This is a genomic window from Bartonella gabonensis, assembly GCF_903679515.1.
GTDB lineage: Bacteria > Pseudomonadota > Alphaproteobacteria > Rhizobiales > Rhizobiaceae > Bartonella > Bartonella gabonensis.
The window spans coordinates 1-57,671 of record NZ_CAHOYM010000001.1; the positions used below are offsets into that span (position 1 = coordinate 1).

The window sequence follows — 57,671 nt, forward strand, 5'->3', positions numbered from 1 at the left end:
TTGAGATCAGCACAAAACTGTTTTGAGAAAGAAAGCGTATGATCATAAGCTTTATCAAAAAAGGCTTGTTTCCCCAGCAAGCCAATTCTTCTAAGCGCTTGTATGATCTCTCTAAAAGAGCAACCAGCATAACAAGTGAGTAAAAGGGGCCCATCATGTCCATTAGAAAGAGATAAGCTAGGCAATTGATCATCATGAGCAGGGCAACGGGCAAGTCCATAATCCCCATGCCAAACTCCACGTAATGCATTTGTAATGCCCMGAGCATTGATATAAGAAGACATTTTGTGATCCTATAATATTGCATCATAGGACGGATTCTGCTATCCATTAACTTCGTGTGAAAATGGAAAGCCTTGTCCATCCTTATGTGACAAGGTTTTTTTTATGCCGCATTACTTTGACGTTGCTGTTTTGCTTGTTCGATAACATTGATAAGATCCGATTGTAACCAACGGGATAAAAAACCAAATTTTAAAGGTTTTGGTAAAGAGCCATTGGTCACATGACGGCGGAAAGTTGAGACACTCATATGAAGTAGTTTTGCRCTTTCACGGTCTGTTAAAAGAATATCATTTTCTGTCATACTAAAATCCTTTCAAATATTAAAAAATGACAACAAATCATGCCTATTTATTAAGCACATTTTGGTTCATTTTTGAAGGTATTTTATTCATAGAAAACAGTATTTTATTATACATTTTCTCATGTGATAATTTATGAGTTTAATTGAGACGATATGAGAGAAGAGAGAGCTAAAGTTATCCACAGATAATGGGGTTATGCACCCCATATCTTAAGATTGACCCGTAACATATGCCGCCCATTTATCCATATAAACACGGCGCTGTTCTAAATAATCAGTACGACGATAAGCACGCTCTACTTTACCCCCAACCGTATGACTTAGAATAGTTTCAGCAACTTCATAGGGGGCATCGGTTGTTTCAGCAAGCCAATTGCGTAAACTAGAACGAAATCCATGCGGGCAGGCATCAAGTTTATTTTTTCTCATATACGTAGCCATGCATTTCTCAGCGAGGGGACCACGACCTCTAGTAGAAAAAAAGAAATCATTACGAGAAAGCAGGCGCGCTTGTTTTAATATTTCTAATGCTTCAGATGATAGAGGCACGCGAAATTCTTTTGTTGTATCACGCTTTCCTTTCATATTCTCAGCAGGAATTGTCCAGACATCATCTTCAATTTGATCTTCACGAATATGACGCAATGGATTAGTACGGACACCTGTAAGAATAAGAAAACGCAAAGCAAGTTGTGTTATGGTTGATGCTTCGCAAAGCGTTTTATAAAAAGCAGGAACATCTTTCCAATCCATTGCAGGTAAATTTTTGACTTTATGACGTTGTTTGCCTAAGAGCGCACGTGCTTTTTCTGTTGCTTGTAAATCAACATTTAAACCTAACGCAGCCGCATGTTTAAGACAAAGATTGAGACGAATAAGAGCTCTATTAGCTGTTCCAGCTTTTGTATGCCAGATAGGGGCGAGAGTGTTGCGTATCTCTGTTTGGGTAATCTCAGAAACGGGCAAACAGCCTAATTTAGGGAGAATATGAAGGCGTAATGGTAAAAACCAATCCCCAGTTTTACCATCATCTTTTAATTCAGCTTTACGACTTTCAAAAGCATCCAATGCGATATCTTTTAAATAATGAAGATTGCTTATTGCCTCACGCTTTTGTTTCTCACGTTCTTTAATGGGGTCACGACCTTCACGAAGAACAGAACGCCATTGGTTTGCATATTCACGCGCTTTTTTTAAAGAGACATCTCTTAAAGCCCCCAATCCCATTTCGCGGCGCCGCCCGTGAATGGTATAACGATAAATCCATTGAGCACCCCCATCTTTACGCTTATGGAGTAACAAGCCGGCACCATCATTATATTTGCCAGCCCCCAATGTTGCGACAGACCTTGCATTAAGACGGTTCATAAGAGCCATTTTTAATCCTTTCTTATACAAATTTGATCCACACACTCATCCCGCTTGTGATGTGCAAATGAGTGATTTTAATTGATGCAACATAAACAGATTTGAAATGAGAGAATCCTACGTTATTCGGAATTCTAATTCAATATGAATAACGCTAGATTATCATTATAAATCAATATCTTGTCAAAATATTACGAACCCCATTTAGACAACCCCATTAGAAAGGTTGCCTAAGGTAAAAACATTCCCTTCCCCATCTTTAAGGTGGGGAGGTGGTTAAGAAGCTTCTTTAGGTAAGAATTCGAAGTGAACAGACTTAAAACTCGTTAAGTCATAATCTGTAAGATCGGCAGTATCAACAAAGTTCTCTGCTTCTTCATCCGTCTTAAAAACGGGCATTTGTTTTAATTGAGAGGTTTTTATAAAAATCAATCTTCTTTTGGCACATATAAACCTTTAAACCTTTAAAAGTTTCAAAGTTTAGAAGAAATGTATCTGTTTAAGCTTACACCATTTTCTGCTGCTTGAATTGCAAGTTGTCTGTGAAGTTCTGGTGGTATTCTTAATTGAAACTTACCACTATATTTGCCATGTGACAAAGGTATTGGGACTTGTTCTCCATTATGTTGCATATCCCCAACAACTTCTGAAACGAGGTCCATAATACCTTTTAAAGCTTTCTCTGCTTGAACATCTAGCCATGAAAGAGATGAAAATTCTGCACATAAACCAACATATTCTTCATCTTCTGGTGACCAAAAAACACGATAGGTATAATGATTATTGTTCATGCTTTATCCTTTCTATTGCTTGTAAAACCTGCTTAACTTGATAGGCTTTTGCCTTATTTCCAGAACTTTTCTGAATATTGACACGAGGATCTCCTACCCATGGGGCTTTAAAAACAAAATGACTTGAACCATTGTTCCTTGGTTCTCCAAAGAAATAGACACACACAGCCAACAAATCTGAAAACTTGATGTTTTTTGGTGATGCTTTCATCAAGCTGATTATTTTTTCAACTTTATTACTCATAATCAATAATAGTATTAGTATTATTATTAATACTAGTCAATCATTTTATATGCCTACTCCAAAGGAGCCTTTATGCATCCACGCGAAACGATAAGAGAAACATTTGTTGGGCTGATCAAAGCAGCACAGACAGCTGCTGGTGACAATGTTTTCAATATGCGTGACTTCAACTTATTTATTGAAGCAATGCCGGCCATTAATATCTCAACGCAAAACGAAATCATTGAGGATGAACATGATTTTGGCTTAAGGCGGCGCATCTTAACAGTGGATGTTGAATGTTATAGCATACAAGAAAACGAAGCTGGCTTCGTTGATCAATTGGCATGGCAAGTTGAGAAGATTTTCCATGCCAATCCCAATCTTAACAACACCGTTGAGACGTGCCGCTTGCAAAATATTGCTTTTGCCTTTGGCGATAATGGCGCCCTAGCACTCCATGGTGCAATTTTAACCTTTGAAGTCACTTATGTGACCAATATCCCCTCCTCCGATGAAGGAAATACAACCGCAGGAATTGTTGAACCTCTTGTCGGGTTTAAACCAACAACCGTTGTAGAAAATGTAGAGAAATACGTAAAAATTGAGGAAACCCATGTTAGAGCGGCGCGATAAAGAGATTACCGATTTAAAAAGGCGTGTGGCCAATATGGTAATGGTTGGAAAAATTAGCCATGTCGACCATAAAAATGCACGCTATCGGGTAAAGAGTGGTAATCTGATCAGTGATTGGATTCCAGATACACAAGCCCGCGCCGGTAAAACTTGTTCTTATGAAGGGCGTGATGTTGGAAAGCAAGTTGTTGTTGTCTCTTCCTCAGGTGGTTTATCATAAGGGATAATTGTTGGTTCACTTCACACGGATGCAAACCAAGCAGCCGATAAAGGCAATATACATAAGACACTTTATCCGGATGGCACCACCATTGAATATGATGATGAACAAAATAGCTATACCCTTAACCTCACATCAGGAGGAAAGTTTAATCTCACGATTTCTGATGGTGTGTCGATAAAAGGAGATGGCAAAAAATTAGAACTGCAAGCACCAGAAGGCATCAAAATTACCTCACAAGGTGATCTGAATTTAAACGCAGACAAAGCTATTGCCTTGAAAGCAAGCAGAGGAATTTCACTCCATTGTGATAATGGCATTGCTCTTCATTCAAGGAGCAGTGTTTCCATCAATTCAGTGAATTAAAGCATAATGGCACCAATGTAGGAGCAACCCATGTTCATGGAGGTGTTTCCCCTGGTGGAGCCATGACAGGAGGTCCAAATTGAACAGTGGAATGGACCGTATGACAGGAAAGCCTTTATCCGGTATTGATCATTTGCGCCAATCAATTATTGATATCTTATCAACACGCATTGGCACGCGGGTGATGCGGCATGGTTACGGCTCACGTGTTGCGGAATTGATTGATGCACCAGCCAATAACGCCTTTGCCGTTGCTCTTTATGCCGCCGTTGCTGAGGCTTTAGACAAGTGGGAATCCCGTTTTAAACTGAAAAAATTGATTTTAAAAAGAGTGAGGATGGAAAAATATCCTTATCCTTTGCAGGCATCTATTTGCCATCAGGAAAGCCTATTACCATAGAAGGATTATTGATACAATGAAGAATCTTGCCAATCCCGAATCATATCAGAACTTTCCTTTGAAGAAATCCGTGCTACAAATATTGAATATTTAAAAGAACTTTTGCCTAGCTATATCTTTTTAGAAAGTGATCCTTCTTTAAAAATTATTGAGGCTTTTAGCTATCGAGAACTGCTTTTAAGACAACGCATTAATGAGGCTGCACGGAACAATATTCTTGATTTTGCAAAAGATGAGTCTCTTGATGCTTTGGGTAATTGGCACGGTGTTCAACGAATGGACGGTGAGAGTGATGACCGGTACCGTGAACGCATAAGACTTCATACACGCAGTGGCAAAGGCAGTGGACAGAACCTTATTACAAATTTATTGCTTTATCCGCAGATAACCGCGTAAAAGATGCCATTATTTACCGGATTTACCGGAAGGGCAAAAATCCAACCATTCATGTTGCCATTTTTGGCAATAATGAAGAAGAAACAGCAAGCCAAGACTTATTAGACAAAGTTTCACAAGCACTTCACGATAAGAATGTCATCATGACCAATGATACCATTCTTGTGCACGCTGCTGTTGCAAAAATTATAGACTTAAAAGCAGATGTTTGGCTGTTACCAGAAACAGCACTCACGGTTTTAACCCAAATGGAGGCAAATCTGCGCACGGCTTGGAAAAAAGAACAAGCCCTTGGGCGCGAATTAAGCCTTTCGTGGTGGATTTCAAAGCTCATGATTCCTGGTGTGCAAAAAATCATTGCCGTTGAGCCTATAACGGATAATACTGTTTTGGACGAAGAAGTATTATCCATTGGCAAGGTTATCTTAAACTTTAAAGGGCGGGCACGCTAATGCTTTCCTCCCTCCTCCCCACACATGCAACGGAATTTGAAAAGCGCCTTGCTGATGTGTGTGTTTTTCATCAAGATGTTGATGGATCTATTTCGGGGATTTCACACTCTAAACTCATCACACGCCCTCCCCGCTTCTTACCATGGCTTATTGAAGAATATGGGCTTGGAGAACTTACCCCTTATGTACCAAATCTCTATGATCTTCTTGACCAGGGTCTCCAATGGCAGCGGATACATGGCTCACTTGCTGCAATTGATCAAGGGCTTCAATGGCTTGGACTCTCAGTATACTTTACACCCGCGTGGTCAGAGCGTGTATGGTGGAATTCTTTCCAACTTGAACTTGACCGGTTGCCTGAACAAAGTGATCTTGAGTCTATTGAAGCGATTGTCGACCTTTTCAAAAGCTTGCGCTCTGATTTCGCCGTGGTGTCATTGGTTATGATGTTGGGGCAACCGAGAATAATATGTCAAGGCTTGATGACAGCATGCTGGATTTTGAGAGTGGCATCCCTCTTACAGCTCTTGGCACACTGTTTTCCTTTGGATGCACAACAGAAATCAATCACACGCTCACAAAAGAAGAAGGCACATTGATTGGTAACTGGATTGATGATGTGGATGAAGAGTTAAGCTGGAACCAAATTGATTATCCATGGGAGTTGGCAAATTTTCCGTGGTGTTCGGTCAAAAAGCACGAACGCGATATGCTTATGGCAGAATGGTTCCAAAACCGTTCCCTTTATTTAGCTTTAAGAGATACAAACAATGCTCTAATTGGCTATCGCCGATGCTGTGCTGTACAACCTGTCGAACAAGCTGTCGAGGGCATTTACAGCCATTGCGGCAACAGATTTAACCCTTCGAAAACTGGCACCATGCTGTTTCTTGCAGCCCGCACAGATTTTAAGGATGTTGAGAACAAGCAAGCAGCCTCCATTTCCCTTCTCATTCATAGTACTGTGGCAGAGCAGACACCCGTTGGAAAACTTTGGTTAGGGAATGATGAACTGAATGGGGGTGGGGAGATTCTCAAAACACCAGTCTATATTCCTTTACGTGCTGATGTTCGCGAACAATTCAAGATTTTATTGAGGTTTTAACATGAAACATGAAAGTGGCTTACCCTTTGCAATCGATAGATCTGTTGGCAAAGATGAACAACAAAGCGTTGTGTTTTATGGACAGCGCCCGTTTCTGCAAAGTGCTGAACTCAATGAAGTTCAAACCATCATCAAAGGACGCCATAACCGTTTGGGGCACCTTGTGGCACAAGAAGAAGACCGCGTTGAACAAGCAGACGCCTTTGTCAATAAAGACACGAGGACAGTGACTCTTACAGAGGGAAAGATTTATATCGCAGGCGATATTTTCCCCGTCGTCAAATGCCGTCTTAGAGAATATCGCCATGATTGAGCGCGTGGAAATCGGTGTAAAACTGCAAAAAAGCTGGGTCACTCATGAAGATGATCCAGAGCTCTTGGGGCAAGTTCCAGGGTCTTTAGCAGAAGGCGAACCAGGTGCTGCACGCGAGGTCGCAAAACTTGTTTGGGCTCTCAAAGATGATGAACAACAAGGTACGTTTTTCCCCGTTTACATTTTGCAGAATGGTGTTTTGATCGATCAAAAATCACCCTCACTTCTTGAGCCAGCCATGCAAACCATTGCGACGTACGACCGCGCCCATGCGCATTATATTGTGAATGGTTGCCGTGTTACAGCTTTGGGACAAGAGGGACAAAAGCAAGTGTTCACAATCCAAGAAGGAGAAGCCAATATCAATGGCTTTAAACGCAAGCGTTTAGCCACTTTGCGCCATGAAGAGCTGGAAGATTTTTCGACAAGCGAAGTTCCTAGTGAAACCCATATTTTTGCGCCCCCAAAGAGAAAAACAAGCTTTACCTTTAAAGCCTATTATACACCCATTGCTGATGTTCATTCCATTTTGTTGACAAAAAAAACCGTTAACATCACCCGCGGGGCTATTACATCTGGGCGTGATGGCGTTCCCGATAAAAGTATCACCGCCTTTCTTAAAATTGTGCAAGGAGGCAAAGAATTTAAAGAAGGCAAGGATTTTAAAAAAACCGGTGATACCATTGATTGGGCGCCCGTGGGGGATGAACCACTTCCTGGGAGCAGCTATACGGTGACCTATCGTTATCGGGCAAGTGTGAAGGCTGATAAAGTCACAGCACAAGAAATCACTGTCTCAGGGGGGCTGATGGAGGTGATATTATTGTGAATTACTCTTACAAACTCCCCCGCATTGACCGTAGTGGACTGAATACAGGGGGCAATGTTGTCTATATCAAAGGCATTTCGGCAGACCAACCCATGACGCCAAGCATTCCTGATGATGTGCTCTCTCTTGCCACCATTACCAATAACTGGAATGATTTGCCTATTGTCAAAAATGATGGCACACGTGTTGCCCCCTATGATGAGATGTGGCGCTATTTTCAACGCGTACTCTCCCTTGACCGCTTGATGCAATTAGAGCGCATTAAAAGCAATGTTGATTCAAAAGAGGCCGTTACCAAAAAAGGCATGTTTGTAGACCCTTTTCTCGATGACAGTTATCGAGACGAAGATTTTGAACAAATAGCAGCTATCGACAATGGTATTTTACAGCTTGCCATTGATCCAACTTTTTATACCGCCCCCTTGAACTCATCTGTCACCCTTGACTGGACCAATGAAGTGATCATTGCGCAAGAATTGACAACCGCTTGTGAAAAGATCAATCCCTATCAAAATTTTGCACCTCTCCCAGGTACAGTCACCCTTACCCCCGCGACAGATTTTTGGCATGAACAGCGCACCGATTGGCTATCAAGTGTTACCAATCAACTCAATAGGGGAAGGAACCGTGGGAGAAGCCTCGTTAATACAGAGGTTAGCGATAATTTGGTGAATGAAACGAGAGAGCAAATCGACTTTTTAAGGCAAATTAAGCTAAACTTTAAGATTGAAGGTTTTGGCAGCGGAGAAATCTTAGAAAGCCTTACCTTTAGCAAAGATATAACCGAAGTTTTTTAAGCTTTAATACGATAAAAAATGTGATTATCAAATACACATGTCTCGTTTATTAATGCAAATTTTTTCTTTAAAAAGACTAAAGCCTTCTAACAGCTTTATTTTTTGTAAAATTAATTATCTATCTGCTCAACTAAAAGAGCTTTTATTGTTTAGCTTTCGTATTTTTTCTCAAAGAGGTGTGGGCTTTCAATAATAAGCTTTTCTCGCGCTTTTTGTAACTGTTTAATGACTTCATCAATTTTTGATGGAGAACAAAGAGCTTCTTCGCTATTCAACAAATGAAGCCTCTCTTTCCCCTCATATAAACATTGCATCTGAGATTGAAGTATTCTAACTTCTTGAAAGAAAAGACGTCCCGTTTCCTTAAAACCATTGTTAAGTGAAAAAAGTTGATCGGAAATGGATAGTAAAATTTGTTTTAAAAAGCGCTCATTTTCTTGGCGTTTACGATATTCTAAAATAAGAGCATGGCTTAACTCATCTAATTGTTTTTTTGTAGAATCAATTTGACGCAATAAATTTGGTTTTTCCCCCATATCACCTTTTCTCACCTTCACAAGCATAGCATGAATTTCTAACAACTTCATTGCGGAATGAGATAAATAATTAACAACTGTAGGCGTATTGACATAGCTTTTCTGCGCAATCATCACAAACTCACCTAATAACTGCTTTTTACATTCATTCCGCTATTTCTTTTTTATTTTACAAAATCATTCTAAAGAAAGTGCTAAAAAATATTTTACCAATTCCTCTTTTTTCGCTATCGACGTGGAATCCGTGGAGAGAGAAAACGTAAAGGCGTATAAAGGATAAGATGCGTTGTTTTTTCCAACACACTACTACTATCTGCAAGAAGAGCTTGACTAGGTGATAATTCCGTACCTTGCATAATTGTTGAAGCCAAAGAACCTTCTCGAGAAAGAGCTATTAACGTTGGCGAAGACGCAAAGACATTGTGTGCTCCCCCATCCACATGAGAAAAATCAAGAACAGCTATTCCATTTTTACGCAACATTTCAATATCTGAGCCATCACCAACACGGTGATGCCCACCCGTAAGACGTCCTGAAAAAGCGAGAGCTTTATCCGCTCTAGATACTAAAATTGCTGTTGGCTGTGGTAGTTTTTTTATATCATTAAGTTGGCGCTCAAATACATCAATATCAATATCTGGTGCGGCCATTAATAAACTTGTAATACGACGAATAGGCTTATATTTTTCTTGTAGAGCTAAAGTTCTAAAAGCCTCCATTATAACAAAATTGCCTAAAGAATGTGCAATAACTGAAATCTGATCAGCATTAGTTTCACTAATAAGTGTCAAGAGCTCTATCAATCCGTCACGAGCAAAATTAGCGCTGTCACGATCATAAATGTAAAGAGGAACTGATCCAGCAGAAGGCCAAGAATAATGCACAGCGACAACATTTAAAGAATAATCGTGTGTAAACTGCGCCGTACGAAATGTACCATCTGCAAAATTATTATTATATCCATGGATAAAAAGAAAAATTTCTCTTTTTCCTTTTGGCTTTTTTGCTAAAGCAGCATTTAATTGTTGTTTAAATTGTTCTTTATTATCATATTTTTGCAATGAGACTGCTGAAAAATACTTATCATGCGTAGGTTTATACGCATTTATTTCAACGAGTCCCTTTACATGTTGCTGAGGAATTCCTACGTCAACGCGATTATAATGTACTTTATTCGATCGCTCTGAACCATAAGGTTGAGCATAATTATTTTGCATCATACGACTTGTTGCAACATACACTGGAACGATGGCTTGTGGAAAAATAGGTTTCTCTTCAACTTCCTCTTGTACAGCAGTCATAGAGGGAGTTGCATGCACCCCATGCCAAAGGACAGCACGCGAATCGCTACATGCTGATAATAAAGAAATACAAATAAGAAGTGTTAAATATCTTAGAACTACTCTACTTTTCACAGCAACTCTACCCCACCCATAAAAAATATAACGTTTCAAATGTACAGATAAAGTAATAAAAAATGAAACATTATGAAGGAAACACCCAAAGAAATAACACACAAAAAAACATTTTTCTATAATGGGAAAGATTTTCCTATAATTCGCATAGACCATCTCTCTCTATACAACTTTTTCTCGTTACAGGAAATCAATCGCTAATGGTGCGGTCGAGAAGACTCGAACTTCCACGGGTTGCCCCACAGCGACCTCAACGCTGCGCGTCTACCAATTCCGCCACGACCGCACGTGGTTAAGCAAAACACTTCGGCTTTCAGCCTTTAACAAATCATAGAGAAAGGTACAAGCCAATTTTCTCTTTCCCATAATTTATTTTATCCGAACGATTTACAACTTAATAAAGATTACAAGAAATATGGGCTTTACTATGATCTTTGAACCATCATCATAAAATGGGCTTGTGCAGTTTGATCTTTTTCATAATAACCATGAAATTTCTTTGTAATTGTTGTAGATCCCTGCTTTTGGATTCCTCTCATAGCCATACACATGTGCTCAGCCTCGATTAATACTGCTACACCACGAGGTTTCAGCTGCATTTCTAAAGCATGAGCCACTTGCGCCGTCATTGCTTCTTGTGTTTGTAAACGACGAGAAAAAATATCTACAATACGCGCAATTTTTGAAAGGCCAACAATTTTTGCATCTGGAAGATAGGCTATGTGTGCTTTTCCAATAATCGGGATCATATGATGTTCACAATGCGAATAAAAAGGAATATTTTTTACGATTACCGATTCATTGTATCCTGAAACCTCTTCAAAAACTGTTCCTAAGGTTTCTTCAACTGATTGACGATAACCATTAAAAAGCTCGCGATATGTCTTAGCTATACGTTTCGGAGTCTCTAAAAGCCCTTCTCTCCTTGGATTTTCCCCTACCCATAAGAGTAATGTACGAATCGCTTCTTCCACCTCTTCAATACTCGGACGCTTTTCTTCAGATAAAAAAGAATCCTTTGCGCCTTCTTTAACAACATTACGCATTCAAAAACTCCAACCTTACTCTATACAAAACATTTGCTATAGACCTGTTTCATTTTGTATAATCTCTATATAAGCGAATTAAAAGTTTAAACAATCACATCTCTCAAAATTTCAGGTAATAGTGCATGATTGATAATATCTATAATGATAAAATACTTGAATATGCTGCACATATAGGCAAAATTGGACGTCTCAATAATCCTGATGCAACATCAAAAAAATATGCACATCCTTGTGGCTCAACAATCACTGTAGATTTAAAGGTAAAAGATTATATCGTTACGGATTTTGCTCATGAAATACACGCATGTGTGCTAGGGCAAGCCTCAGCCTCACTTTTAGCATCTCACATCATCGGACAAACAACACAAGATCTTAAAATATTACGTAAAGTTATCTATCAAATGCTAACGCAGAATGGTCCTTCTCCTCAAGCTCCCTTTGAGGATTTCTCTTGCTTACAGCCCATTAAAGACTATAAAATCCGCCATGCTGCAACACTACTACCCTTTGATGCAACGATAGACTGCATTCAACAAATTGAAGAAATAAATGCTCAAATCACAGTTTCGAAAAAAAAATGACTCGAAATTACACAGGTTCTTGGAAAAAAACACCTGGACGATTATTGGGCATTTTCTTAATACGCTTCTATCAAATAACACTTTCGAATCTTATAGGCAATCAGTGTCGCCATGCCCCAACTTGTTCAGAATATATATATGAAGCGATCGCACGCCATGGGCTTTGGGCTGGTGCATGGATGGGGCTCTTTCGTATCATACGTTGTGGCCCCTTTGGAACAGATGGCTTCGATCCAGTACCTCCCTCGCTTGGAAATTATTACTGCTTTTATAAACCTTGGCGTTACTGGAAAATTTCTGAAAAACACAACAAATAATTCTTTTCTTTTTTCATATGTATTGGTAGAAAATTAGTCTATAAGCTTTTTACTCAGTTTTCACGAAACCATCCGCAATCGTTGGCGGAATTGGATTAAAGAGGTGTTTTTATGTCTTGCTCTATTTCTCTTTCCTTTCCCGATGGTTCAAAACGTAATTACCCCGCCGAAATGACAGGCTTGGAATTAGCAGAATCCATTTCTAAATCACTCGCAAAAAAAGCAGTCGCCTATAGTCTTGATGGCATCACGCGAGATCTATCGGATCCATTAGGACAATCTGGTGAAATAGAGATTATTACCCGAGAGGATTCACGCGCTCTTGAGCTCATAAGGCATGATTGTGCCCATGTCCTTGCTGAAGCAGTGCAAGAACTCTTTCCTGAAACGCAAGTGACAATAGGTCCTGTGATTGAGAATGGGTTCTATTATGATTTTGCGCGCCAACAACCTTTTACACTAGATGATCTCACCGTCATTGAAAAGAAAATGCGTGAAATTATCCAACGCAATAAACCTTTTAGAAAAGAAATTTGGTCTCGTGAAAAAGCAAGAAGAGTTTTTTCTGAAAAAAAGGAATTTTATAAAGTTGAACTTATTGACAGCATCCCTGACAATCAAGATTTAAAAATCTATTATCAAGGGGAGTGGTTTGATCTTTGTCGCGGACCGCACATGCAATCTACAGAGCAAATTGGAAATGCCTTCAAATTAATGAAAGTTGCAGGAGCTTATTGGCGTGGCGATGCCAATAATCCAATGCTCACGAGAATTTATGGAACAGCATTTGCCAATGAAAATGACTTAAAAGCCTACCTCCATATGCTAGAAGAAGCTGAAAAACGTGATCATCGCCGCTTGGGACGTGAAATGGACTTATTTCATTTTCAAGAAGAAGGGCCAGGAATGATTTTTTGGCACCCAAAAGGCTGGAAAATGTTCCAAAATTTAATCAACTATATGCGTAGACGCCTTGATGATCATCAATATGCTGAAGTAAATGCACCACAAGTTCTCGATAGATCACTTTGGGAAATATCGGGGCATTGGGGCTGGTATAAAGAGAACATGTTCAAAGCAATTCCAGCAGCAGAAGATTCAGACCATGGGAATGTTTATGCTCTTAAACCAATGAATTGTCCTGGTCATGTGCAAATTTTTAAACATGGTTTAAAATCTTATCGTGATTTGCCTATTAGACTTGCTGAATTTGGTCTTATTCATCGTTATGAGCCTTCTGGTTCTTTGCATGGTCTTATGCGTGTGCGTAGTTTTACACAAGACGATGCACATATTTTTTGTACTGATGAACAATTAGCAGATGAATGTCTCAGTATTAATGATCTTATTTTATCAACTTATGCTGATTTTGGTTTTAGAGAAATCAGCCTTAAGCTTTCAACACGTCCAGAAAAACGTGTTGGATCTGATGCATTATGGGATCATGCAGAAAGTATCATGGAATCTGTCCTTAAAAAAATTGAAACAAAATTTGCGGGACAAATCAAAACAAGTATCCTTCCAGGTGAAGGAGCCTTTTATGGTCCAAAATTTGAATATACATTAAAGGATGCTATCGGTCGTGAATGGCAATGTGGAACAACACAAATAGACTTTAATCTTCCCGAACGCTTTGGTGCATTCTATATTGATAAAGATTCAGAAAAGCGCCAGCCTGTTATGATCCATCGCGCCATTTTTGGATCAATGGAGCGTTTTCTTGGTATATTAATCGAAAATTTTGCTGGACATATGCCACTTTGGCTTGCTCCTGAACAAATTGTTGTTGCAACAATTACATCTGAAGCTTTTGAATATGCTCAAAAAATAACGGCAAAACTTAAAGCCGTTGGGCTTTCCGCAACAACAGATCTCCGTAATGAAAAAATTAACTATAAAATACGAGAACATTCCTTACAAAAAGTTCCCGTTATTTTGATCTGCGGCAAACGTGAAGCTAAAACAAACAGCGTAAATATGCGTCGCTTAGGAAGTATGAATCAAACCTCTTTATCTGTAGAAGATGCAATTAAACAGTTATCAAATGAAGCCACACCTCCAGATCTACAGCGTATAATCAATGCATAACATCATAGAAGATAGTAAGCCATTAATTTTTTTACTATAAATCATCAATTTTTGTACAAGATTAAATGATTTAATAGTTAGTACCTTTTGGTTTCATACATGATTACCGATCATCAGTAAAAATCACGTGATGATATTTTAAGAGGTCGGTTGATGAAAGAGTTTAATTTAAGCACTATAAGCTATTTAAATGTAAAAATTGTAAACAATTGAATATTAATGACTAACTGATAGCATTCATCTGTTATTTTTATATTAGGAGGATGACGTGACTATGATTAGATTTTTACGATAATTACACCAACATCCCGAAATCTACACTGATGAGAGATCGCTTTAACTTCCCTTGAGAGTTATAAAGCTAAATCAAAGAAGAATGACAAAATCGGCGTTCATTCTTTCCTCTTTAAGTAAATTAAAAACTCTTCCTAAAAAAATAATCAACTACGCACATAAGGTATATATGAGTTACTCGTTTAACATATAAAGCTCGAGCCACACTTATAAAATCATCTAAAAATATCGACAAAAACACATTGCTGCGCTAAATGCTAAATATTGACTTATAAAAAACTTTTTAAAACACATGTTTTGCTAAAAAAGAAGCACAATATAAAATGCAAAATATTATTGTTATCGTGCTCTATCAAGAACACGCTTACATTCAATGAGTTCAAATAGGGTTTCTTGCAACAATGCTTTATCGGTTTTATCTTTGTAAAGATTTACAGAACCAACAGAGACTTCTCCCTCATTCCTCATGAAACTCAAAAGCCCAAAAGAAGACTTCTTAGGCTTATTGCTCGTATTTTCAAAAGTTTGTCCTGCATGTTTTTTCTCTATGACAACATTCATAGCATCAAGGTCGCCATTACCAAATGCAGCCACAAAAGCAACACCATTTTCTTTCAAAAGGCGCTGCACACCTTTTATTGTATAACCCTGATCGTACAATAACTGCTTAATACCATTGAGCAAATCAACGTCGGCTGGACGATAGTAGCGCCTTCCTCCCCCACGTTTCATTGGTTTAATTTGCCTAAAACGTGTTTCCCAGAATCTTAAAACATGCTGCGGAAGCTCCAATAATTCGGCTACTTCGCTAATTGTGCGAAAAGCATCAGAGCTTTTATCCATTTTGCAACACCTTATCTAAAACATGACAAATGGTTTGATAATGATTCATTACGTCTCAATTTCTCAACAAGATTAGTCAAAAATAGGACCTTAATACTTACTAAACAGCTTTTTAAAAAAACAAAGGTCTTTATTTCACATTTTTTAACAAATACCAAATATTATCACAGCGTTTATTTATGAGATATCATTTTCTGTCTAGCACGATGCGAATCTAAAATTCTCTGTTTAAGAATATTTGCAGCCTTAAACGTCACAACACGTCTCGGCGGAATAGGTGCTTCAACACCTGTTTTTGGATTGCGTCCAATACGTTCATGCTTACTGCGAACCTGAAAAGTTGCAAAAGAAGATAATTTAACCGCTTCACCTCTTACAAGTGAATTGCAAATCTCATCCAAAACCAATTCGACCAAAGCTGCTGATTCAGTATGTGACAAGCCCACTTTTTTACAAACTACGCTCGCTAAATCTGCACGCGTTACTGTCTTACTTGTCATTATAACCACCTATTAAAATATTAAAAATTACAAAATGACTTATACGTTTTATTCAAATATGGTCAAGTAACCATAATTTACCAACGAATAAGAATTGCTCCCCATGTAAATCCACCTCCCATGGCTTCTAACATGATAAGATCTCCTTTTTTTATTCTTCCATCGCAAAGAGCTGTTGTTAAAGCCAATGGAACTGATGCTGCAGACGTATTACCATGTTGATTAATGGTAATCACAACTTTATCTGGTGAAATTCCCAGTTTTTTAGCAGATGCTTCAATAATGCGCTTATTAGCCTGATGAGGTACAAACCAATCTAGTTGTGAAGAATCCATACCTGCAGCTGCAAAACAATCATCAACTACATCCGTTATCATACCAACAGCATATTTAAAAACTTCTCGTCCTTCCATACGCAAATGACCTGTCGTTTGTGTTGTTGAAGGTCCGCCATCAACGTACAACTTATCGATATAAGCACCATCAGAACGCAGTTTTGCAGACAATATACCAAGTTCAAGAGCACCTCCCCCCTCAATTTCTTGTGCTTCCAAAACAGCAGCTCCCGCACCATCACCAAATAAAACACATGTCGTACGATCTTCCCAATCTAAAATTCGAGAAAATGTATCGGATCCAATAACTAAAATTCTTTTAGCTGCTCCACAGCGTAAATAAGAATCTCCTGTTGTTAAAGCAAAAATAAAACCAGAGCAAACAGCTTGAATATCAAAAGCAAATCCATGTCTCATTCCCAAAGCATTCTGAATTTCAACAGCAGAAGCAGGAAATGTACGATTTGGCGTTGAGGTTGCTAAAATAATACAATCAATATCCTTTATTGTAAGGCCCGCATTTATAAGAGCCGCTTGCGCAGCTTCAACGCCTAAAGAAACTGTTGTTTCATTTTCATTGGCGATATAACGTTGATGTATTCCTGTACGTTGAACAATCCATGAATCTGATGTTTCAACAAATTTTGCAATCTCATCATTTGATAAACTTCTTTTCGGCAAAGCACTTCCTACACCACGTATAATTGATCGAATCATTCAGCTCTCACCTTTTCTTCAGATTTTTCACTTCCATCATAAGAGCTCATCATAAGGATTCTCCACTCATCACCACTTCATCTTCCTGATCAAAAAGTYTTTGTTTATTTTCATGAAACCGCCGTAAATCAGCCGTTATTTTTTGTAAAAGTCCATTATTAACCATTTCATGACCAACACGGATAGCAGAAGCAAAACCATTAGCATTAGCACTGCCATGACTTTTTATGACCACCCCATTCAAACCTAAAAGCACTCCTCCATTCACCCTATCGGGATCCATTTTATTTTTTAGTGTACGAAAAGCACCCCGCGATAAAAAATAACCAAGAGATGTTAAAAAAGAACTGCGCAGGGCAGAATTTAAAATCTCTGCTATCTGTCGCGCGGTCCCTTCTGCAGTTTTTAAAGCAATATTACCAGAAAATCCTTCAGTTACAACAACATCAACAGTTCCTTTTCCAATGTCATTGCCCTCAACAAATCCTTTATATTCCAATCCTTCTAATTGCACCTCACGTAGTATCATTCCTGCTTTTTTTATTTCATAAAGTCCTTTAACCTCTTCCACCCCCACATTTAAAAGCCCAACACTTGGTTTTTCAGTGTGATATAAAGCGCGAAACATGCCTGCTCCCATAACCGCCAAATCAACCAACTGACTAGCAGATGCACCAATCGTTGCTCCAATATCTAAAACGATACTCTCACTGCGAAGTGTTGGCCAGATACCCGCAATACCAGGACGTTCAGCCTCTGCCAACATTTTTAAACAAAAATAAGACATGGCCATAAGTGCCCCCGTATTACCAGCAGAAACACAAGCATCAGCTTTACCATTTTTTACCGCTTCAATGGCATACCACATTGAAGATTTACCACGTCCATTGCGAAGGGCTTGGCTTGGCTTTTCATCCATGCGTGTATAGCTTTCAGTAGGATAAAAGCGCGATACAGAATCCAAACAGGGATATTTTTTTAAAACCGGACGAACGACCTCTTCTATTCCATAAAATAGAAAATGAATATTTGACAAATATTTTTGGACAATTGCTGCTCCTGCAATAGCTGCTTCTGGACCGTAATCACCGCCCATGAGATCCACAGAAATTCTAATCACGCTTGCATATCCCACATTTTTTCATTTACATTTTTAAACGCATATTATGATTTTGAGTGACTAAACACTTATTAAAACACATTTTGCGAAAACAGGTCCGCAGAAAATACCGTTTTTATCATAGTATACAATAGATAATTTTTTTATGTTTTTACAATCACTTCCAACTTTTCAAAACAGAAAATGGCGAGAACTTTTGCTCTACTTCTTCTAAATTTTTAACCACATTCATCTTTATCCCCTCTTTACGTGGATAATGATTAATAGACAACTCAAAAAACTCTTCCATAACTGCACCAATATCAATTTTATCATCATAAAATACTTCCGGCGTATCAAGCCCCTCCATATCTAAAAACAATTCTCGTGTATCTTCTGATATTTTGGGCTTCATTAAATTTGAATCTTCAGGAACAAAAACAATCTCAATATTTTCACGAAGAATATTTTCTAATGGTTCTAATGTAACAACACATAACTGTACTATACGCGCTTGCAACAAACCTTTTATACGCACGCCACGTTTTTTCCAGGAAAGAATATGGAATTTTCCCTCACAAGATTTTACTGCAACTAAATCATGATTTTGAGCTAAATGTGTACATTCTTTTTTGTTTGCACAAAGATGAACTCTTATACCTTTAGCAGGAAGAGAACGTACGGATATTGGATAAGCCAAAGCAAATGCCATTTGAGAAACATTTTGAACATTCATTGACAACTCCCAAACATAAAAACCTATAAAAATACTGTGCTTTTATTTAGCTCAAGTATATTTCATTCATTTTTTTCTTTTCTAAAGAAATTCTATATGGCATAATTTACTTTATAACAGGGAAACTCAATGTAAGCTACGGTAGATTAAGCTAAAATTAGAAAAACTTGAGGTTGCCTTCTTGTCGTACATCTTAGTATAAAAAGGAGATATCATTGTTTCAAATGCCTCACATAATGGCCTTAATCAAACGTAAATTGTTGATTGGTTTATCAATAGCAAGCATCGTAACACTTGCGGGGTGTAGTCTTCTTGATTCCTCAGGGACAAGCCAAATTTATAGAGAGGGCTATATTCTTGATAAAGATGCTCTAAGTTCTATTTCTGTTGGCTCAAGTCAAGAGCAAGTTCTTTTAACTTTAGGAACCCCTTCATTAAAAACGAAATATGATAATGAAATTTTTTATTACATTTCACAAACGCGCTATCGTGGAATGCAATTTATGAAAACAAAAATTGTTGATCGCAAAGTTTTAGCGATTTACTTCAATGGAAATAATCAGGTTTCAAGAGTTGCTAACTATGGCCTACAAGATGGCCAAGTGTTTGATTTCATTACGCAAACAACACCAACTATAACAAAAGAACACCCTTTCTTAATCCAAATTATAAAAGGTCCTGCAAATCTACCAGCCCCTAACTAAAGTATATTATCTACTTATTGTTTCAATCTTATTAGATCTGATGTTATCAGATCTAATAAGATAAAAAATATAACGATTAGGGGTGGATTTTTTTTGCCATACTATCGAGAACTGCGTTAACAAGTTTTGGCTCATCACCTTCAAAAAACGCTTTAGCTATATCAACATATTCATTCATGACAACCGCAACAGGAACATCTTTACGGTTGATCAGCTCCCATAAAGCTGCTCGTAAAATTGCTCGCAATATAGAATCAAGACGTGAAAGAGACCATTCTGCAGAAAGCTGTTGATGAAGCAGAGGATCAAGTTGCTTTTGATCTTTTACGACACCCGTTATAATTGCCAAAAACCATTGAAAATCAGCTTCAAGATACTGGTCTCCATCAATATCTTTTCCCAAACGATGAGCCTCATACTCAGCAGCTGTTTCCCTAACTCCCGACCCCACGATATCCATTTGATAGAGAGCCTGAACTGCAGCCAGTCTTGCTGCTCCACGTTTATTGGCTGAACGCGGAAAATGTCTGCTTTTTATATCAGCCATATTTAACGATTATCTCCGAATCTCTTTTTTAGGGCGATCATACATAAAGCAGCTTCAGCCGCAAAACCACCTTTATTTTTGTCATCTTGTTTTGCGCGCACCCATGCTTGCTCTTTATTTTCAACAGTTAAAATACCATTACCAATAGCTAAGTGCTTATGAACGGTTAAATTCATCAATGCTCGACAAGAATCATTAGCAACAATTTCAAAGTGATATGTTTCACCCCGAATAACACACCCCAGTGCAACATAACCATCATAAGATATCTTATTTTGTTCAGCAAAAGCTATTGCAGCTGGTATTTCTAAGGCGCCTGGAACTGTTACAACATCATAACTTACTTCAGCTTTTTGCAAAGCACTCACGGCACCTTTCAAAAGCGCATCAGAAATTTCTTCATAAAAACGTGCTTCAACAATCAATACATGAGGTTTTTTACGTATCTCTTTCATCATAATGGAATTCCACAAAAAACGAATCAAAAAAATCAAACTTATAGAGCATAAAATTCTAAAGGCGATCAATAGAGTTTTGGCTTATTCAGCTTTCATTTTAAAGCTAGAAAATTTTGCAGCATAGCGAGCAAAATGATCAATTTCTAAGTTGACCTGATCGCCAATTTTAGCTTGTCCCCAGGTCGTCATTTCCAGTGTATGACAAATAATAAGAACATCAAAAATACAATCTTCAATAGAATTAATAGTCAAAGATGTTCCATTAAGCGCAAGTGATCCCTTATTTACAATAAAGGGTGTAAACCGTGTTGGAACTTTTAGAAAAAAACGAACTGCATCCCCTTCATTTTTTTGGTCAATAACCTCAGCCAAGCCATCGATATGCCCAAAAACCAAATGCCCACCCATTTCATCACCCAATTTGAGTGAACGTTCTAAATTAACAAAAGTTCCTTTTGTCCACTGTGCAAGATTTGTCAAACGCAACGCTTCTTCCCAAGCTTCAACAACAAACCAATTGGAATCTTCTTGTTTAAATCCTCGTTCCACAATTGTCAGACAAATTCCCGAACACGCAATGGATGCACCAATTGCTAAAGTTTCTATAGCATAGCGTGTAGAAATTTTTAAACGTATTCCTTGCTTTAAAGATTGAACATCTTCAACACAACCGATATCCGTTATAATTCCTGTGAACATAATGTCTTACGTCTCCATTTATAAAAACGATCATTTCCAAACATTTTTGTCTCAACCTCATGAAACTGCGAGAGATAATTTTCAAAATGAGGAGCTTTAATCCGTTTTTTTCCTAAAACAATAGGACTATAAAAACATATTAAATGATCAACACAACCAGCATTCAAAAAATTTTCCCCTGTCTTTACGCCCCCTTCCAGTAAAACACTATTAATCCCATGTTTATAAAGCATCTGTAAAAGAGCAAAGGGTTCTACAAAACCATTATTCATCTCTACCGAATAAACAGACACACCATATTGCTCCAATGCATTTTTTTTGCTTTTCTTTGAAAGATCCACATCACAAATAACCCATGTAGGAGTTTTTATGGCTGTTTGGACAACTTTCGCATCAAGGGGGATAGATAAGTCTGCATCCAAAATAATACGAATTGGTGAGCGCAATTCCATCCCTGGCAAGCGGCAATTGAGTTGTGGATCATCTGCTAGTATAGTACCAATACCAACGAGAATAGCATTGTTTTGAGCCCGTAGAATATGCGTATGGGTATGGGAAAGCGTTCCACTAATTTTTATTCCCCCCTTTTCTCTTTTTCCCACACTATTATCGGCAGAAACTGCCATTTTAAAAGTGACAGCACAGCGTTGCATCTTTCTTATACACCAATGCGTCCATAAGGCTTCAAAAGCCTCTTCAGCTAAAACGCCCTCAACAACTTCAATACCAGCCGCACGCAAAAGAGCAAGACCACGTCCATCCACACGCTTATCACAATCAGTAAGAGCAACAACAACTCGGGAAATACCGGAATCAATAAGTGCATTGACACACGGAGAAGTTTTTCCATAGTGTGCGCAGGGTTCTAAAGTAACATAAGCAGTCGCTCCTTGAGCCAGAGAAGCAGCCATGCGTAAAGCTTGCACTTCCGCATGAGGTCTCCCATGAAGAGCTGTTACGCCATAGCCAACAATAAATGGTCCCGCACCACTATCATTTTGCACAATTAACGTACCAACTGAAGGATTCCCACCAGTAAGTCCTACATGACGCTCTGCTAAACGGATAGCTGCAGCCATAAACCGTTCATCTTGCACTTTTTTATTCATCAAAACGAGATTCTGTATCCGCTATACCCTTTGACAGCTCATCGATAATATCGTGAAAATCGCTTGCATTACGAAAATCTCGATACACAGAAGCAAAACGGATATAAGCGATATCATCAATTCTTTTTAATGCTTCCATCACAAGATGTCCAATTTTTTCTGAAGCAATCTCTGGTTCGCCCAAACTCTCAAGCTGGCGTACAATGCCAGAGATTGCTCGTTCAATACGATCAGGATCAATATTGCGCTTACGTATAGCCACATCAACTGATCGCATTAATTTATCACGATCAAATGGCTCACATTGTCCACTTTTTTTAGTAACCAAAAGCTCACGCAATTGAACACGTTCAAAAGTTGTAAAACGACCACCGCAAACGGAACACACACGGCGGCGGCGAATCACCGCCCCTTCTTCTGCTGGACGTGAATCTTTAACCTGTGTATCCTCATATTGACAGTAAGGACAGCGCATCTCTTTTTTATCCTTAACACGTGCTAAAATAAGAATAAAGAGGAAATTGATTCGTTATATCTTCCACCTTTTTCTTAACAACCATTTCAACGGCATGATTATCTTCATCACTTTTTGCACTCCGAAGACCATCAAGAACTTCTGAAATCAGATGACCAACTTGTGTGAACTCTTTTTCTAAAAAACCACGTGTTGTAGCGGCAGGCGATCCCAAACGAATTCCCGATGTTATAGATGGCGTTTCAGGATCAAAAGGAATGCCATTTTTATTACAGGTCATATGAGCGCGTCCCAAAGTCAATTCAGCCCGTTTTCCTGTTAGATTTTTCGAACGTAAATCAACCAATAATAAATGATTATCTGTACCGCCAGAAACAATATTAAAACCATTATTCTTTAATGTTTTTGCTAAAGTTTTGGCATTAGCGACAACATTAGCACTGTAACTCTTGAAAGAAGGATGCAAAGCCTCCTCAAATGCAACAGCCTTTGCCGCAATTACATGCATTAAAGGCCCCCCTTGAAGACCAGGAAAGATAGCAGAATTAATTTTTCTGGATAAAGCCTCATCATTTGTCAAGATCAAACCACCCCGAGGACCACGAAGCGATTTATGGGTTGTTGTCGTTACAATATGCGCATGGGGAACAGGTGAAGGATGCACACCACCAGCAACAAGGCCAGCAATATGAGACATATCAACAAGAAGATAAGCACCGATCTCATCTGCAATTTCACGGAATCGTTCCCAATCCCAGAATCGAGGATAAGATGAGCCCCCTGCTATAATAAGTTTAGGTTTGCGTTCTTTTGCAAGACGCTCAACCTCATCCATATCAATAATCTGATCTTCTTGACGCACACCATAAGAAACAACATCAAACCATTTTCCTGACATATTGACAGATGAACCATGCGTAAGGTGACCACCAGCATTTAAATCCAATCCCATGAATGTGTCACCAGGCTGGAGTAATGCCAGAAAGATAGCTTGATTCATTTGGCTACCAGAATTAGGCTGTACATTTGCAAAAGCAGCACMAAAAAGCTGTTTTGCTCTTTCAATGGCTAAATCTTCAACGACATCGACAAATTGACACCCGCCATAGTAGCGCTTTCTTGGATAACCTTCTGCATATTTATTGGTTAAAACAGAACCCTGTGCTTCAAGAACCGCTCTTGAAACGATATTCTCTGAAGCAATCAACTCAATCTCATGTTGTTGACGCTCAAATTCCCCTCTAATGGCATTAAAAATTGCACTATCAACTGTCTGTAAATTATCATTAAAAAAGCGCTTTTGGGCATCATTTTTTTGCTGAGTCATAAAACACGTTCCTAACATTAAAAAATAAAGTCACTAAACGATAACACAGCCAACCAAGCAAACCAAACATTTTAAACCACTTACACTCAAAAATACTGATACAAATATCTACCTCATTCCTCATCATAGAAACAGCAAAAAACTTTCCTCATAAAAAGTGTAAAAAATGAAGTTAAATTTCTGCTTTTACGTTCTTATAGATATCTTTTACAAAAAAATATCTATAACCTAAAGGAATTCAATAAGTTAATGATTATTATTTAAGTTGGTAATGATTTTAAATAATTTATAATGAGAAAAGCTGGATATCGTAGAAAAAATTAATACAAGGCAAGTTAAAAATGGTAACCAAAGTTTTCATTGATGGCGAATACGGCACAACCGGACTACAAATACAAAAACGCTTAGAAAAACGTACAGATTTAAAACTACTCTCTCTCATCCATGAGGATCGCCATAATGTTCATTTGCGGCAAGACTATCTTAATCAAACGGATATTGCTATTTTATGTCTTCCAGATGATGCAGCACGTAAAACCGTTCATTGGCTTAAAAAAAATAAAAACATTAGGGTTATTGATAGCTCAACAGCTCACCGTGTTGCCCCAAACTGGGTCTATGGTTTTCCTGAAATGACGGCAGGCCAAAAAAAACGCATTCAAGCAGCCCATTACGTATCTAATCCTGGATGTTATCCCACCGGAGCCATTAGCTTGATTCGCCCACTTCGCGAAGCAGGATTACTAAACGCCGATTATCCCATCTCGATTCATGCAATCTCCGGCTATACCGGTGGTGGAAAGCAATTGATTACAAAAATGGAAAATCAATCTCAAGAAAATATTCAAAAAAATTATTTTATCTATGGGCTCAATCTTGAACACAAACATGTGCCAGAAATTAAACTCTATGGACAAATCAACCACACGCCACTTTTTATACCCAGTGTTGGTCGTTTTCCTCAGGGAATGATTGTGAATCTTCCACTTCACCGCCATTTATTCACAAAATCAGCAAACTGTTCTGATCTGCGCGAAATTCTTGCAAACCATTATGATGGACAAAACATCATTTCAGTTGCTTCACAAGATGAAACAGCTTCTCTTCAAAGACTGAATCCAGAATGTTTTGCTTATAAAGATTGTATGAAACTGTTTGTATTTGGAAATGATCGCGAAGGAATCTTTAATCTCTGTGCTCTATTCGATAATTTAGGAAAAGGCGCATCAGCCGCCGCTGTCCAAAACCTCAATTTAATGCTCTCAAGCAATTAAACGCCATCTGGATAAAAGCTTTTTATTCAATAACGCGATATGCGCCTTTTGTTGCTCGCCAGTGTGCAACCGCAAAACACAACACGACTAATGCCATACCTTGATGAATGAGTCCTAAACTTATTGGAACCTCATGTAACAGCGTCAAGATACCTAAAAGTGCTTGGATCATGATCATAACGCAGATAAAAAATGCCCGACGAGAGTGGGTTGAATGCGGAACATTTTTTTGTACATAGAAAGCATGAAAAGCCGAGACAATAAATAAAAAATAAGCAAAAAACCGATGAATAAATTGAACCGTTAAGGGATTTTCGAATAAATTGAGCCAAAAAGGACGATGCTGAAATAATCCATCAGGAATAACCTGACCATCCATAAGGGGCCATGTATTATAGACTTTTCCAGCATGAAGCCCTGCAACTAAAGCACCCAAATAAACCTCTATTAAGACGAAAATAACGAGCCAAGCAGCAAAATATTGCACCTTTTGATTGGCTGGTTTTTCTGAATATTCTGAAAGACATCGAGATAAATAAGTAACAAAAATAATAACCAAACATGCCGTTATAAGATGAAAAGCCAAACGATATTGGCTCACACTTGTCAGATTACTTTGCCCAATCCCTGAAGCGACCATCCACCATCCAATAAAGCCTTGAAAAGCGATAAGGATAGGCACAACAATAAGCGGGAGTAAAATATTTTTTTCAATACGCCTCGTCGCCCAAAACCAAATTAACCCTAATAAAGCGACAAGACCAACAAGACGCCCAAGAACACGGTGTGCCCATTCCCACCAAAAAATGACCTTAAAAGCACTTAAAGTCATATCAGGATTAAGCAGCTTATACTGTGCTATCTGTTGATATTTTAAAAATTCCTCTTGCCATTGATCAACACCGATTGGTGGAATAACGCCATGTACTGGCTTCCATTCGGTTATCGATAATCCTGATCCCGTTAAACGGGTCGCACCCCCTACCAAAACAATTGCCAAGCAAAGCAATAAAATAGAATAAAGCCACACCTGAATTTGCTTTCGATTTCTCTTTTGCACAGGTGTTAAAAGATTATCGTTTAATCTCTTTACTGCCATCTCTGATTGCCCCACGCTTCTCTCCAACTACAATTCATTTTAAAGTTAAAACATTAAATCTTCATATTTTAGTATGTACTATAACTTCAGCAAAAGACAAGCACACCACGATAACACGCCATATATTATATTTCTCTTTTACGAAGTTTATAATGCAACAACACGATAAACAGTTTTGGGAAAACGACTAACCATCCGTATCATCCAATCCTGTTTATTAAGAACAGTATGACAAATGTAATAGTCCGTTAGTTCTGCAAACTGCTCAAATCCATATTTTGGTTCGCTTGCCATCTCTAAAATGATAAAATCATACTCTTTTTTAAATTCTTGTAAGACTTGAGAAATATTATCTGAAAAATCTTGTGCAGAAACAGCGCTTGTTAAGCCCTGAGGCAGAATATCAACCCCCGTATCATAATCACGGTAAATAACATCATGCAACTGGGCATTGCCCGTTAAAATATCACTCAGCCCCCGATGTGGACCAATGACTTTCTCTATTTGTTGACCAGAGATATCGACCAACAAAATTGTTTTGTTCTCTTTTGTAAGATGAAGTGAAAGTTTTGCTGCTGTCCGTGCTGCCTCTGGTCCAATGATTGAAATAACGGTTGAAGCACGCCATTTCAAAACATCAGATAATCCCTCTATCGTAATAAAAGCTTCAAGATTTTTCATTTCTTGAGAAACTAAAATACTCTCATTCTTCTGAAGAGTATTTTCTTTTGATCTCAAATCTTCTTCTAAGGATTGCTCTTTTTTATTTCTAAAGCATGGATAAAATAACACTATTCCGAGCAAAAGAGTAAGGAAACTCACCAATGCACTCACAAGAATATTTTTTCCATAAAGAGCCATAAAAGAAATCGGTGCTAACGTTGTTGGTATAACCACGTGGATCTTTGTATTTTGCAAGAGAAGAGAATCATCACTCAATCCTCGATATGAACCAATAACTTTTTCTTTCTCTTGAGCAGAGGTGCTCATCGCTTTATTTTGTGCATTGATCTCTGCTTTTATTTTATTTTCAAACGCGTTAAATATTTCATTCAAAGATTGTGATTGATCTTTTACAAAAAAGCTCACTCTTTTTTTGAGCTGTTTTTCCAACTCCGTTGCAATAATCTCATCTGAATGAACTTGATAAACAATCTGTAAAATTTTATCTTTTAATTGATGAGAAACCGCCTCTAATTCTGCAGTCATTGCTTTTATTTGAGGATGTGTCCACCCCAATTGTGCAGCCATATGTGCTCTTTGTGTTTCTAACAGATCACGTTTAGATTCCAGAGCAACAATTGTTGAATTGCCTGCAATAAACGATAAAGAAAGTAAAGACTGCCCATTTTCACGCATCATGTTAATCGTTGAATTTAAACTTGTTAAATGAATACGCTTTAAAGTTGCTTGCGTTAATTGCATCGAAAGATCATGAAGCTCTGTCTGTCTCACACCATGCTGAATAAAAGAATCAATAGATGCACGAAATCCCTGCACAATATTAATAATTGCAGTATTATCATATTGTCTGTCTTCTAATTTCTCATTTAATAAAGACTGTTTTTGTTTTATGATCGCTTGTGAAAATGCGGAAAACCAACTTTCTACCCCCTGTTGAGCGGCTTCAAGTGTTTCAGCTTGAAAAGTAAGATTAATAAGATCACCATCACGCCATAAATGGATATTTTCTTGTTTTTTTTTCTTATAAGAAGCATTCAAAGAAAAATACGAATCATTTGAGGATAGAGGCTGTGAAAATAAAAAAGCAATGATATCCTCTTGTTTTTCAATGGGTAATGGTCTTCCAACAGAATCAGATAATGAAAATACTAAAGTTGCTTGGTAACCACGAGGCTGAATAAAATAGTACAACCAAATCAAAGAGATACACAGCATTTGTAACAGCAAAACAATCACAATGCTTCGCCATACTGTGTGTATGAACAGTCTTTTATTGCATTTAAGACTCATCTTTATTTTAACCAGCAAAATATTTCTTCATATTGTTTTATTAAAAGAAAGTAGTAACTATCCTCTTAACTTGCTGTCATATTATTTTGAGATAAGAAAAACATAAAATTTGAACAAAAAAGTTCAACAATAGCTTTAAAAAACTTAATTCATATTTTTTTTGATGTTCTCTAGTTGTTTTTTTGCTTCAGAAGTAAGAACAGCTCTAATAGTAACAGACCCATCATCATGCCCTTCCTGCATTATTTCCGCAGAGTTTTCATAAAACCAATCAATAAGCGACATTTCATGAGGTTTTAAAAGATATTCAATGCTTTGCACCTCTCCAAAAATGCGCTTTTCAATGGCTCTTAATAATTGATCGAGTCCATCCCCCTGAAGGGCTGATACTGTAAAAGCAGGATTTAACCGTGTTTTCGCACTCGTTTGTAAAACATTCAATGCCTGCTCATCTAACATATCAATCTTATTCCAAACTTCTATGATATGTTCTGTATCATCAATATTGATATCAAGACTTGAAAGCACTTCTAAGACATCTTGGGCATGGGAACGATGATCAAGATCTAACATATCTCTTACATGAAGAATGAGATCCGCCTCAACCACCTCTTCAAGGGTTGCTCTAAAAGCTGCAATCAAATTTGTTGGCAAATTAGAGATAAAACCTACAGTATCAGACAAAAGAATTGTTTTTCCATGAGGAAGAACAACTTTGCGCAAAGTGGGATCAAGCGTTGCAAATAACATATTTTTTGCGACAACATTAGCACCACTTAAACGGTTAAAAAGAGTTGATTTTCCTGTATTCGTGTATCCTACCAAAGCAACAACAGGATAAGATGTTTTTTTTCTTTGTGCTCTATGAAGTGCACGTGTTTTAATAACCATTGCCAATTCACGGCGAATACGAATAATTTTCTCTTGCAAAAGACGCCTGTCTGCTTCAATTTGTGTTTCACCAGGTCCACCTAGAAAGCCACGCCCTCCCCGTTGCCTTTCCAAGTGCGTCCAACTTCGCACAAGCCGCCCTTTTTGATAGGACAAATGCGCCAATTCTACTTGCAAAACCCCTTCTTTTGTTCGTGCACGATCGCCAAAAATTTCAAGAATCAAAGCCGTTCTATCGATAACTTTACAATTCCATAATCTTTCTAAATTACGCTGCTGTACTGGCGTTAAAAAGTGATCTACAATCGCCAGCTCAATGGAATATTCATTGATATAATCGGCAAGCGTATCTGCTTTACCTTTTCCAAAGAGTGTCGCGGGACGGGGTGTTGCGATATTGATTGTTTCATAATTAACAACTTCTAACCTTATAGCACGCGCTAACCCTAATGCCTCTTGAACGCGGGAAGATATAGAACAATCTCTCAAAGAGTTTTCACTTCTATTCTCTTGAAAAATTGGTATCAAAACAAGTGCGCGCACTTGTTTTATAGTTTGTGAAAATACCCCTCCTAATCTCTCATTTTCATCTATCATAGGAATCTAAGTACTTTAAAAATGGGACAAGAGGTTTATCTTAAAATGATGGTTTACTCAGGACTTTCTCCTTCAAACATCTGTACAGGCTGTCCAGGCATAATCGTAGAAATAGCATGCTTATAAACCAATTGCGCGTGTCCATCTCGGCGCAAAAGGACACAAAAATTATCAAATGAAGTTACAATACCCGTGAGTTTAACGCCATTAACAAGAAAAATTGTAAGGGAAATTTTTTGCTTGCGCACCGTATTTAAAAACACATCTTGCAGGTGTTGTGATCGCTCTGCCATTGTTCTTACACCTTCATCTCGTTTGCATAAAATATTTGTGCATGCATATCGACTGAAAAATATTCAATTGTCAACGTAGAAGCTTCAAATTTTAGCAACAAACAACTGAAATTAGAGAAAAAACGGCTCTTTAAGGCAATAATAAAGTACAGCTTATGAAAAGCTATCATTAAATTCAAAATTTTTCCATGTTTACTTTTTTATGAACTTATCATTAAAGGACAGATTTTTATGAATCCTAAGCTATTATCGATAATATATGAGATGATAAATCATCTTCGTTTAGAATCAATAAAAATAAGCGGACAACAACAACATTGATTATCGATCATTGATATTCAAAAACGCATTTACACCACACTGTTTTTTTAACATGAAGATATTAAGTGCCATTAAATTGTCCTTTCAAAAAAATAGGTTAATAAAGCTTTTTATAATCACAAGTTGTAAACAACATTTTTGTTTTTGTTAGAATCAAATAATAAATTGTTTTTATTATATTTTATACCTTTTTAAACAGAGTATAAGATACCGCGTTAACTTTATTTTGATAAGTTTTCACATTTTTTGCTCTCAGCATATTCCTTTCTAAATAATTAACAGCTAGTATGCAGAAATTATGTGGAATAGGACGTATCCCTTTTTCCCGTCTGTAAGAGTACGAGGCAAGTATGGCACGCAGAACCAAATTGCAAACATTTGAAGTTGAAGTTGAAGAAGCCCTCACAAAAGCAATGAACTTTGATTTTGATGACACAGCATTTGAAACGATATCATCCAATAATTCTGAAAATATTGTTAATGTCGATGATTTGATTCAAAAAATTGCAATGGCAGAAGAGGAATTTTTTGCTGAAAACGGTCCTTCAACTTTTGTCTCTAATATTCATGATGATGCTGTTATTGACAAATCCGTTGTTGGACAGCTTTTTGCTCCAAAACCTTCAACTGATATTTCAGGAGGGACAGTTCACAACACATTGTTGTCGACAAAACTTCTTCCTGCAAATGATGATATAACAACCCCTGTAAATTTTGGACTCTTAAAGCAACGTTCTTCCTCTCGAATCTATTGGTATACAACAGCGCTTAGTGCTTTATGGGCAACAGGGGGGGCTTTTATTGCGCATAAGCTCGCCCCTGCCGGACTAAGCTCATTGTCCAATATCAGCACTTTTGTGACATCCCCAACAGGACTGGCTGTAGCGACCGGAACAGCAATTCCTATCCTTATATCTTGGGGCGTTACTCAATTAACAAAACGTTCGAACGAATTGCATAATATTGCTCTTCTTATGACAAATGCTGCACAACGCCTTAGTGAGCCACAACATTTATCTGAAAAACAAGCTATTGCTATAGGGCAAACCATTCGTGAAGAAGTAGCGGCAATGAACGAAGGTATTGAACGTACCCTTGGACGTGCTGTTGAACTTGAAGCAATCATACAAGGTGAAGTTCACAACCTAGAACAAGCTTATGCTGAGAATGAATCACGCATTCACACACTCATCAAAGAATTGAGTAATGAACGCATCGCCATTTTAAATCACGCCGATCGCGTACAATCAACAATTAAAGGAACCCAAGAACAACTGAGCAATGAATTTGGCTTGGTGACCTCTAAAATTGTAACCAATGTTGAAAAGCTTGCACAAACCCTTTCTCAAACTTTACAAAAACAAGGTGAAGACCTTGTTGAAAAACTTTCCTATGCCGGTGATGGTGTAACAAATCAGCTTGTTAAAAAATTTAACGAAACAACAACACAAATTCAGCAGAAGAACACAGAACTTTTCGATGAATTAGGAAAAAACTTTGATGATTTTGCAAAACGATTTGATCATAATGAGAAACAAATAGAAAAAACCTTTCATGAAACAGCAGCAAAAGCAGAAGTGCATGCTGCTAAAATTGCAACACATATACAAGCAATAACAGATCAAACTTTGCACGCTGTCGATGAAAAGTTTAAAGCCTTAGATAAAGCTCTTATTGATCGTAATAGTCAATCTCTACAAAATTTTGATGAGAAAATCTTAAAGCTTGACGACCAAGCACATAAACTCTCTTCTCAATTTGATAACGTAACCTCGCAAGCAATTGGAGCCTTTGAACAACGTTTAGCAACAGTTGATCTCTCTCTTAAAGAACACAGTAACTCCATTATTGATTCTTTTATAGAACGCAGTCAAGCTTTAGAGGATAATGCTGAAAAACTTGGTAACTTTTTAGAAGCTCATGTCTTGAAAATAAATGAAAACCTCCAAGAAAAAACAGCAGACATTACTCATGCATTTACAAATGGACGTGAAGCTATTCTGTCTGCAATTGATAAAAGCAAAGAAAATCTGAGAGAAGAAATTCAACATGTCGACAATGCCATTGTTGATATTATAAAAGAGCGTTCACAAGATTTTAAATTGCAACTTTCTGATCAACGAGCTCTTATGGCAGACATGCTCGATAACGAGAAGAATAAAATCGCTGATGCATTAAGAAATCAGATCGATGTCTTGGTCCACAATACTTCTCATATTGAAAAAGTTTTGACTGACAATGCTCAAGTCGTTGACAAACAAGCTGAAAATCATATTGCAAATATCATTCAATGCACTGACAAACTACAAGAAGTCATTGTACAAAGCTGCAATACAACGCAAAATGCTTTAGAAGCACAGGCGAGGAATATTGATATTCGTGCTGATGCTCTGCGTGACTCTTTAGCCATCAATAGTTTTTCTCTCAATGAAGTTCTTGCTGATCAAGCACGCACACTCGAGCAACGCATGGAAACAATCCATAACCTCATCGCAAAAAGTGATATACGTGTCGATGTTGCATTGAAACAACAAATAGATTTAGTTGAGAGCGCAATTATCGCTAATAATAAAAACATTACTGAAACGGTTCAAGATCATATCAAAAGCCTTGAAAGCCATGCCGAAATTTTAAAGAACACGCTCTCTCAATCAAGTGGCGTTTTCTTTGAAAACCTTGAAACGCGTATGGAATCATTCGATACAAATTTAGAAGGTCATGCACACAAAATTTTTGAACGGACAACAACGCTAGAGGAAACATTATCTGAAAAACTTAGCCAAGTCTGTGAAGCCATTGATATGCAAACATCTGTTATTGAGGAACGTTCTGACACGTTAAAAACGTCTCTCATGCTTAGTAATGAGCAAAGTCAGGTAATTCAACAAGCGCTGGAAAACAGTGTTGACAATATGCGTATTAGCTTAGAAGATTCTGTTAATGTAGTCACAGATAATCTTCATAATAAGATTATAAAAGCTTCTGATATTCTTTCTTCTACGGGTGAACAAATTCTTTCATCTGTTACGAATGTTACCTCACAAGCTGAAAATATTCTCTCAGAGTCAGGCAATCGCATTGTATCAAACGTTAAGAAAACAGTTTATGACACCAGTGAACAAGTTCTGTCCGTTCTGTCTGAACAAACAGCGCATACTGTCGAAGCTTTTGCAACAGCCAGTCATAATGCACAAGCATTATTGAATGAAACAATTCACACATCAACAATAGCAATAGAGCAAGTCCTTAATGAACGTTGTGATGCTTTTCATCATTCTATGCAAAATTTTAAAAATAATTTAGGACATCAGCTCTCTGATGTAACAAGCCGTCTGGAAGATGCAAAGAATCAGACAGCAACACAAATTTCAGAACATGTTGGAAAAATAACAGAGCTGACAAATTACTTAAATCAAGCAGCGCAAAGTACAACAGAATCAATTGATTCTTTAACGCAGCATATCGGTGAACAACTCTCTCTCTCCACACAAGATGCTGAACAAAGAATTTATGCACATAATGAATCTTTAGTGAATAGCTTGAATAAAGCGAACTCTGAAACACTTCAAACTGTAACGGCTATGAAGGAAGAGCTTGTTAATAATGTCTCATCCATCTTAAAACAGTTGAATCAATCAATTTACAGCTTCCAGGAAAATAGTAATGTTTTATTATCAGCCGTTCAAAATATTGATGGTAAGTTTAATAAAACTACGAATAATTTTTTCCGCAACACAAACCAAGTAGCAGAGCGTTTATCAGCCTCAAATCAAGCACTTAATAATAATATTGAAATTCTGCAAGGACTCTCAAACAACACCTTTAAACAAATTAATCATATAACGAGTAGTTTTGGTGAACATGCAAAAACACTTTCCCAAACTATTCACGTTCTTGAACAATCTGAAAATTCACTGAGTACAACACTTGAAGAAAAACATAATACGCTTTCTGTATTAAGCAATGCCCTTGTTTCAAAGTCTCATGAAATTAATCAAATGATTGAGCATTATGAAAAAATCTTAAACTTAGCTCTTGAACGCTCTGATAAAAATGCGCGTAACGCCACAGATTCATTCCAACAATCCCTTAATAGGCTTATTAATGAAGCATCAACGCGTTTTTCAGGAGCAGCAGAAGATATACGTCGCTCCGCAGATGAAGTTCGTTTAGAGCTTTCAAAAATGAATAATGATATTCATGAAAATGCTAAGAAACTTCCAGAAAAAACAAAAGAAACAACGCAAACAATTCGCACGGCTTTGAATGAACAAATTACAGCATTAAAAGATCTCGTCAGTGTTATACAACAGGATCAAAAGAGCGCAAAAGAACAGTTAACATCGGCATTTTCTACATCATCAATGCTTAATAAAAGAAGTGAGAATTCCCCTGAGTTCATTAAAAAGATCATACCTCCTAAACCTGTTTTGCAACAAGATCAAAGCAAAAAAAGACCAAATAAATGGGTGTCAAATCTCTTAGAAAGAGCTTCACGTGAAGAAACATTTTATGATGAAACTCCAAATGATGCTGTTTTAACGTCTGTGCAAAGCAAACAACGTCCCACAAACAGTTCTCTTAATGCGTTAGCATCGGGTATAGTGCAAGCTATTAATCACAATGCCATTGTTGAGCTATGGGATCATTATCAACGCGGACAAGAAAATATCGTAACGGAACGTCTTTATACCTTGAATGGTAGAACAATATTTGAAATGATTAAGAAAAAATATATGAGCGATTTTGAGTTTCAACGTTCAGTGAATCAATATGTTGCGGATTTCGAAAAGCTCTTACGTGATATATCGCGGAATTCTGGTTTTTCTAACTCAGTTCGCAAATACCTGATATCAGATACAGGAAAAGTTTATACCATGCTTGCTCATGCAAGTGGACGAATTCAATAGACAATAAGAAAAGTGGAGAAAATATTTTTCCACTTTTCTCTCTCCAGTTGTCTTCATTGCTTGATAATAGAGTGGTTGGCGATTAACTGGAGCTTTAACTTCAAAGACTGATAATTTTCATGCGTTTTTCTTTGATAACCTCAGCAATACCCCTAAAAAAGCATAATGAGCTATCAAACAGCTTATCATTCTAAAAATAATAAAGCATACTTGCTACTTCTTTATCCTTCCCTTAAGCCTTTTATTTTTCATAGCTTCATAAAGAGACAAAACTGGTAAATATTATTTTATTTGCTAATTCTCAAAATTTTTGTGCTTTTTAGTAAAACAGTTCATAAGAAATATCTCTATTTCTTTTTTAAAGGTTTTTTATCCACATATTACTCTCGCTTGAAATATGTAAGTAAATATTTTTTATTCAGCATACGAGATATTTACTTCTAAATTATAAAGGAATGCGTTATATGGAATATCTGAATCATGTACAAAATGCGCAATAACAGTTTTTTTAGTGATATCTTCGTTTATTAAAACACATACTTGTCAGTATATAAAAAATACAGCTCTAAACGATTAACAATTCAATGAAACAATATAACTTCCATTTTTAACGTTTCCATCTCCTTATAAATAGGTGAACAAACAGTTTATAACGTTCAAAACATTAAAATTATTATTTTAAAATTTCTTATAACTACGTATAGAATTTTAAATGAAATATATATTTTATAAAAAGCGGATGAAATAAATCATAAACGCTATTCTTTCTTTATTTTGTAAGCATTGCAAAAAAAATAATGGCTTGGTAAGGTAATCATTCGTAAGTATTATTTGTTTGTAGACTCACCAATTTTTACGCGTTTTATTAAGGAAAGAAAAAAACGTGCTATTATCAATGATAATTATTCATGCACACGAATGAAAAGAAACATCAAACTGGTTTTACGATCCAGAAGAATTTGCTCATGCTCATGCATTTTGATATTCAGAGAAATGAGGATCTATTAGTGGACAAAACCTTATCGTAGATGAAACCTCATATAAACATACACTAACTTGGATATCATAAAAATGTCTAAAGAACGAAATAATGATTTCAGTTCACCAATAGCTGAACTTGACAATGCTGCACTTTTTTATCACCAACACCCAAAACCTGGAAAGTTGGAAATACAAGCAACAAAACCTCTTGATAATCAACGTGATTTAGCTCTTGCGTATTCCCCAGGTGTTGCGGCACCATGTCTTGCAATTCATGAAGATCCCAAACTTGCTGCTCAATATACGTCTCGTTCTAATTTAGTCGCTGTTATATCAAATGGAACGGCTGTTCTTGGTTTAGGAAACATTGGCCCACTCGCTTCAAAGCCAGTTATGGAAGGCAAAGCCGTTTTATTCAAAAAATTTGCGAATATTGATGTTTTTGATATTGAAATTGATGCATCTGATATAGAACAAATGGTACAAACGGTAGCGACCTTAGAACCTACATTTGGTGGCATTAATCTTGAAGATATTAAGGCTCCTGAATGTTTTGAAATCGAAGAAAAACTGCGCGCTAAGATGAATATTCCAGTTTTTCATGATGATCAACATGGAACGGCCATTATTGTTTCTGCAGCTGTATTAAATGCCTTAAATCTTTCGGGGAAAAAAATTGAAAATGCCAAAATAGTTACCTCAGGTGCAGGTGCGGCCGCTCTAGCTTGTCTTAATCTTTTGCTCCGTCTTGGAGCAAAAGTTGAAAATATTTGGCTTAGTGACTTAGAGGGCGTTGTTTATGAAGGCCGCCAAACCCTTATGGATCGTTGGAAAGTCAATTACGCACAAAAAACTGACGCACGAACTTTATCTGATATTATTGATGATGCAGATATTTTTCTAGGCTTATCGGCGGGTGGTGTTTTAAAGTCTGAATATCTTAAAAGAATGGCTCAAAATCCACTCATTTTAGCGCTGGCTAATCCACTACCAGAAATTATGCCTGAAGAAGTACATTCTATACGACCCGATGCAATGATCTGCACAGGGCGCTCTGATTATCCCAATCAAGTTAATAATGTCCTTTGTTTTCCCTATATCTTCCGTGGTGCATTAGACGTAGGTGCGACTGCAATTAATGAAGAAATGAAAATGGCTGCTGTTCATGCGATCGCTGCCCTTGCTCGTGAAGAAACTTCAGATGTTGTAGCCCGTGCATACTCAAAAGAACCACCTAATTTTGGACCAGACTATCTGATCCCCTCTCCTTTTGATCCGCGTTTAATACTGCGTATTGCTCCTGCTGTTGCTAAGGCAGCAATGGCAACGGGTATTGCACTTCGTCCCATTGAAGATATGGAAGCCTACCATGATACTCTCAATCGATTTGTCTTTCTTTCTGGTTTAACAATGAAACCTGTTTTTGCAGCCGCAAAAACAGCAAAACGTAAACGTGTCATTTATGCCAATGGTGAAGATGAACGTGTCCTTCGCGCAGCACAAGTTGTTATTGAAGAACAAACAGCAACACCTATCCTTATCGGCCGTCCACATGTCGTAGAAGCAAGATTAAAACGTTTTGGTTTAAAAATTCGCCCTAATATAGATTTTGAATTAACAAACCCTGAAGATGATCCACGTTTTCGTGATTATGTTAATTTATTTTTTCATTATACAGGAAGACGTGGCATTACACCTGAAATGGCAAAAACAGTTGTGAGAACATCAACAACCGCTATTGCTGCCCTTGCCGTCATGCGTGAAGAAGCAGATGCGATGATTTGCGGCTTAGAAGGACGTTTTGAACGTCAACTTGAATTGATTGAACAAATCATCGGACTTGATCCTCATGTTCATCGTTTTTCTGCTATGAGTTTGCTTATCTCTCAACAGCGCACTCTTTTTCTCACAGATACTTACGTCAATGAAAATCCTTCTGCAGAAGAAATCGCTGAAATGACTGTATTAGCAGCTCAAGAAGTTGAAGCATTTGGAATAACACCCAAAGCAGCCTTATTATCACACTCAAACTTTGGTTCTAAAAACACAGAAAGTGCGCATAAAATGCGACGTGCAACAGAAATTCTTGCTAAATTACACCCTCATTTAGAAGCAGATGGTGAAATGCATGGTGACGCTGCCCTTTCCAAAGTTTTTCGTGATCGTGTTTTTCCTAATTCTCGTCTCAAAAGTGAAGCGAATTTGCTTGTTTTTCCAACACTTGATTCAGCCAACATCACGCTCAACACTGTTAAAAGCCTCACAAATGCACTTCATGTTGGTCCTATCTTAATAGGGGCGGCACGTCCCGCCCATATACTAACGCCTTCAGTAACTTCACGAGGCGTTGTTAATATAACAGCGCTTGCCGTCCTTGCAGCAAATCGAAAAAATAAATCCGTAAAATAAATATGCAATAAAACTTCAAAGTTTTTTAAATATTAAGGTATAGTATTTCACATACTGTAAAGCTCTTTTCTCTATAGAAAAGACAATTATATTTTGGATTAAGGCTTTTTTTTAAAGAGAAAAAAGGCTAGAAGAATAATATTAAATGTATTTTGAATTTACTAACTCTATAATAAGGAATCCTTACATTGCCTTCCACGTTTGATAAAGTTGCTGATATTATTGCAGAAATCAGTGAAATTGATCGCAATACAATCACACCTGAAAGTCATACAATTGATGATTTGGGAATCGACAGTCTTGATTTTCTTGATATTGTTTTCGCTATTGATAAAGCTTTCGGAATAAAAGTTCCCTTGGAACAATGGACGCAAAAAGTCAATGAAGGTACAGTTGCTACAGAAGAATACTTTGTTCTTAAAAACCTTTGTGAAAAAATTGATGATCTCGTTGCCTTAAAACAGGCGGAGTAATTTTTTCACTATGCATGATCAATCTGTATTCATTACTGGTATAGGCATCATAAGTTCTTTGGGGGAAGGAACTGAACAACATTGGAATCTCTTAAATGATCCAATCTGTACACCAAACCTAGATTGTACAACTTTTTCGCCCTACACAGTTCATAAATTGCCTGAAGTTGATTGGAGTTTACAAATTCCCAAAAAAAGTGATCAACGGCAAATGGGAACATGGCAACGTCTTGGTACCTATGCGGCTGGTCTTGCTCTTGAAGATGCCGACATGAAAAATAATGAACAATTCACGTCAACAATGGACATGATCGTAGCAGCAAGTGGAGGAGAACGTGATATTACTGTTGATACACAGATTCTTTCTAAAGCGCGCGCAGTCACGGATCATGATACTATGTTAAATGTTGCGCTTTCAACTGAACTTCGTCCAACATTATTTTTGGCTCAACTTTCAAATCTTCTGGCAGGAAACATTTCAATCGTTCATAAAGTCACTGGATCATCTCGCACATTTATGGGAGAAGAAGGCAGTGGACTTTCTGCACTTCAAATTGCTGTAGCTCGTATTAAATCAGGACAAAGTACCCATGCTCTTGTAGGAAGTTCCTATAATACACAAAGTTATGATATGTTGTTGTCCCATGAGCTTGGGGGGCTTTTTACTCATAATGGATGGAGCCCAGTGTGGGATCGTGAAATTCATCCTGGTGGTGGTATTATCACCGGTTCTGGTGGTGTTTTTCTGGTTCTTGAAAGTGGAGAACATGCAAAAAAACGTAATGCACGTGCTTATGCTGAAATTAGCCAAATTATTACCGACCAAACAGATAGAACTAAAACGCCGCTTAAGGAGTCAATTGCAAAAATGTTGAAAACAGTGGGGGCAAAAGATTCCTTAGCCATTTCAGCAGCCTCAGGTTCTCACGAAGCAACAAAAGCAGAACAAAATGCTCTTGAGGATGCTAATCTATCTTACCGCGGCATTACAACATTATTCGGTTATATGCGAGAAGCACAGTTTCCTTTAGCACTTGCCATTGCAGCGCTTTCAATTGAAAAAAAATACTGCTTTCCAGCGTTAAGTCCTCAGGAAAAACCTTTTTCTAAAGAAGTACATGAAATATTTGTTACAACTATTGGTATAAAAAGAGCTGAAGGTATCGTACGTCTTACAGCTGTTTGAGGGGGGAATTTTTTATCGTGAAATATCATGATCATTTTGGACGTCCACTTGTAGCCATAACTGGAGCTGGCGTTGTTACATCACTAGGACAAGGAAAACATGAAAATTGGCAAAAATTAACAAGCGGTGTAAGCGGCATCCACAAAATAACACGTTTTCCTGTTGAAGGATTAAAGACATATATTGCTGGAACAATTGATTTTCTCAAAGAAAGTAAGCTTGGTGCTTCGGCTCTTTCTGAAAAGCTTGCACATCTTTCTGCAGAAGAAGCTTTAGAACAAGCTGCTCTTGATAAAACAAACTTTAATGGACCACTCTTTCTAGCTGCGCCTCCTGTTGAACTTGAATGGCAAGCACGTTTTAGTCTTGATCAAGAGGAAGAATTCAATAATAAGCCTTCTTATGCACATCTTCTTAAAATCTGTCAGCATAAACTTCATGAGGAACTTTTTGAAACCACACAATTTGGTGCAATTGCAGAAAAACTGCAAAAAACGTTTGGCACAAAGGGACTTCCTATTACACTTTCCACGGCTTGTGCATCTGGTGCAACAGCAATTCAATTAGGTGTTGAAGCTATTCGACGAGGAGAAACAAATCGCGCTCTTACCATTGCAACAGATGGATCAGTTTCAGCGGAATCTCTCATTCGCTTTTCATTACTCTCTGCTCTTTCCACTCAGAATGAACCTGCAGAAAAAGCAGCAAAACCCTTCAGTCGAGATCGAGATGGATTTGTTATGGCAGAAGGCTCAGGCGCTCTTGTTCTTGAATCTCTTCAAAGTGCCTTAAACCGTAATGCTAAAATTTTAGGAATTTTAGCAGGCTGTGGAGAAACAGCCGATGACTTTCATCGTACACGTTCAAAACCCGATGCGTCACCAGCCATTGGATCCGTTCGCAAAGCCTTAAATGATGCACAAATAACCATCCATGAAATTGACTATATTAATGCCCATGGAACCTCAACACCTGAAAATGAGAAAATGGAATATCTTGCGTTATCGACAGTCTTCGGTGACATTTTAGAGCATATTCCAGTTTCTTCTAATAAATCAATGATTGGGCATACCTTAACGGCTGCTGGTTCCATAGAAGCTGTTTTTTCGCTTTTGACCATTCAATCGGGAATACTTCCACCTACAATAAATTACGATAATCCTGACCCTGCTATCCCTTTAGATGTTGTTCCTCATCATAGCCGTAAAGCCAAAGTCAATGTGGTTTTGTCAAACTCATTTGGATTTGGTGGTCAAAATACGAGTCTTGTTATCACAGCCTATAAAGGATAATCCTTTATAGAATAAAATTTTATAACACTAACCTAGTAATGTATATTTAAGGGGATAATAATGCGTGCACTGCAACTCTTCGATGATCGTCGGCTTGAAATCACCAATATTCCCCCCCCACCTTCACCTAGATCAGATGAAGTAACAGTGCGGATAAAAGCTGTTGCTCTTAATCATATTGATGTATGGGGATGGCGTGGCATGGCATTTGTGAAAAGAAAAATGCCTCTCATTATTGGTGCAGAAGCCTCTGGTGAGATTATACAAGTAGGAGATAGCGTTAAAAATCTCCAACTTGGACAAATTGTCTCAATTTATGGTGCAAAAACCTGTGGAGTATGCCAAGCTTGTCAAGAAGGACGGGATAATCTTTGCACCGATGTAAAAGGCATCTATGGTTTTCATCTTGATGGATTTGCTTGTGAGCTTGTCAATTTACCAGCACGTTTATTGGTTCCAGCCCCTCCCCAATGTGATGAATTGCAAGCCGCTGTTGCTCCAATTACTTTTGGTACCGTCGAACATATGCTTTTCGATAATGCAAAACTACAAGCAGGAGAAACAATCCTAATACAAGCTGGTGGTTCCGGTATTGGTTCTGCAGCCATTCAACTTGCAAAACATATGGGATGTACTGTTATCACAACGGTAGGTTCAGATGAAAAAATTGCAAAAGCACAGTCTCTTGGAGCAGATCATGTGATTAATTATCGTAAAGATCGTTTTGAAGGTGTGGTGCGTAAATTAACCCAAAAAAAAGGGGTTGACGTTGTTTTCGAGCATGTTGGTGTTGATACATGGAACGGTTCTCTGTTGTGTATGAAAAAAGGGGCACGCTTAGTGACTTGCGGTTCTACCTCTGGTGTTTCAGCACCAATAAATCTCATGCAATTATTCCAGCAACAACTTAAGATATTCGGTTCATTTGGCTGTCGTATGGAAAATATGAAAAATGCCATGCAAAAAATGGCACAAAAAGTCGTACATCCTGTCATTGATACAATTGTTAGTCTTGATGAAATGGATACTGCTTTAAAACGAATGGAGAGCCGTGATATTTTTGGTAAAATTATTCTTAAAATCAATTAAATCATGATAAAGCTTTCTCTTAAAAACCTCATATATTGTATTAAAGTTATAGCTAAAAAAGTATCCTACTTATTATGGGCATATCTGCTCTTTGGTTCTTTATTTATTCTAAAATGCTTTCCAGCCAAAATGGGAATTTCTTTTTTTTCTTGGTTAGCAAAAAAAATCGGTCCCCTCGTACATCGTCATCAAATAACACTTGAAAACCTTAGGAGAGCATATCCAGAAAAAACAGAGCAAGAACGTTATGCGATTGCAATAGAAATGTGGGAAAATATAGGACGCTTCCTAGCCGAATATATTTTTCTTGATAAAATTTTTGATTTTGATCCTCATGCGAACGAGCCAGGCTTTATTGAGGTTAAAGGAGTTGAAATCTTTGAACGATTAAAAAATGAAAAAAAGCCTCATATTTTTTTCACAGCGCATACTGGAAATTTTGAACTTCTCCCTATCTGCGCACAAAGTTTTGATCTGAATGTTACGGTATTATTTAGACCACCCAATAACCCTTATGTTGCCAAACGAGTCCTTAAAGCACGACAAACTTCTATGGGACATCTTGTTCCCTCAAAAGCTGGTGCAGCGTGGGCATTAGCAGGAAAATTAGCAGAAGGTAAAAATGTTGGTATACTTGTTGATCAAAAATTTCGCCGCGGTATCATGGGAACATTTTTTAACAGACCCCTTAAAACAAATCCCTTAATTATAAAGCTTGCGCGACAATATAACTGTGATATTTATCCAGCACGTTGTATTCGTCTTCCTGGAGGACGGCATCGTTTAGAATTATATGAGCATGTAGAACTTCCACGTGATGAAAAAAATGATATCGATATCGCTGCTTCTACGCAAAAATTAAATGATATTGTTGAAAGTTGGGTTCGTGAATATCCCGAACAATGGACATGGTTACATAGACGTTGGGATATCTAACATAAGCTCTACTGATTATAGAGGAAGTACAAATGTTAGCCTCAAAAGATATCAAAGATCTCACTGCAATTATCACTACCCTACGAAATCCTGATAGTGGTTGTCTCTGGCATAAAAAACAAACTTTTGAATCTCTCATACCCTATATGCTCGAAGAAGTTTACGAAGTCATCGACGCTATTGAACGAAAAAACCGTAAAGATCTCTGTGAAGAACTTGGTGATCTTCTTTTACAGGTTATTTATCATGCGACCATTGCCCAAGAAGAAGGCAGCTTTACTTTTGAAGATGTCATTTATGCAATCACGGAAAAAATGATTCGCCGCCATCCTCACGTTTTTGGAAATGCCGAGCAAAAAAAACGAGGTTTTATAAAAGAAGAATGGGAATATATAAAAAAAGAAGAACAAGCTAAACAAAAGAGATTGTGCGAAGAAAAAAATAATAATTTAAGCATTCTTGCAAAAATAAAATCAATCCAGCCTGCAAATCAAGAGGCTCTTGCTTTACAAGAAGCTGCAGCTAAAGTGGGCTTTGATTGGCAAGAAAATGATAAAATTTTTGCAAAAATAGAAGAAGAGCTCGAAGAGCTCAAAAAAGCTATCAAAAATAAAAAAAAATCAGAAATAGAAGAAGAGTTTGGAGATCTCTACTTTATTCTTCTTAATCTCGCACGCCACTTAGAAATTGATTCACAAAAAGCATTAAAAAAAACAAATACAAAATTCCGAAATCGTTTTGCCTATATTGAAGAAAAGCTATCCATTCAATCTAAAACACTCACTAACGCATCCTTAAATGAAATGGAAGCACTTTGGAAACAAGCCAAAAATGAACGATAAAAAATATCAAATTTCGTCTACCAAAAAGAAAAAACTTCCTAGAATTACGCAATGATAATTTTTCTAAGCTTGGATAATATCACGAAACTTGATTCGTTTTATATTGTTCTTGAGAAACAGGACGAAGTTCTACCGACTCGCCACACCCACATGCTGAAACTTGATTAGGATTTTTAAAAACAAAACCAGAACGAAGCGTTGTCACTTCATAATCCATCTGTGTTCCTAATAAAAATAATACCGCATCGTGCGCGATAAAAACACGAGCACCATTCACTTCAACAACATCCGCATCCATCCCCTCTTCTTTGACGAGAGTAATTGTATATTCCATCCCCGCACAACCACCTTTTTTGACCCCAACGAGAATACCTCGTGCATCTTTTGCATCCATAATCGCTTTCACACGATTCACAGCAGCTTGTGTTAAATTTATTACTGAAACACGACTCATCGTTTACTCTTTTCTTGACTCCAATAGACACTTTAAACGTTTTTCCCCTACCATATTCTATCTGGTATTTTAGAAGAAAAACAACAAGACATAAATCAAAACATTCTCACCTTCTTATTGAGATAAAAATTTATTGGAATAAAAATGTATCTTCATAAAATGAGATGTTTTATTGTGCAATCTAGAGTTTACAATTTTTTGTCCCCATAAAAAGCAAAATACCTCTACCCTACAAACTATAAACAAAAGAAAATGTTTCAATGCCATATATTTAATTATAACATATTGGAAATATTCGTTTTTTATGGCTTCTGAGATAAAGAAAATATACCTCCCGCACGTATTAGCACTCCTTTCTTTCCCCAATACCCCTAAAATCATAAATCTTCTCTCTTCACAAAAAACTCAAAATTTAATGATAGGGGAGAACTTTACAGATTCGTGGCTTATCTTGGATAAATAACAATATATTGATTGGATAGAATTTTTTACTTTCAAAAGTTATAAGTGTAAGAGCATTTTAGATTTTGTTCTATTTATTTTTTCTCTTGCCTTTAAAGAAACAGTCATTTAATCGTTTCACACGGATTCGGAGCGTAGCGCAGCCTGGTAGCGCACTTGACTGGGGGTCAAGGGGTCGTGGGTTCAAATCCCGCCGCTCCGACCATTTTTAAAACGTTGTAAAAAGCTTATTTAGAGTTTTTTTTATTTCAATTGCACATCCATGATTTTTTTCTTTAACGTAAAATAATGTGCAATAATTTTTTTGTCATCAATTTGAAAGAGATCGTTTTTATGAGAATCGACTTCGTTCTTACGAAAATACACAGGAAACGCGAGAGCTTTGCCTCGCGTTAGGTTATTCTTTAAAAAATTTATAATTATTTGTTTCTTATATTTTCTAAATTTTCTTTATGCGATAATGCCGTTGTTATCATTTTTTATAATGGATGGTAACATCTGTACGGTTATCTTTTTTGGTTTTAATTCAGCAGGCATTTCCCTTTTAAGCTGAATATGAAGAAGCCCATCTCCAAGCTCTGCCCCAATAACTTTCACATGATCAGCCAAATGAAACCGCCGTTCAAAAGCACGCGAAGCAATACCTCGATAAAGAAATTCTTGTTCTTCATCACTCTTTTCAGGCTTTCTGTCTCCCTTAACGATCAGCTGATTACAATGCGTTTCAATATCAATTTCATCTTGAGAAAAACCAGCAACAGCCATAGAAATTCTATAAGAATCTTCAGTTAAACGTTCAATATTATAAGGGGGGTAAGAAGAAACTTCTTCTGGTTGTGTTCTTGAATCAAACCAGTTTAAAAGATGATCAAAACCTACTGTGGAACGATAAAATGGTGAAAAATCAACTTGACGCATAATACTGCCCTCCTTTAGAGCGACTATAATTTATAATTGATTCACAAAATTCCCATGGCGAACTTTCCTGTGAACCCGCGGCTCCATCATGGCAACCACACTGTATTATCTGGTAATTGTTTTCTCTTATTTCAACTCTTTTGTCCCTGAATTGATAAAAACTATTAAAAAAACAACTTACCCCTTTCTTAATCCTTCTTCATCATTACATAAATATCAAAGTTCTCTCATTATCTTACGTTGTGTTCAGCGGCAAATACACTTAAAGGATTTCAATTGAAAACACCTCTTTATCCCATAGACTGGGATTCCACTCCTCCTCATATTCATTATCGTATCCTTAAAATAGCAACAGATCGTGAAATTCGCTTTGCAATAACATATCCTGAGGTAGAACAATCTAAGGGAACAATTGTTATTCTTGAAAGCAACGCAAATGCTTTAGAAGCATATTTTTTACCCATAAAAGAAATTTCTAAACGCGGTTTTCATACAGCAATATTTGACTGGTTTGATCAAAAAAAAATATCCCTCACAACAAGAAAAAAAAGCCGCCATTATTACTTTGATATAAATAATGATATTAATGACTTATATGAATTTCTTAAAAATGTTGTTTATCAAAATTGTCCCCCACCTTACTCTATGCTCACCTATGGTATGGGAGGATTGATAGCCCTTAGCGGATTAGATCTCATTAATCACCAATTTAATAGATTGCTTTGTGTTTCTCCCACTTTTGCTCCATTCGGCCATAGAACGAATGGTTTTCAACATAAATTAACACAATTTCTTTCTGATATAGGTCTTGGCTTTATACCAGCGAAGGATGGAAAAAAATTTAAAAAAACAAGCCTCAAAAACATACAATTGGGGCATATGTATCAAGGGCCATTTCCTTCCTCTACACTCCCAACATCCCGATGGATGGCATCAGTATTTAATGCAATTGATTCTGTGAAAAAAAATATCCGCCATGGACACTTACAAATCCCAACACTCTTTATTCTCGCCAATCAAAACAATCTTACCAACAACATTGAAGTGCGGCAATTATGCCAACACACACGTCTGACAGAAAGTATTACCATTACAGGCGCTGAACTTGATACAATCATGTATAACGAAGACTATAAAAAGCAATTCTGGGCTGCATTTGATGCATTTATCCCCGATAATATATCTATAAAATAATACGAAACCTTAACTTCCATTTTGCTCTACCAAAAGCGAAGATTTCTATGAGAGCCATCATTTTATCAATACTCCTTATATAATGATTCCATCTTCTAGCCACTCATATGATTCGTTTTATAGATTTTACAGACAAGGCATGAAAAAATATTCATCACAACTCATAACAAAAATAACGACTATATAAAATACATCATTACAATAAGCTAATTTAATAAAATAAATATAACAAATCTATCTTAATACATCATGATATATCTTTTATAAATAAGACATCAAAATACTATTTTTGATATATTATTAAGTGGTAATTTTATAATCTATATAAAAAATAATATTTTTATCCATTCAAAGAATAACTCTACAAATAAACACCGTTTATAATATTCATTTGCAAATCTCTATAAAAATTCTATTTTTTAGGATAACCTTTTAAAAACAACAAATTAACATAATATTCTACTTATTTTTCGATATAAGCAATCGCTACAGTAACGGTTTTTATAATTTTTTTAACAGAGTTCTGATAGAAAACAGACAATTTAAAAGAAAAATAGCAATGAATCATCTTAAAAGTTTTAGATCGTCCCTTCTTTTTTCAAAATCACATATATTTCGAATTTAACCAACTCACAACGAATATGCTGTATTTTGAATAAGAATATAAGAATTAACCATTTTGCCATTCATTTCAATTATGAGTATTTTACCATCTTTTTTATAAATACTCTATATTGTATAATTGATGCGGCAAAAACCCTGACAAATGGAGCCATTGGAACACAATCATGAAACGAATCCTGCTCGCAGAAGATGATAACGATATGCGTCGCTTTCTCGTAAAAGCCCTAGAACGTGCAGGCTACGAAGTCGCCGATTTCGATAATGGTATTAGCGCATATGAACGTTTACAAGAAGAACCATTTTCTCTTCTCCTGACTGACATTGTGATGCCAGAGATGGATGGAATCGAACTTGCACGACGCGCTACAGAGATTGACCCTGATTTACGAGTAATGTTCATTACAGGTTTTGCAGCGGTTGCGCTCAATTCAAATAGTGATGCTCCTCCTGATGCAAAAGTTCTCTCTAAGCCATTTCACTTACGTGAACTCGTCAATGAGGTTGAAAAGATCCTTATTGCTGCTTAAAAAGATAATTTTTTAAGTTATTTGCATCTGTTTTAAGAGAAAATGAAATTAAACATTGACGTTTGCCATTCTATATGGTGTATGCAACATCGATGAATGGGCGTGTAGCTCAGCGGGAGAGCACTACGTTGACATCGTAGGGGTCACAGGTTCGATCCCTGTCACGCCCACCATTCAATTTTATGCCATAAGTAATTATTGTTTTGTCATATTCTTTTCAGGGTATGGGATGCGTAAATAGAGCTTAGAGAATAGGGCTTTGCAAGATGACTCTATAAAGAGCATGCTCTGCAAGATATTTCTAATATTTTTTAAGTTCTAATAACGCCTCTCGGGATAAACCATCTGAAAACATCATAAATACAACAACAATTTCAGTTGCGATAGCTTAGAAGATTTACTATAAAATTCTTTCGATAAACATCAGCTTTTTTTCTAAAAAGCGTTGTTTATCTTCTGATCGATCCTCTATTTTTTTGATTCTTTCTTCTCTATTGACGCACACCTGTTGTCAAAATAGTTAGATATAACAACAGTCTCTTCGGTACGTAAAATACTTGGTTTTTAGAGCGGTACTTTAAGTTTACCAATAACAGATTATCATGAAATATTCAAAAAAAGTAAAAAACACGATAAAAACAAGTTTTTTATTCGATTAACACATTGATTTATAACTATATTTATTACATGTTAAATGAAAAATCTAAATATTGTAAAGTTCTCTCATTTCAAACCTCTTCTATGTTAATCAATCAAAACCATCTCTCTTGCACGTCACAAGAAGGATTGACATGTGGATAAAAATTGTACAAGAAAACACGAAAATATCTATAACGATCTCAAAAGCTAAGCTCTATCGCAACATCGGCGGCTAAAAAATGGAACCATCCTGTTCCTTCATAAGCATAAAAATGATGATGCTCAATAGATTTAGCGCTATACTATTCACGAACATCAGCGTGAAATGGGCTTTTAAGGGCTGTTTCTTTAAAACAAGCGTATAATATGCAATACAATGGCGCTCTATTCTTGGCAGAGATCTTCCTATTGAAACAATAATCACCTTAAATTGTATGCGTTTAGAACATCAGATCTTATCGCGAATATTTTAGTGTAATCGTTATTCAAGACTAAAATAGCTCTCACATGACATACAAACTATAAAGAAAGAAATGAAATATAAACGCAAAATCTAAAAACTTAACTCTAAGATCCAATTCATCTTCATTCATAATTCAAATAGCATATATACAAGATAACCTATAAATACAGAGCATACATTCTTAAACCTATAAAAATAAGAAATCTATAGCCCTACTCTGAAAAACAGTGATAACCACATTAAATCAGATTAGCAACAATTGTATTGCATTAAAAAAACAATATCTTATCTGGTTCGTACATACACAGCATCTTTTTATACAAGAAAATACACTTCATCTTTCAAGGGAAGTGGTCTCTAAACCTCATCATAAACAGACGCTATTTTTATTCTTCAATATTCCATAAAACACTTCTAAACGGAATCTATCATGCCTTAAAAATTAATCTTACCAAAAATCATAGAGAAAAACGTAATAATATTATTCATAAAAAATTTAAAGTAGGCATTTTTTTGAAATTTTACCGGCGTTAGCTGCAATGAACTTCATCTAAGAAATAGCACATTCATTTTTAGAAAAATGGAAAGAAGCGCGTAAAAGAAAGTTTTGGCAATTTGTTTTCTAAAGCATGAAATGCAGTATGTATTTAAAAATCAGTAACATATAATAAGCAAATGCGAAGAGCTACCGTATCACAATTTAAAACACTTTCTGGCTGGACAGAAAACAGCATGGCATCACTTTATACTCAAACAGCTAATAAAAAATAGCAATAGCATCAATAAAAAACATGAAAAAGACCAGAGTATACAGAAAATAAATTAATAGAATAAAAGGGAAACCTCCGAACTTTTTTATCTATTAATTAATTTTCTTAAATATGGTGATCCCGACAGGATTCGAACCTGTGACCCACGGCTTAGAAGGCCGTTGCTCTATCCAACTGAGCTACGGGACCTAACACCCAACTGATTATTTTCTCAATTCAAAATAGCATCTTTAACTTAATGTGTCCAAGATTGCTGCCGATCACTGCGAAAATTATCAGCATAAGAAACAGCACGTCGAATCGACATATGCGTCTTTTCTACACGATAAGGGATAGCATTCTTGCGTGCAAAAGCAATAGCTTCTTCCTTTCTATTAAATCGGATTCTTACCTGACTATTCATATCAGATGATGCCGTGTACCCCATAAGAGGCTCTAGCATTTTTGCTTTTATCGGCTCATATTGTAGAATCCAAAAGCCAGTATTGCCCTTACCTGACTGCATAGCTGTTTTAGCAGGACTATAAATACGTGCGATCATGCCTTTTCCCTTCAAATTATACAATGCTTGAATGATCGTTTTTCACCACACGTACCCAACTGGGTCATTCTCATACACCTTATCAAATATGGTCGGAGCGATAGGATTCGAACCTACGACCCCCTGATCCCAAATCAGGTGCGCTACCAGGCTGCGCTACGCTCCGGCATTTAATATTTTAATACACAACATCTCCTAAAATTTTCACAACAGAAGTGCAAGAGAAAAACACATTTTTTTTCAATTTTGTTGCATTTCTTTACAAAAAAACGTTTTTAAATTTTTTCTCCCCAACAACATATTTATTGACGAAAATAGAAAATAGCATCCGTACAAACATCTAGTTGATATAAAACCTCTTTATAAAGATTCCATAATTTTATCTTGCTTTAAGTAAACTCCAACTGTACCAGAATGCATTATTTAAATGTTACAAAACTTTTCCAAAAGGAATATAATATCACTACTGTACTCATATAAATCCAGCTGTATTCAGTTTTTTTCCTCTCTTTTTCTATTCTCCCAAGGACGAAAAAAATACGCATCCAATCAAATCTCAAAGCCATTTAAATGAAACACATAAAAAAGTAGAAAATTTAAACGACTTGTTTTTCCTTATATTCAAACAACAATCAAAAGAGAGAATATGTAAAGCCATGATAAGAAGTGTTTACGTTTTGTTGCTATTCAAAACTTTAGCAATAACCGCACGCGTTATTTTGCTTTTTCTTTGTAACGCCAACTGATCAATAGAATCAATAACACGATTCAATGAAAATAAAGAACGTTCACAACGGCTGATAAGATAATAAACCATATCTGGATGCACAATCAGCTGCCTATCAGAAAAAAGCTTAAAGGCAACAGCTGTTAACAATGCATCATCAGGCTGATTAATTTCAACGAACATCACTGAATTAAGACGACTTTTTAAATCATTTAACTTTAAATTCCAAGCGGAAGGCAGTGTCCGTGCCGTCATCAATAAAGTGGCTTTTCGTGCATCAACATTTGCCTGCTTAACACTGTTAATTAAATGAAAAAGTTCTGTCTCATTAATTTCCTCTGCATCAATATCCTCTATTAAAAATGATCTGCCTAAAGAAGCCATAGAAACAACCTGATCAATTTTATTGTGCGATATCCTGAATGCATTTGCTTTTTGCAGCCATATACTTGAAAAGTGCGTTTTTCCAGATCCTTCTTTTCCAACCAAAACGGCAATAGGTAAACTCCAATTTGGCCAGTGATCAATAAGCTGAAAAGCCATACGATTGCTATCCGTCACGACTAAATCATCAAATTGAAAAATCGGTTCATAAGGGAAATTTAAAGATAGTTGCGTTTCTCTCCCATTCATTTGAGCGGCTCCGGCTTTCCACTTCGCGAATACATCTGAGAACTAAGATAAGTATGAAGAGCAAAACGAACTAAAACGCCCACAGCCGCCGCTGCAGGAACAGCAACAAGCATACCAGTAAAACCAAAGAGTGAAGAAAAAGCAAAAAGTGAAAACATCAACCACACGGGATGTAATCCCACTGATGAACCAACAAGTTTTGGTTGAAGAATATACCCCTCAATAAATTGACCAATTAAAAAAAGTGCTATCACAATGATGATTCCCTCCCAATTATTGGGATAAAACTGGGCCCATGCAATGCCAACAGAAAGGACAAAACCACTCATTGTTCCAATATAAGGAATAAAGCTAATAAGGCCAATAAACATACCAATCAAAAGACCAAAATTGAGTCCTGCAATCGTTAAACCAATAGCATAATAGCCACCCAACATGAGACAAACAGTTCCTTGTCCACGAACAAAGCCTGCAATAGCTCTATCCATTTCATGAAAAATACTCCGAACGGTTTCAAGATGATCACGAGGTATTAACGAATCAATGGCTGTCACCATACGTGGCCAATCTAATAACATATAAAATGCCACCACAGGCGCCACAACAAATAGGCTAACAATATTAACGATAGACTTTCCTGATTTTAAAAGTGAATTCAAAAGAGATGTAATAAAATCAGAACCTTCTCCCAAAAGTCCTTTAATATTACTCCGTAATTCATTTGGATCACTTCCAAAATAACGCCTTATCCAATCAAAATCATGCTCCACAAAAAAAGTTTGAATACGATTAATATAAACAGGTAAGCCATCACTCACAAATTGCTGTATTTGCCAACTAATAATAGGAATCAGAATAACTAAAGCAGCAACAAAGATAATAACAATAAATAAGGTAATGAGAACAGTACCAAAAACACGGCGAATACCAAACTTTTCAAGGAGTTGAACAATAGGATTAAGAAAATAAGCCAACACAATCCCTGCCACAAAAGGAAGCAAAATTGATCCAAAAACAAACATAAAAAGAATGAAAAAAATCAGCGTCCCAAGCCAAAAAAAGACTTGTCTTTTCATATTATTCGGTAATGGTAATTGTGTATATGCTGGTATATAAGTCTTATAACGGTCACGGGATGTATTCTCACTCATTTTCTTTTTCATAAGTTTCCAAGAAGACTGTCCACGATTATCTGATATCTTGCTCATAAAATATCCTAAAAAAAATCTTCACAAAATTATAAACATCTTCAAAATAAGGTACAAGCAAAGTTGCTTATTTTCTTATCAATATCTCTTGCAGAGAAAACTCTATCATGGCATTGCATAACATCAAAACCTGATTTTCCACTAAAGGAAGGCTCCAATGAGCAATCAAGATCTTACAAATAATAAATCCAACACTGGGGATAAATCCAAGGCTGGTCTTACCTATGCAAAATCCGGTGTAAACATCGATATGGGTAATGCTATGGTAGAAAAAATTAAACCTTTTATACGCGCGACAAAACGAGCCGGAGCAGACGCAGAAATTGGCGGTTTTGGTGGCCTTTTTGATTTAAAAGCAGCGGGCTTTATAGATCCTATCTTAGTCGCAGCTAATGATGGTGTGGGAACGAAATTAAAAATCGCCATTGAAGTAGGTCACCATAACACTGTAGGCATTGATCTGGTCGCTATGTGTGTCAATGATTTACTTGTACAAGGGGCAGAACCTCTCTTTTTTCTGGATTATTTTGCAACTGGAAAGCTTGATCCTGAACAAGGTGCTGCAATTGTTTCTGGTATTGCAGAAGGATGTAAACAAGCCGGAGCTGCTCTTATTGGGGGAGAAACGGCAGAAATGCCAGGAATGTATGCAGAAGGAGATTACGATTTAGCAGGTTTTGCTGTAGGAGCATGTGAACGCAGCATGCTGCTCCCTTCAAAAGACCTGACAGAAGGCGATATTATCTTAGGTCTAAGCGCCTCTGGAATTCATTCCAACGGCTTTTCGCTTGTTCGACGAATCATCCAGCAAAGCCATCTCAAATGGAATGACCCTGCCCCTTTTTCCCCAAAAAACAGCCTTGGTACAGCACTCCTGACACCAACACGCATTTATGTGAAATCGCTTCTTCCTATCATGCGAAAATACGAAGGAATTAAGGCTCTAGCGCATATTACAGGTGGAAGCTTTCCTGAAAATATTCCACGTGTCATTCCTTCTTCTCTCTGTGCTGAAATTAATCTTTCTACCATCAATGTTCCCTCCGTCTTTTCATGGATTGCCAAACAAGGCAAAATAGAAGAAACAGAAATGTTGCGAACATTCAATTGTGGTATTGGCATGATCATTATCGCAACACAGCAAGCAGCGGAAACAATTACGCAAGCTTTTGAAAAAAATGGAGAGACTGTGACTCCCCTTGGCATTTTAATAAAACGCCAAGATCAAAATAAAGGAATACTTTATAAAGGAGAGCTGCATTTATGAAAAAACAAATCGTCATTTTCATTTCTGGTAACGGATCCAATATGGTCGCCCTTGCTCAAGCAAGCCAGCAAAAAGAATATCCTGCTGAAATCGTCGCAGTTATTTGCGATAATCCACGTGCAAACGGTATTGAAAAGGCACAAAATCATAACTTACCTATTCATGTTGTTGATCGCAAAATCTACAAAACGAAAGAAGAGCATGAAGAGAATATTTTCACGATTTTAGATCAATATAAACCGGATTTGATCTGCTTTGCGGGGTATATGCGCCTTATCTCATCGCGTTTCGTAAAACTTTATGAGGAACGAATTTTAAACATTCATCCTTCTCTTTTACCTTCATTTAAAGGCTTAAACACGCATGAAAGAGTTTTACAAGCAGGCGTAAAAATCACAGGTTGCACTGTTCATCTTGTTACAGAAGACATGGATGCTGGAAAAATCCTTGCCCAAGCAGCCGTTCCGGTTTATCCTGATGATACCCCTGAGCGCTTAGCACAAAGAGTTCTTAAAGCAGAACATAAACTCTACCCCGAAGCCTTAAAAGCATTTATTGAAGGAAAGAGTAAAATAGTCGATATGCAACAGCAACTCTTATCCTTTTGAAGATATCTAGCAATCTATAGTACTTTTCAACGTTGTAGATATAGTTTGTCTTTAGATAACAATGATTAAAAACTCTAATGGTGACGCAGTAAAGTTTGTTTTTTCATAAACTTTTACGTAAAATGTGCAAATTTTTTTAAATTTTATTTAAATTTTCAAATTGTTCTTCTTTATTGAGTTTTTTGGGCTTTACCACGAGTTCTATTGATTAAAATACTCTCGCATTTCCCCTAAAAAATCTTAAAACACGCAATTTTTCTATTGAATCAATTTTTACGTYATGACGAAAGTGTTTCTTTAACTGTTAGAGCTAACTGTTTGAGTGTAAAAGGTTTAGATAAAAAACCAAAAACAGCATCTTGTGGGAGATTCTTAGCAAAAGCATCTTTTGCATATCCAGAAACGAAAAGAAATTTAATATCAGGATAGTTTTTACGGACTTCCTTCAATAAAGTGGGCCCATCCATTTCTGGCATCACCACATCGGAAACAATAATATCAACAACGCCTTTTTTTTCCTCAAGAATAGAAAGAGCTTCCACCCCGCTTGCCGCCTCTAAAACTGTATATCCTCTCATTTGAAGCGCTCTTACCCCTCCCATTCTGACCGCATCCTCATCTTCCACCAATAAAACAGTCGCAGATCCTGTTAAGTCTATATTTTTATCTTTCTCTTCATCTTTTTCAATCTTTTGAGAAATTTCCCCTTTTATATCTGGAATATAACGGGGTAGAAAAATATGGAATGTTGCTCCTTCTCCCTCTTTACTTTCACAATAAATATACCCCCCACTCTGCTTGATAATTCCATAAATCATTGATAAACCAAGGCCTGTTCCTTTTCCAACTTCTTTGGTTGTAAAAAATGGCTCAAACATTTTTTCTTGTATAACAGCAGATATTCCAGTCCCTGTATCTGAAATAGTCAATTGCACATATTCACCAATTGCTAAACCAAGATGATTAAATTCAGCACTTTGTTGTTTTGTAATATTGTTTGTTGCAATCGTAACAATACCTCCATCAAACATGGCATCACGCGCATTAATAACCAAATTCATAATCACACGCTGAAAAGATGCCTGATCGACTTCAACGCTCCACAAATCTCTTCCATGGATAATTTTTAACTGAATATTATTCCCCAAAAGTGGTAAAATAAGATTGCGGATATCTGATAAAAATTCCGTAAAATCAACCTCTTCTGGTCGAAGTGTTTGCTTTCTAGAAAAAGCGAGTAATTGCTGGACAAGAGCAGCTGCACGATTAGCATTATTTTTAATATTAATCAGATCAGCATGAGCGGGATCAGAGGTACGATGTGTATTTAAAAGAAGATCACATGACATTAAAATTGCTGTTAAAACATTATTAAAATCATGAGCAATGCCGCCTGCCAATTGTCCAACGGCTTGCATCTTTTGGCTTTGCATCATTTTATCTTCAAGTGTCTTTTGTTCTGTTGTTTCAATGACAGAAATAATGACCAAATCTTGTAGCGCATCACCATGATAGGATGGTACAGACATAACATGGAGACATAAATGACGTTCTTCATTTTTTTCTAAAACAGTTTCCAGAGAAACAAAATAATTTTTATTGGTCGCAATTTTTTGAAAGGCACGCTCTAACTGCACACAATCACGACGAGAAATAAGATCATAAAAATTGCTAGTTTTATCCATACATTCGGTGAGTGATGAAAAAGCATTATTCATGTGAATCAATTGCCCTTCCTGATTTACCACGGCTATTGCA

Annotated in this window: 47 protein-coding genes, 5 tRNA genes and 6 pseudogenes (1 of these 58 running past the window's edge); 25 read left to right on the forward strand and 33 right to left on the reverse strand. The window is 36.9% G+C overall.

The features are described 5' to 3' along the window. The 6 genes and pseudogenes from HWX04_RS00005 to HWX04_RS00030 form a co-directional block, all read right to left on the reverse strand. Window positions 1-284 (reverse strand): annotated as a pseudogene (locus HWX04_RS00005) (DUF7146 domain-containing protein); the annotation flags it as partial. Between the two features lie 101 nt (window positions 285-385). Beyond that, the gene (locus tag HWX04_RS00010) at window positions 386-586 is read right to left on the reverse strand and encodes a helix-turn-helix transcriptional regulator (protein ID WP_175868212.1); all 201 of its coding nucleotides are present in this window, start codon (window positions 584-586) and stop codon (window positions 386-388) included. Window positions 587-796: 210 nt separating this feature from the next. After that, on the reverse strand, window positions 797-1,963 hold the full coding sequence (locus HWX04_RS00015) for a tyrosine-type recombinase/integrase (protein ID WP_175868213.1): 1,167 nt from the start codon (window positions 1,961-1,963) through the stop codon (window positions 797-799). Window positions 1,964-2,230: 267 nt separating this feature from the next. Continuing rightward, window positions 2,231-2,353, reverse strand: a complete 123-nt coding sequence (locus HWX04_RS00020) for a CopG family antitoxin (protein ID WP_246257268.1) — start codon at window positions 2,351-2,353, stop codon at window positions 2,231-2,233. 74 nt (window positions 2,354-2,427) lie between these two features. After that, on the reverse strand, window positions 2,428-2,745 hold the full coding sequence (locus tag HWX04_RS00025; RefSeq protein WP_175868214.1) for a type II toxin-antitoxin system HicB family antitoxin: 318 nt from the start codon (window positions 2,743-2,745) through the stop codon (window positions 2,428-2,430). Then, the gene (locus HWX04_RS00030; RefSeq protein ID WP_246257251.1) at window positions 2,735-2,956 is read right to left on the reverse strand and encodes a toxin HicA; all 222 of its coding nucleotides are present in this window, start codon (window positions 2,954-2,956) and stop codon (window positions 2,735-2,737) included. The genes HWX04_RS00025 and HWX04_RS00030 overlap by 11 nt, the downstream gene beginning before the upstream one ends. Window positions 2,957-3,061: 105 nt before the next feature. Between HWX04_RS00030 and HWX04_RS00035 the strand changes: the two genes are divergently transcribed. From HWX04_RS00035 to HWX04_RS00060, 6 genes and pseudogenes are all read left to right on the forward strand, one after another. Further along, complete coding sequence (locus tag HWX04_RS00035) at window positions 3,062-3,604, forward strand: hypothetical protein (protein ID WP_175868216.1); 543 nt, start codon at window positions 3,062-3,064, stop codon at window positions 3,602-3,604. Beyond that, window positions 3,585-4,273, forward strand: a pseudogene (locus HWX04_RS00040) (phage baseplate assembly protein V). The gene HWX04_RS00035 and the pseudogene HWX04_RS00040 overlap by 20 nt, the downstream one beginning before the upstream one ends. Next, window positions 4,270-4,610, forward strand: a pseudogene (locus HWX04_RS00045) (GPW/gp25 family protein). Before HWX04_RS00040 ends, HWX04_RS00045 begins: the two co-directional pseudogenes overlap by 4 nt. A 19-nt stretch (window positions 4,611-4,629) precedes the next feature. Beyond that, a pseudogene (locus HWX04_RS00050) lies at window positions 4,630-5,438 on the forward strand (baseplate J/gp47 family protein). Further along, window positions 5,438-6,543 (forward strand): annotated as a pseudogene (locus HWX04_RS00055) (phage tail protein). Before HWX04_RS00050 ends, HWX04_RS00055 begins: the two co-directional pseudogenes overlap by 1 nt. Before the next feature lies 1 nt (window position 6,544). Continuing rightward, window positions 6,545-8,455, forward strand: a pseudogene (locus HWX04_RS00060) (DUF4815 domain-containing protein); the annotation flags it as partial. Between the two features lie 176 nt (window positions 8,456-8,631). On the opposite strand, the gene HWX04_RS00065 reads toward HWX04_RS00060, so the two are convergent. The 4 genes from HWX04_RS00065 to folE form a co-directional block, all read right to left on the reverse strand. Further along, window positions 8,632-9,132 (reverse strand): hypothetical protein, encoded by a 501-nt coding sequence (locus HWX04_RS00065; protein ID WP_175868217.1) that lies wholly within the window; start codon window positions 9,130-9,132, stop codon window positions 8,632-8,634. 113 nt (window positions 9,133-9,245) lie between these two features. Beyond that, a complete protein-coding gene (locus HWX04_RS00070; RefSeq protein WP_175868218.1) occupies window positions 9,246-10,433 on the reverse strand; it encodes an alpha/beta hydrolase in 1,188 nt (395 codons plus the stop codon). A gap of 201 nt (window positions 10,434-10,634) precedes the next feature. Beyond that, a tRNA-Leu gene (locus HWX04_RS00075) sits at window positions 10,635-10,719 on the reverse strand. Between the two features lie 139 nt (window positions 10,720-10,858). Then, complete coding sequence (gene folE, locus HWX04_RS00080) at window positions 10,859-11,479, reverse strand: GTP cyclohydrolase I FolE (RefSeq protein ID WP_175868219.1); 621 nt, start codon at window positions 11,477-11,479, stop codon at window positions 10,859-10,861. 125 nt (window positions 11,480-11,604) lie between these two features. On the opposite strand from folE, the gene HWX04_RS00085 reads away from it, so the two are divergent. From HWX04_RS00085 to thrS, 3 genes are all read left to right on the forward strand, one after another. Beyond that, window positions 11,605-12,063, forward strand: coding sequence for an iron-sulfur cluster assembly scaffold protein (locus HWX04_RS00085; RefSeq protein WP_175868220.1), 459 nt, complete (start codon window positions 11,605-11,607; stop codon window positions 12,061-12,063). After that, the gene (gene yidD, locus HWX04_RS00090; protein ID WP_175868221.1) at window positions 12,060-12,380 is read left to right on the forward strand and encodes a membrane protein insertion efficiency factor YidD; all 321 of its coding nucleotides are present in this window, start codon (window positions 12,060-12,062) and stop codon (window positions 12,378-12,380) included. Before HWX04_RS00085 ends, yidD begins: the two co-directional genes overlap by 4 nt. A gap of 111 nt (window positions 12,381-12,491) precedes the next feature. Further along, on the forward strand, window positions 12,492-14,468 hold the full coding sequence (thrS, locus tag HWX04_RS00095) for a threonine--tRNA ligase (RefSeq protein WP_175868222.1): 1,977 nt from the start codon (window positions 12,492-12,494) through the stop codon (window positions 14,466-14,468). A 633-nt stretch (window positions 14,469-15,101) separates the two neighbouring features. Here thrS and HWX04_RS00100 read toward each other — a convergent pair. The 5 genes from HWX04_RS00100 to HWX04_RS00120 all read right to left on the reverse strand — a co-directional run bounded on the left by HWX04_RS00100 (window position 15,102) and on the right by HWX04_RS00120 (window position 18,992). After that, window positions 15,102-15,605, reverse strand: a complete 504-nt coding sequence (locus HWX04_RS00100; RefSeq protein WP_175868223.1) for a MerR family transcriptional regulator — start codon at window positions 15,603-15,605, stop codon at window positions 15,102-15,104. Window positions 15,606-15,778: 173 nt separating this feature from the next. Next, entirely contained in the window at window positions 15,779-16,105 is a 327-nt protein-coding gene (locus HWX04_RS00105) for an integration host factor subunit alpha (RefSeq protein ID WP_175868224.1), read from the reverse strand. Between the two features lie 77 nt (window positions 16,106-16,182). Further along, window positions 16,183-17,157: a beta-ketoacyl-ACP synthase III gene (locus HWX04_RS00110; RefSeq protein ID WP_175868225.1), complete on the reverse strand. Its 975-nt coding sequence runs from the start codon at window positions 17,155-17,157 to the stop codon at window positions 16,183-16,185. A 49-nt stretch (window positions 17,158-17,206) separates the two neighbouring features. Continuing rightward, on the reverse strand, window positions 17,207-18,277 hold the full coding sequence (plsX, locus tag HWX04_RS00115; protein WP_175868226.1) for a phosphate acyltransferase PlsX: 1,071 nt from the start codon (window positions 18,275-18,277) through the stop codon (window positions 17,207-17,209). Window positions 18,278-18,434: 157 nt separating this feature from the next. Beyond that, on the reverse strand, window positions 18,435-18,992 hold the full coding sequence (locus HWX04_RS00120) for a YceD family protein (protein ID WP_175868227.1): 558 nt from the start codon (window positions 18,990-18,992) through the stop codon (window positions 18,435-18,437). Between the two features lie 224 nt (window positions 18,993-19,216). Here HWX04_RS00120 and HWX04_RS00125 point away from each other — a divergent pair, with 224 nt between their 5' ends. Further along, entirely contained in the window at window positions 19,217-19,696 is a 480-nt protein-coding gene (locus tag HWX04_RS00125) for an outer membrane protein assembly factor BamE (RefSeq protein ID WP_175868331.1), read from the forward strand. A gap of 76 nt (window positions 19,697-19,772) precedes the next feature. On the opposite strand, the gene nusB is transcribed toward HWX04_RS00125, so the two are convergent. The 6 genes from nusB to glyA all read right to left on the reverse strand — a co-directional run bounded on the left by nusB (window position 19,773) and on the right by glyA (window position 24,311). Next, window positions 19,773-20,243, reverse strand: coding sequence for a transcription antitermination factor NusB (gene nusB, locus HWX04_RS00130; RefSeq protein WP_175868228.1), 471 nt, complete (start codon window positions 20,241-20,243; stop codon window positions 19,773-19,775). Between the two features lie 2 nt (window positions 20,244-20,245). Next, window positions 20,246-20,701 (reverse strand): 6,7-dimethyl-8-ribityllumazine synthase, encoded by a 456-nt coding sequence (locus HWX04_RS00135; protein WP_175868229.1) that lies wholly within the window; start codon window positions 20,699-20,701, stop codon window positions 20,246-20,248. Between the two features lie 81 nt (window positions 20,702-20,782). Beyond that, complete coding sequence (locus HWX04_RS00140) at window positions 20,783-21,400, reverse strand: riboflavin synthase (RefSeq protein ID WP_175868230.1); 618 nt, start codon at window positions 21,398-21,400, stop codon at window positions 20,783-20,785. Continuing rightward, on the reverse strand, window positions 21,382-22,509 hold the full coding sequence (gene ribD, locus HWX04_RS00145) for a bifunctional diaminohydroxyphosphoribosylaminopyrimidine deaminase/5-amino-6-(5-phosphoribosylamino)uracil reductase RibD (RefSeq protein WP_175868231.1): 1,128 nt from the start codon (window positions 22,507-22,509) through the stop codon (window positions 21,382-21,384). The genes HWX04_RS00140 and ribD overlap by 19 nt, the downstream gene beginning before the upstream one ends. Beyond that, window positions 22,502-22,984, reverse strand: a complete 483-nt coding sequence (gene nrdR, locus HWX04_RS00150; protein WP_175868232.1) for a transcriptional regulator NrdR — start codon at window positions 22,982-22,984, stop codon at window positions 22,502-22,504. Before nrdR ends, ribD begins: the two co-directional genes overlap by 8 nt. Before the next feature lie 13 nt (window positions 22,985-22,997). Beyond that, window positions 22,998-24,311 carry a serine hydroxymethyltransferase gene (glyA, locus tag HWX04_RS00155; RefSeq protein ID WP_175868233.1) on the reverse strand — a complete coding sequence of 438 codons (1,314 nt, stop codon included), beginning with the start codon at window positions 24,309-24,311 and terminating at the stop codon, window positions 22,998-23,000. 341 nt (window positions 24,312-24,652) lie between these two features. Here glyA and argC point away from each other — a divergent pair, with 341 nt between their 5' ends. Beyond that, a complete protein-coding gene (gene argC / locus HWX04_RS00160) occupies window positions 24,653-25,585 on the forward strand; it encodes an N-acetyl-gamma-glutamyl-phosphate reductase (RefSeq protein ID WP_175868234.1) in 933 nt (310 codons plus the stop codon). A 22-nt stretch (window positions 25,586-25,607) separates the two neighbouring features. On the opposite strand, the gene HWX04_RS00165 is transcribed toward argC, so the two are convergent. From HWX04_RS00165 to hfq, 4 genes are all read right to left on the reverse strand, one after another. After that, window positions 25,608-26,699, reverse strand: coding sequence for a COX15/CtaA family protein (locus HWX04_RS00165; protein WP_175868235.1), 1,092 nt, complete (start codon window positions 26,697-26,699; stop codon window positions 25,608-25,610). A gap of 132 nt (window positions 26,700-26,831) precedes the next feature. Continuing rightward, window positions 26,832-28,658: a hypothetical protein gene (locus HWX04_RS00170; RefSeq protein WP_175868236.1), complete on the reverse strand. Its 1,827-nt coding sequence runs from the start codon at window positions 28,656-28,658 to the stop codon at window positions 26,832-26,834. A gap of 144 nt (window positions 28,659-28,802) precedes the next feature. After that, entirely contained in the window at window positions 28,803-30,146 is a 1,344-nt protein-coding gene (gene hflX, locus HWX04_RS00175) for a GTPase HflX (protein WP_175868237.1), read from the reverse strand. Between the two features lie 53 nt (window positions 30,147-30,199). Further along, window positions 30,200-30,439, reverse strand: a complete 240-nt coding sequence (hfq, locus tag HWX04_RS00180; RefSeq protein WP_005773461.1) for an RNA chaperone Hfq — start codon at window positions 30,437-30,439, stop codon at window positions 30,200-30,202. A gap of 671 nt (window positions 30,440-31,110) precedes the next feature. Between hfq and HWX04_RS00185 the strand changes: the two genes are divergently transcribed. The 8 genes from HWX04_RS00185 (at window position 31,111) to mazG (ending at window position 44,878) form a co-directional block, all read left to right on the forward strand. Next, a complete protein-coding gene (locus tag HWX04_RS00185; protein WP_175868238.1) occupies window positions 31,111-35,670 on the forward strand; it encodes a hypothetical protein in 4,560 nt (1,519 codons plus the stop codon). A 1,071-nt stretch (window positions 35,671-36,741) separates the two neighbouring features. Beyond that, window positions 36,742-39,060 (forward strand): NADP-dependent malic enzyme, encoded by a 2,319-nt coding sequence (locus tag HWX04_RS00190; protein WP_175868239.1) that lies wholly within the window; start codon window positions 36,742-36,744, stop codon window positions 39,058-39,060. A 188-nt stretch (window positions 39,061-39,248) separates the two neighbouring features. Next, a complete protein-coding gene (locus HWX04_RS00195; RefSeq protein WP_175868240.1) occupies window positions 39,249-39,533 on the forward strand; it encodes an acyl carrier protein in 285 nt (94 codons plus the stop codon). A gap of 10 nt (window positions 39,534-39,543) precedes the next feature. Continuing rightward, window positions 39,544-40,719 carry a beta-ketoacyl-ACP synthase gene (locus HWX04_RS00200; protein ID WP_175868241.1) on the forward strand — a complete coding sequence of 392 codons (1,176 nt, stop codon included), beginning with the start codon at window positions 39,544-39,546 and terminating at the stop codon, window positions 40,717-40,719. 17 nt (window positions 40,720-40,736) lie between these two features. Then, a complete protein-coding gene (locus tag HWX04_RS00205; RefSeq protein WP_175868242.1) occupies window positions 40,737-42,011 on the forward strand; it encodes a beta-ketoacyl-ACP synthase in 1,275 nt (424 codons plus the stop codon). 60 nt (window positions 42,012-42,071) lie between these two features. Continuing rightward, entirely contained in the window at window positions 42,072-43,100 is a 1,029-nt protein-coding gene (locus HWX04_RS00210) for a zinc-binding dehydrogenase (RefSeq protein ID WP_175868243.1), read from the forward strand. Between the two features lie 3 nt (window positions 43,101-43,103). Beyond that, complete coding sequence (locus HWX04_RS00215; RefSeq protein WP_439330022.1) at window positions 43,104-44,036, forward strand: lipid A biosynthesis lauroyl acyltransferase; 933 nt, start codon at window positions 43,104-43,106, stop codon at window positions 44,034-44,036. A 32-nt stretch (window positions 44,037-44,068) separates the two neighbouring features. Beyond that, the gene (mazG, locus tag HWX04_RS00220; protein ID WP_175868244.1) at window positions 44,069-44,878 is read left to right on the forward strand and encodes a nucleoside triphosphate pyrophosphohydrolase; all 810 of its coding nucleotides are present in this window, start codon (window positions 44,069-44,071) and stop codon (window positions 44,876-44,878) included. Between the two features lie 79 nt (window positions 44,879-44,957). Here mazG and HWX04_RS00225 read toward each other — a convergent pair whose 3' ends face one another. Beyond that, window positions 44,958-45,332 carry an iron-sulfur cluster assembly accessory protein gene (locus HWX04_RS00225; protein ID WP_175868245.1) on the reverse strand — a complete coding sequence of 125 codons (375 nt, stop codon included), beginning with the start codon at window positions 45,330-45,332 and terminating at the stop codon, window positions 44,958-44,960. Window positions 45,333-45,922: 590 nt separating this feature from the next. On the opposite strand from HWX04_RS00225, the gene HWX04_RS00230 reads away from it, so the two are divergent. Next, a tRNA-Pro gene (locus tag HWX04_RS00230) sits at window positions 45,923-45,999 on the forward strand. Window positions 46,000-46,244: 245 nt separating this feature from the next. Here HWX04_RS00230 and HWX04_RS00235 read toward each other — a convergent pair. Then, window positions 46,245-46,712, reverse strand: coding sequence for an Hsp20 family protein (locus HWX04_RS00235; RefSeq protein WP_175868246.1), 468 nt, complete (start codon window positions 46,710-46,712; stop codon window positions 46,245-46,247). A gap of 276 nt (window positions 46,713-46,988) precedes the next feature. Here HWX04_RS00235 and HWX04_RS00240 point away from each other — a divergent pair, with 276 nt between their 5' ends. The 3 genes from HWX04_RS00240 to HWX04_RS00250 all read left to right on the forward strand — a co-directional run bounded on the left by HWX04_RS00240 (window position 46,989) and on the right by HWX04_RS00250 (window position 49,230). Next, a complete protein-coding gene (locus HWX04_RS00240) occupies window positions 46,989-47,906 on the forward strand; it encodes a serine aminopeptidase domain-containing protein (protein WP_175868247.1) in 918 nt (305 codons plus the stop codon). A 788-nt stretch (window positions 47,907-48,694) separates the two neighbouring features. Next, on the forward strand, window positions 48,695-49,057 hold the full coding sequence (gene cpdR / locus HWX04_RS00245; RefSeq protein WP_005773448.1) for a cell cycle two-component system response regulator CpdR: 363 nt from the start codon (window positions 48,695-48,697) through the stop codon (window positions 49,055-49,057). A 98-nt stretch (window positions 49,058-49,155) separates the two neighbouring features. Beyond that, a tRNA-Val gene (locus HWX04_RS00250) sits at window positions 49,156-49,230 on the forward strand. A 1,811-nt stretch (window positions 49,231-51,041) separates the two neighbouring features. On the opposite strand, the gene HWX04_RS00255 is transcribed toward HWX04_RS00250, so the two are convergent. The 5 genes from HWX04_RS00255 to HWX04_RS00275 form a co-directional block, all read right to left on the reverse strand. Further along, window positions 51,042-51,118: transfer RNA gene (locus tag HWX04_RS00255), tRNA-Arg, on the reverse strand. Window positions 51,119-51,164: 46 nt separating this feature from the next. Next, complete coding sequence (locus HWX04_RS00260) at window positions 51,165-51,470, reverse strand: ETC complex I subunit (protein WP_175868248.1); 306 nt, start codon at window positions 51,468-51,470, stop codon at window positions 51,165-51,167. Between the two features lie 89 nt (window positions 51,471-51,559). Then, a tRNA-Pro gene (locus HWX04_RS00265) sits at window positions 51,560-51,636 on the reverse strand. Between the two features lie 504 nt (window positions 51,637-52,140). Next, window positions 52,141-52,830: a DnaA regulatory inactivator HdaA gene (gene hdaA, locus HWX04_RS00270; protein WP_175868249.1), complete on the reverse strand. Its 690-nt coding sequence runs from the start codon at window positions 52,828-52,830 to the stop codon at window positions 52,141-52,143. Next, window positions 52,827-54,038 (reverse strand): AI-2E family transporter, encoded by a 1,212-nt coding sequence (locus HWX04_RS00275; RefSeq protein ID WP_175868250.1) that lies wholly within the window; start codon window positions 54,036-54,038, stop codon window positions 52,827-52,829. The genes hdaA and HWX04_RS00275 overlap by 4 nt, the downstream gene beginning before the upstream one ends. Window positions 54,039-54,195: 157 nt before the next feature. On the opposite strand from HWX04_RS00275, the gene purM reads away from it, so the two are divergent. Together purM and purN are read left to right on the forward strand one after the other, a co-directional pair. Further along, the gene (gene purM, locus HWX04_RS00280) at window positions 54,196-55,305 is read left to right on the forward strand and encodes a phosphoribosylformylglycinamidine cyclo-ligase (RefSeq protein WP_175868251.1); all 1,110 of its coding nucleotides are present in this window, start codon (window positions 54,196-54,198) and stop codon (window positions 55,303-55,305) included. After that, a complete protein-coding gene (gene purN, locus HWX04_RS00285) occupies window positions 55,302-55,913 on the forward strand; it encodes a phosphoribosylglycinamide formyltransferase (RefSeq protein ID WP_175868252.1) in 612 nt (203 codons plus the stop codon). Before purM ends, purN begins: the two co-directional genes overlap by 4 nt. A gap of 278 nt (window positions 55,914-56,191) precedes the next feature. Here the strand turns inward: purN and HWX04_RS00290 are convergent, their stop codons facing one another. Beyond that, on the reverse strand, window positions 56,192-57,671 hold the 3' portion of the coding sequence (locus HWX04_RS00290) for a response regulator (RefSeq protein ID WP_175868333.1). The gene runs 1,064 nt beyond the window's last position; the window shows 1,480 of its 2,544 coding nt (coding positions 1,065-2,544); its start codon lies beyond the right edge, outside the window; the stop codon is at window positions 56,192-56,194.

Coding starts and splice junctions, on each gene's coding strand:
- HWX04_RS00170 (WP_175868236.1), bottom strand. CDS start 28,658: ATGAGTCTTAAATGCAATAAAAGACTGTTCATACACACAGTATGGCGA.
- folE (WP_175868219.1), bottom strand. CDS start 11,479: ATGCGTAATGTTGTTAAAGAAGGCGCAAAGGATTCTTTTTTATCTGAA.
- purN (WP_175868252.1), top strand. CDS start 55,302: ATGAAAAAACAAATCGTCATTTTCATTTCTGGTAACGGATCCAATATG.
- HWX04_RS00135 (WP_175868229.1), bottom strand. CDS start 20,701: ATGATGAAAGAGATACGTAAAAAACCTCATGTATTGATTGTTGAAGCA.
- thrS (WP_175868222.1), top strand. CDS start 12,492: ATGTCTTGCTCTATTTCTCTTTCCTTTCCCGATGGTTCAAAACGTAAT.
- HWX04_RS00035 (WP_175868216.1), top strand. CDS start 3,062: ATGCATCCACGCGAAACGATAAGAGAAACATTTGTTGGGCTGATCAAA.
- HWX04_RS00110 (WP_175868225.1), bottom strand. CDS start 17,157: ATGATTCGATCAATTATACGTGGTGTAGGAAGTGCTTTGCCGAAAAGA.
- HWX04_RS00100 (WP_175868223.1), bottom strand. CDS start 15,605: ATGGATAAAAGCTCTGATGCTTTTCGCACAATTAGCGAAGTAGCCGAA.
- hdaA (WP_175868249.1), bottom strand. CDS start 52,830: ATGAATGGGAGAGAAACGCAACTATCTTTAAATTTCCCTTATGAACCG.
- HWX04_RS00140 (WP_175868230.1), bottom strand. CDS start 21,400: ATGTTCACAGGAATTATAACGGATATCGGTTGTGTTGAAGATGTTCAA.
- HWX04_RS00190 (WP_175868239.1), top strand. CDS start 36,742: ATGTCTAAAGAACGAAATAATGATTTCAGTTCACCAATAGCTGAACTT.
- hfq (WP_005773461.1), bottom strand. CDS start 30,439: ATGGCAGAGCGATCACAACACCTGCAAGATGTGTTTTTAAATACGGTG.
- cpdR (WP_005773448.1), top strand. CDS start 48,695: ATGAAACGAATCCTGCTCGCAGAAGATGATAACGATATGCGTCGCTTT.
- HWX04_RS00120 (WP_175868227.1), bottom strand. CDS start 18,992: ATGAATGTTCAAAATGTTTCTCAAATGGCATTTGCTTTGGCTTATCCA.
- HWX04_RS00125 (WP_175868331.1), top strand. CDS start 19,217: ATGCCTCACATAATGGCCTTAATCAAACGTAAATTGTTGATTGGTTTA.
- HWX04_RS00200 (WP_175868241.1), top strand. CDS start 39,544: ATGCATGATCAATCTGTATTCATTACTGGTATAGGCATCATAAGTTCT.
- nrdR (WP_175868232.1), bottom strand. CDS start 22,984: ATGCGCTGTCCTTACTGTCAATATGAGGATACACAGGTTAAAGATTCA.
- HWX04_RS00085 (WP_175868220.1), top strand. CDS start 11,605: ATGATTGATAATATCTATAATGATAAAATACTTGAATATGCTGCACAT.
- HWX04_RS00015 (WP_175868213.1), bottom strand. CDS start 1,963: ATGGCTCTTATGAACCGTCTTAATGCAAGGTCTGTCGCAACATTGGGG.
- ribD (WP_175868231.1), bottom strand. CDS start 22,509: ATGAATAAAAAAGTGCAAGATGAACGGTTTATGGCTGCAGCTATCCGT.
- HWX04_RS00025 (WP_175868214.1), bottom strand. CDS start 2,745: ATGAACAATAATCATTATACCTATCGTGTTTTTTGGTCACCAGAAGAT.
- HWX04_RS00215 (WP_439330022.1), top strand. CDS start 43,104: ATGATAAAGCTTTCTCTTAAAAACCTCATATATTGTATTAAAGTTATA.
- HWX04_RS00185 (WP_175868238.1), top strand. CDS start 31,111: ATGGCACGCAGAACCAAATTGCAAACATTTGAAGTTGAAGTTGAAGAA.
- HWX04_RS00275 (WP_175868250.1), bottom strand. CDS start 54,038: ATGAGCAAGATATCAGATAATCGTGGACAGTCTTCTTGGAAACTTATG.
- purM (WP_175868251.1), top strand. CDS start 54,196: ATGAGCAATCAAGATCTTACAAATAATAAATCCAACACTGGGGATAAA.
- HWX04_RS00065 (WP_175868217.1), bottom strand. CDS start 9,132: ATGATTGCGCAGAAAAGCTATGTCAATACGCCTACAGTTGTTAATTAT.
- HWX04_RS00210 (WP_175868243.1), top strand. CDS start 42,072: ATGCGTGCACTGCAACTCTTCGATGATCGTCGGCTTGAAATCACCAAT.
- HWX04_RS00105 (WP_175868224.1), bottom strand. CDS start 16,105: ATGACAAGTAAGACAGTAACGCGTGCAGATTTAGCGAGCGTAGTTTGT.
- argC (WP_175868234.1), top strand. CDS start 24,653: ATGGTAACCAAAGTTTTCATTGATGGCGAATACGGCACAACCGGACTA.
- HWX04_RS00030 (WP_246257251.1), bottom strand. CDS start 2,956: ATGAAAGCATCACCAAAAAACATCAAGTTTTCAGATTTGTTGGCTGTG.
- nusB (WP_175868228.1), bottom strand. CDS start 20,243: ATGGCTGATATAAAAAGCAGACATTTTCCGCGTTCAGCCAATAAACGT.
- HWX04_RS00020 (WP_246257268.1), bottom strand. CDS start 2,353: ATGCCCGTTTTTAAGACGGATGAAGAAGCAGAGAACTTTGTTGATACT.
- HWX04_RS00235 (WP_175868246.1), bottom strand. CDS start 46,712: ATGCGTCAAGTTGATTTTTCACCATTTTATCGTTCCACAGTAGGTTTT.
- mazG (WP_175868244.1), top strand. CDS start 44,069: ATGTTAGCCTCAAAAGATATCAAAGATCTCACTGCAATTATCACTACC.
- yidD (WP_175868221.1), top strand. CDS start 12,060: ATGACTCGAAATTACACAGGTTCTTGGAAAAAAACACCTGGACGATTA.
- HWX04_RS00225 (WP_175868245.1), bottom strand. CDS start 45,332: ATGAGTCGTGTTTCAGTAATAAATTTAACACAAGCTGCTGTGAATCGT.
- hflX (WP_175868237.1), bottom strand. CDS start 30,146: ATGATAGATGAAAATGAGAGATTAGGAGGGGTATTTTCACAAACTATA.
- HWX04_RS00260 (WP_175868248.1), bottom strand. CDS start 51,470: ATGATCGCACGTATTTATAGTCCTGCTAAAACAGCTATGCAGTCAGGT.